This window comes from Novosphingobium sp. KA1 (assembly GCF_017309955.1).
Lineage (GTDB): Bacteria > Pseudomonadota > Alphaproteobacteria > Sphingomonadales > Sphingomonadaceae > Novosphingobium.
The window spans coordinates 106,217-161,479 of sequence record NZ_CP021247.1 but is presented as its reverse complement, the minus strand read 5'-3'; the positions used below and the strand labels follow the sequence as shown (position 1 = coordinate 161,479).

51 protein-coding genes, 1 tRNA gene and 3 pseudogenes (2 of these 55 only partly in view) are annotated in these 55,263 nt (G+C 65.7%); 19 read left to right on the top strand and 36 right to left on the bottom strand.

The window, feature by feature from the left end; genetic code table 11:
- Positions 1-428, top strand: partial view of a glutathione peroxidase gene (locus tag CA833_RS00925; protein WP_207078932.1) — the 3' portion only. 64 nt of this gene lie to the left of the window's left edge; 428 of the gene's 492 nt are visible here — the last part of the coding sequence; its start codon lies off the left edge, out of view; it ends in the stop codon at positions 426-428.
- Positions 429-495: 67 nt separating this feature from the next.
- Here the strand turns inward: CA833_RS00925 and CA833_RS00920 are convergent, their stop codons facing one another.
- Together CA833_RS00920 and CA833_RS00915 are read right to left on the bottom strand one after the other, a co-directional pair.
- Complete coding sequence (locus CA833_RS00920) at positions 496-1,137, bottom strand: RcnB family protein (protein ID WP_207078931.1); 642 nt, start codon at positions 1,135-1,137, stop codon at positions 496-498.
- Complete coding sequence (locus CA833_RS00915; RefSeq protein WP_142632733.1) at positions 1,138-1,395, bottom strand: hypothetical protein; 258 nt, start codon at positions 1,393-1,395, stop codon at positions 1,138-1,140.
- A gap of 24 nt (positions 1,396-1,419) precedes the next feature.
- On the opposite strand from CA833_RS00915, the gene dnaE reads away from it, so the two are divergent.
- Both dnaE and CA833_RS00905 read left to right on the top strand, forming a co-directional pair.
- Complete coding sequence (gene dnaE / locus CA833_RS00910; protein ID WP_142632734.1) at positions 1,420-5,022, top strand: DNA polymerase III subunit alpha; 3,603 nt, start codon at positions 1,420-1,422, stop codon at positions 5,020-5,022.
- A 119-nt stretch (positions 5,023-5,141) separates the two neighbouring features.
- Complete coding sequence (locus CA833_RS00905; RefSeq protein WP_207078930.1) at positions 5,142-6,740, top strand: long-chain fatty acid--CoA ligase; 1,599 nt, start codon at positions 5,142-5,144, stop codon at positions 6,738-6,740.
- A gap of 54 nt (positions 6,741-6,794) precedes the next feature.
- Here the strand turns inward: CA833_RS00905 and CA833_RS00900 are convergent, their stop codons facing one another.
- The 3 genes from CA833_RS00900 to CA833_RS26820 all read right to left on the bottom strand — a co-directional run bounded on the left by CA833_RS00900 (position 6,795) and on the right by CA833_RS26820 (position 8,850).
- On the bottom strand, positions 6,795-7,079 hold the full coding sequence (locus tag CA833_RS00900; protein WP_142632735.1) for a hypothetical protein: 285 nt from the start codon (positions 7,077-7,079) through the stop codon (positions 6,795-6,797).
- Positions 7,080-7,285: 206 nt separating this feature from the next.
- A complete protein-coding gene (locus CA833_RS00895) occupies positions 7,286-8,359 on the bottom strand; it encodes a PA0069 family radical SAM protein (RefSeq protein ID WP_207078929.1) in 1,074 nt (357 codons plus the stop codon).
- A 299-nt stretch (positions 8,360-8,658) separates the two neighbouring features.
- Positions 8,659-8,850, bottom strand: a complete 192-nt coding sequence (locus CA833_RS26820) for a DUF6771 family protein (RefSeq protein ID WP_242526198.1) — start codon at positions 8,848-8,850, stop codon at positions 8,659-8,661.
- Between the two features lie 89 nt (positions 8,851-8,939).
- Here CA833_RS26820 and CA833_RS00890 point away from each other — a divergent pair, with 89 nt between their 5' ends.
- Both CA833_RS00890 and CA833_RS00885 read left to right on the top strand, forming a co-directional pair.
- On the top strand, positions 8,940-9,242 hold the full coding sequence (locus CA833_RS00890) for a hypothetical protein (RefSeq protein ID WP_207078928.1): 303 nt from the start codon (positions 8,940-8,942) through the stop codon (positions 9,240-9,242).
- A gap of 25 nt (positions 9,243-9,267) precedes the next feature.
- Complete coding sequence (locus CA833_RS00885; RefSeq protein ID WP_207078927.1) at positions 9,268-9,507, top strand: hypothetical protein; 240 nt, start codon at positions 9,268-9,270, stop codon at positions 9,505-9,507.
- A gap of 51 nt (positions 9,508-9,558) precedes the next feature.
- On the opposite strand, the gene CA833_RS00880 is transcribed toward CA833_RS00885, so the two are convergent.
- On the bottom strand, positions 9,559-10,224 hold the full coding sequence (locus CA833_RS00880) for a hypothetical protein (RefSeq protein WP_207078926.1): 666 nt from the start codon (positions 10,222-10,224) through the stop codon (positions 9,559-9,561).
- 38 nt (positions 10,225-10,262) lie between these two features.
- Complete coding sequence (locus CA833_RS00875) at positions 10,263-11,051, bottom strand: hypothetical protein (RefSeq protein ID WP_207078925.1); 789 nt, start codon at positions 11,049-11,051, stop codon at positions 10,263-10,265.
- 155 nt (positions 11,052-11,206) lie between these two features.
- On the opposite strand from CA833_RS00875, the gene CA833_RS00870 reads away from it, so the two are divergent.
- On the top strand, positions 11,207-11,713 hold the full coding sequence (locus CA833_RS00870) for a TIGR02594 family protein (RefSeq protein WP_207078924.1): 507 nt from the start codon (positions 11,207-11,209) through the stop codon (positions 11,711-11,713).
- A gap of 66 nt (positions 11,714-11,779) precedes the next feature.
- Here the strand turns inward: CA833_RS00870 and CA833_RS00865 are convergent.
- The 6 genes and pseudogenes from CA833_RS00865 to CA833_RS00840 form a co-directional block, all read right to left on the bottom strand.
- A pseudogene (locus CA833_RS00865) lies at positions 11,780-12,169 on the bottom strand (integrase core domain-containing protein); the annotation flags it as partial.
- A gap of 83 nt (positions 12,170-12,252) precedes the next feature.
- Complete coding sequence (istB, locus tag CA833_RS00860) at positions 12,253-13,110, bottom strand: IS21-like element helper ATPase IstB (protein WP_207077822.1); 858 nt, start codon at positions 13,108-13,110, stop codon at positions 12,253-12,255.
- Positions 13,107-14,648 carry an IS21 family transposase gene (gene istA / locus CA833_RS00855; protein ID WP_370584490.1) on the bottom strand — a complete coding sequence of 514 codons (1,542 nt, stop codon included), beginning with the start codon at positions 14,646-14,648 and terminating at the stop codon, positions 13,107-13,109. Before istA ends, istB begins: the two co-directional genes overlap by 4 nt.
- A 142-nt stretch (positions 14,649-14,790) precedes the next feature.
- Positions 14,791-15,578: pseudogene (locus CA833_RS00850) on the bottom strand (IS3 family transposase); the annotation flags it as partial.
- A 202-nt stretch (positions 15,579-15,780) separates the two neighbouring features.
- The gene (locus tag CA833_RS00845; protein WP_207078923.1) at positions 15,781-17,475 is read right to left on the bottom strand and encodes a recombinase family protein; all 1,695 of its coding nucleotides are present in this window, start codon (positions 17,473-17,475) and stop codon (positions 15,781-15,783) included.
- A 49-nt stretch (positions 17,476-17,524) separates the two neighbouring features.
- Positions 17,525-17,776, bottom strand: a pseudogene (locus CA833_RS00840) (radical SAM protein); the annotation flags it as partial.
- A gap of 102 nt (positions 17,777-17,878) precedes the next feature.
- Between CA833_RS00840 and CA833_RS00835 the strand changes: the two are divergent.
- Both CA833_RS00835 and CA833_RS00830 read left to right on the top strand, forming a co-directional pair.
- Entirely contained in the window at positions 17,879-18,487 is a 609-nt protein-coding gene (locus CA833_RS00835) for a TetR/AcrR family transcriptional regulator (protein ID WP_207078921.1), read from the top strand.
- A 122-nt stretch (positions 18,488-18,609) separates the two neighbouring features.
- Complete coding sequence (locus CA833_RS00830; RefSeq protein ID WP_207078920.1) at positions 18,610-19,455, top strand: TauD/TfdA family dioxygenase; 846 nt, start codon at positions 18,610-18,612, stop codon at positions 19,453-19,455.
- A 169-nt stretch (positions 19,456-19,624) separates the two neighbouring features.
- Here the strand turns inward: CA833_RS00830 and CA833_RS00825 are convergent, their stop codons facing one another.
- The 4 genes from CA833_RS00825 to cpdR form a co-directional block, all read right to left on the bottom strand.
- Complete coding sequence (locus CA833_RS00825) at positions 19,625-20,848, bottom strand: NADP-dependent isocitrate dehydrogenase (RefSeq protein ID WP_207078919.1); 1,224 nt, start codon at positions 20,846-20,848, stop codon at positions 19,625-19,627.
- Between the two features lie 132 nt (positions 20,849-20,980).
- Entirely contained in the window at positions 20,981-22,234 is a 1,254-nt protein-coding gene (locus tag CA833_RS00820) for a DUF3422 family protein (protein ID WP_207078918.1), read from the bottom strand.
- A gap of 206 nt (positions 22,235-22,440) precedes the next feature.
- Positions 22,441-22,515 (bottom strand) — tRNA-Val (locus CA833_RS00815).
- 149 nt (positions 22,516-22,664) lie between these two features.
- Entirely contained in the window at positions 22,665-23,039 is a 375-nt protein-coding gene (gene cpdR, locus CA833_RS00810; protein WP_142637487.1) for a cell cycle two-component system response regulator CpdR, read from the bottom strand.
- Positions 23,040-23,206: 167 nt separating this feature from the next.
- Here cpdR and CA833_RS00805 point away from each other — a divergent pair, with 167 nt between their 5' ends.
- Positions 23,207-24,145: an N-formylglutamate amidohydrolase gene (locus CA833_RS00805; protein ID WP_207078917.1), complete on the top strand. Its 939-nt coding sequence runs from the start codon at positions 23,207-23,209 to the stop codon at positions 24,143-24,145.
- A 415-nt stretch (positions 24,146-24,560) separates the two neighbouring features.
- On the opposite strand, the gene CA833_RS00800 is transcribed toward CA833_RS00805, so the two are convergent.
- Positions 24,561-25,331, bottom strand: coding sequence for a SapC family protein (locus CA833_RS00800; RefSeq protein WP_142632742.1), 771 nt, complete (start codon positions 25,329-25,331; stop codon positions 24,561-24,563).
- Between the two features lie 129 nt (positions 25,332-25,460).
- Entirely contained in the window at positions 25,461-26,927 is a 1,467-nt protein-coding gene (locus tag CA833_RS00795; protein WP_207078916.1) for an FAD-binding oxidoreductase, read from the bottom strand.
- A 149-nt stretch (positions 26,928-27,076) separates the two neighbouring features.
- On the opposite strand from CA833_RS00795, the gene CA833_RS00790 reads away from it, so the two are divergent.
- The 3 genes from CA833_RS00790 (at position 27,077) to CA833_RS00780 (ending at position 30,888) form a co-directional block, all read left to right on the top strand.
- On the top strand, positions 27,077-27,703 hold the full coding sequence (locus CA833_RS00790) for a hypothetical protein (protein ID WP_207078915.1): 627 nt from the start codon (positions 27,077-27,079) through the stop codon (positions 27,701-27,703).
- Between the two features lie 183 nt (positions 27,704-27,886).
- Positions 27,887-29,320: a DEAD/DEAH box helicase gene (locus CA833_RS00785; protein ID WP_207078914.1), complete on the top strand. Its 1,434-nt coding sequence runs from the start codon at positions 27,887-27,889 to the stop codon at positions 29,318-29,320.
- 104 nt (positions 29,321-29,424) lie between these two features.
- Entirely contained in the window at positions 29,425-30,888 is a 1,464-nt protein-coding gene (locus tag CA833_RS00780; protein WP_242526197.1) for a carboxylesterase/lipase family protein, read from the top strand.
- Here CA833_RS00780 and CA833_RS00775 read toward each other — a convergent pair.
- Positions 30,882-31,679 (bottom strand): sterol desaturase family protein, encoded by a 798-nt coding sequence (locus tag CA833_RS00775; RefSeq protein ID WP_207078913.1) that lies wholly within the window; start codon positions 31,677-31,679, stop codon positions 30,882-30,884. The genes CA833_RS00780 and CA833_RS00775 overlap by 7 nt on opposite strands.
- Positions 31,680-31,851: 172 nt before the next feature.
- Here CA833_RS00775 and CA833_RS00770 point away from each other — a divergent pair, with 172 nt between their 5' ends.
- Positions 31,852-32,451 (top strand): isoprenylcysteine carboxylmethyltransferase family protein, encoded by a 600-nt coding sequence (locus tag CA833_RS00770; protein WP_207078912.1) that lies wholly within the window; start codon positions 31,852-31,854, stop codon positions 32,449-32,451.
- 7 nt (positions 32,452-32,458) lie between these two features.
- Here the strand turns inward: CA833_RS00770 and CA833_RS00765 are convergent, their stop codons facing one another.
- Positions 32,459-34,765, bottom strand: coding sequence for an ATP-dependent helicase (locus CA833_RS00765; RefSeq protein WP_242526196.1), 2,307 nt, complete (start codon positions 34,763-34,765; stop codon positions 32,459-32,461).
- A 146-nt stretch (positions 34,766-34,911) separates the two neighbouring features.
- Between CA833_RS00765 and CA833_RS00760 the strand changes: the two genes are divergently transcribed.
- The gene (locus CA833_RS00760) at positions 34,912-35,184 is read left to right on the top strand and encodes a hypothetical protein (protein WP_207078911.1); all 273 of its coding nucleotides are present in this window, start codon (positions 34,912-34,914) and stop codon (positions 35,182-35,184) included.
- 133 nt (positions 35,185-35,317) lie between these two features.
- Here the strand turns inward: CA833_RS00760 and rsmD are convergent, their stop codons facing one another.
- The gene (gene rsmD, locus CA833_RS00755) at positions 35,318-35,905 is read right to left on the bottom strand and encodes a 16S rRNA (guanine(966)-N(2))-methyltransferase RsmD (RefSeq protein ID WP_207078910.1); all 588 of its coding nucleotides are present in this window, start codon (positions 35,903-35,905) and stop codon (positions 35,318-35,320) included.
- Positions 35,902-37,431 carry a pseudouridine synthase gene (locus CA833_RS00750; RefSeq protein ID WP_207078909.1) on the bottom strand — a complete coding sequence of 510 codons (1,530 nt, stop codon included), beginning with the start codon at positions 37,429-37,431 and terminating at the stop codon, positions 35,902-35,904. The genes rsmD and CA833_RS00750 overlap by 4 nt, the downstream gene beginning before the upstream one ends.
- Positions 37,432-37,542: 111 nt before the next feature.
- Here CA833_RS00750 and CA833_RS00745 point away from each other — a divergent pair, with 111 nt between their 5' ends.
- On the top strand, positions 37,543-38,880 hold the full coding sequence (locus CA833_RS00745; RefSeq protein WP_207078908.1) for an MFS transporter: 1,338 nt from the start codon (positions 37,543-37,545) through the stop codon (positions 38,878-38,880).
- Positions 38,881-38,932: 52 nt separating this feature from the next.
- Positions 38,933-39,652 (top strand): hypothetical protein, encoded by a 720-nt coding sequence (locus CA833_RS00740; RefSeq protein ID WP_242526195.1) that lies wholly within the window; start codon positions 38,933-38,935, stop codon positions 39,650-39,652.
- A gap of 7 nt (positions 39,653-39,659) precedes the next feature.
- Here the strand turns inward: CA833_RS00740 and CA833_RS00735 are convergent, their stop codons facing one another.
- The 4 genes from CA833_RS00735 to trpB all read right to left on the bottom strand — a co-directional run bounded on the left by CA833_RS00735 (position 39,660) and on the right by trpB (position 43,327).
- A complete protein-coding gene (locus CA833_RS00735; RefSeq protein ID WP_207078907.1) occupies positions 39,660-40,955 on the bottom strand; it encodes a folylpolyglutamate synthase/dihydrofolate synthase family protein in 1,296 nt (431 codons plus the stop codon).
- Between the two features lie 102 nt (positions 40,956-41,057).
- On the bottom strand, positions 41,058-41,834 hold the full coding sequence (gene trpA, locus CA833_RS00730) for a tryptophan synthase subunit alpha (RefSeq protein WP_207078906.1): 777 nt from the start codon (positions 41,832-41,834) through the stop codon (positions 41,058-41,060).
- A complete protein-coding gene (locus CA833_RS00725) occupies positions 41,831-42,037 on the bottom strand; it encodes a hypothetical protein (protein WP_207078905.1) in 207 nt (68 codons plus the stop codon). Before CA833_RS00725 ends, trpA begins: the two co-directional genes overlap by 4 nt.
- A 33-nt stretch (positions 42,038-42,070) precedes the next feature.
- A complete protein-coding gene (gene trpB / locus CA833_RS00720; protein WP_142637497.1) occupies positions 42,071-43,327 on the bottom strand; it encodes a tryptophan synthase subunit beta in 1,257 nt (418 codons plus the stop codon).
- 256 nt (positions 43,328-43,583) lie between these two features.
- On the opposite strand from trpB, the gene CA833_RS00715 reads away from it, so the two are divergent.
- Entirely contained in the window at positions 43,584-44,051 is a 468-nt protein-coding gene (locus CA833_RS00715; protein WP_142632753.1) for an outer membrane protein, read from the top strand.
- Positions 44,052-44,348: 297 nt separating this feature from the next.
- Here CA833_RS00715 and CA833_RS00710 read toward each other — a convergent pair whose 3' ends face one another.
- On the bottom strand, positions 44,349-44,990 hold the full coding sequence (locus tag CA833_RS00710) for a phosphoribosylanthranilate isomerase (protein ID WP_207078904.1): 642 nt from the start codon (positions 44,988-44,990) through the stop codon (positions 44,349-44,351).
- Positions 44,991-45,100: 110 nt separating this feature from the next.
- Here CA833_RS00710 and CA833_RS00705 point away from each other — a divergent pair, with 110 nt between their 5' ends.
- The gene (locus CA833_RS00705) at positions 45,101-45,460 is read left to right on the top strand and encodes a DUF4019 domain-containing protein (protein ID WP_242526194.1); all 360 of its coding nucleotides are present in this window, start codon (positions 45,101-45,103) and stop codon (positions 45,458-45,460) included.
- A 197-nt stretch (positions 45,461-45,657) separates the two neighbouring features.
- Here the strand turns inward: CA833_RS00705 and CA833_RS00700 are convergent, their stop codons facing one another.
- The 8 genes from CA833_RS00700 to radC all read right to left on the bottom strand — a co-directional run bounded on the left by CA833_RS00700 (position 45,658) and on the right by radC (position 53,217).
- Positions 45,658-46,413: an SIMPL domain-containing protein gene (locus CA833_RS00700; protein ID WP_142632756.1), complete on the bottom strand. Its 756-nt coding sequence runs from the start codon at positions 46,411-46,413 to the stop codon at positions 45,658-45,660.
- A 156-nt stretch (positions 46,414-46,569) separates the two neighbouring features.
- Positions 46,570-47,247: an orotidine-5'-phosphate decarboxylase gene (gene pyrF / locus CA833_RS00695; RefSeq protein ID WP_142632757.1), complete on the bottom strand. Its 678-nt coding sequence runs from the start codon at positions 47,245-47,247 to the stop codon at positions 46,570-46,572.
- A 4-nt stretch (positions 47,248-47,251) separates the two neighbouring features.
- Complete coding sequence (locus CA833_RS00690) at positions 47,252-47,596, bottom strand: LapA family protein (RefSeq protein WP_142632758.1); 345 nt, start codon at positions 47,594-47,596, stop codon at positions 47,252-47,254.
- 101 nt (positions 47,597-47,697) lie between these two features.
- On the bottom strand, positions 47,698-49,011 hold the full coding sequence (purB, locus tag CA833_RS00685; protein ID WP_142632759.1) for an adenylosuccinate lyase: 1,314 nt from the start codon (positions 49,009-49,011) through the stop codon (positions 47,698-47,700).
- Between the two features lie 136 nt (positions 49,012-49,147).
- Complete coding sequence (locus CA833_RS00680) at positions 49,148-50,425, bottom strand: phospholipase A (RefSeq protein WP_207078903.1); 1,278 nt, start codon at positions 50,423-50,425, stop codon at positions 49,148-49,150.
- Between the two features lie 105 nt (positions 50,426-50,530).
- The gene (locus CA833_RS00675) at positions 50,531-51,622 is read right to left on the bottom strand and encodes an endonuclease/exonuclease/phosphatase family protein (RefSeq protein WP_207078902.1); all 1,092 of its coding nucleotides are present in this window, start codon (positions 51,620-51,622) and stop codon (positions 50,531-50,533) included.
- Between the two features lie 102 nt (positions 51,623-51,724).
- Positions 51,725-52,486 (bottom strand): NRDE family protein, encoded by a 762-nt coding sequence (locus CA833_RS00670; protein WP_207078901.1) that lies wholly within the window; start codon positions 52,484-52,486, stop codon positions 51,725-51,727.
- On the bottom strand, positions 52,486-53,217 hold the full coding sequence (gene radC, locus CA833_RS00665) for a DNA repair protein RadC (RefSeq protein ID WP_142637500.1): 732 nt from the start codon (positions 53,215-53,217) through the stop codon (positions 52,486-52,488). Before radC ends, CA833_RS00670 begins: the two co-directional genes overlap by 1 nt.
- Before the next feature lie 147 nt (positions 53,218-53,364).
- Between radC and CA833_RS00660 the strand changes: the two genes are divergently transcribed.
- On the top strand, positions 53,365-55,263 hold the 5' portion of the coding sequence (locus CA833_RS00660; protein WP_242526193.1) for a YdbH domain-containing protein. Its footprint extends 1,290 nt past the window's final position; 1,899 of the gene's 3,189 nt are visible here — the first part of the coding sequence; the start codon lies at positions 53,365-53,367; its stop codon lies beyond the right edge, outside the window.

Below are 55,263 nucleotides of genomic sequence, written 5' to 3'. Positions count from 1 at the left end.
GTCTTGCCGACCGGGCGGGCAAGGTGCTGCTTGTCGTCAATACCGCCAGCAAGTGCGGGTTCACGCCGCAGTACGCGGGGCTGGAGCAACTCTGGCGCATGCACGGGGCGCAGGGTTTCGAGGTCATCGCTTTTCCCTGCAACCAGTTCGGCGGCCAGGAACCGGGTGATGCCGACGAAATCGCCGGCTTCTGCGAGGTGAACTACGGCCTCTCCTTCCCGCTGATGGGCAAGGTGGAGGTCAACGGCGACAATGCGCCGCCGCTCTGGCAATGGCTCAAGGCCGAGGCGCCGGGGGTGCTGGGCAGCAAGTCGATCAAGTGGAACTTCACCAAGTTCCTGATCGGCCGCGACGGCAAGGTCGTGCGCCGCTATGCGCCGACCGACAAGCCCGAGACCATCGAGCAGGACATCGTCAAGCTGCTCTGATCCGCCCGCATGGGCGCGATCGGCAAAAGGGGCGCGGCCGCCATGGCCGCGCCCCTTTTCCGTCGGCTCAATAGAAGGCGCCGTAGATCACGTCGACGACGGCGCGGGTGCGACGGTCGACCAGCAGCAGGTCGGGGCCATAGCGTACCCAGTAGTAGCCCGGAGGCGGCGGTCCGACGCCGATCATCGCGTAGTTCTGGAACAGGTAGGTCGAGGACAGGAAGATCGCGGGCAGGATCATGTGAACATGCCAGCGGCGATAGCCGTAGCCGCGGGGATAGCGGTACGGCGGCGCATGCATGGGCCGGAACGTGCTCGGGCGGCCCATGCCGGGGCGGTGCGGCTGATGGACGGCCGGCGGGCGGCCGTGGTCCGGCGGCGGACGGTGGCTGCTGCCGCCGTGCCCGTTGTCGTGCCCGTTGCCATGACCGTTGTCCGGGGGGCGATGGGCGTTGCCGCCGCCACTGGGCGGGCGTTGGTTGTTACCACCCCCGCCACCCGGCGGGCGCTGGTTGTTGCCGCCGCCCGAGGGCGGACGGGTCACGTTTCCGCCACCGCCGCTCGGCGGGCGGTTGGCATTGCCGCCTCCGCCCGGTGGCCGCGATGCTCCGGGGCGCTGGTGCTGCTGCGCCAGTGCCGCGAATTCGTCGGGCAGCAGTCCGTCCGGCGCCAGCAGCAGGGGGATGATGGCAAGATAGGCGTACCTCATTCAGAGTTCTCCCAGTACGGCCATGACAATCCGGCGATCTTCGGAGCGATCCGCATTCGTGGCCCGTCGAGGTTGGACATCGCGCAAGCGGGGCAAACCGGACTCGATGAAGTTTTTCGGGACGATGCTCCTGTTTTCAGTCGCTTTCAAGGCTCGGCTGACGATCCTGTCCGGGTTGCCGGGGCGTCCGTCCGCACGTCTGTCCACGGGCTTATCCCCAGCCCCCATGTTGATCGCGCGGCCCTCTTGATCGCGCATGGGGGCAGCGCCTAAATTCCCGCGATGGCCTATGCACCCTTTGTCCCGCTGCGCATCTTTTCGAGCTTCACGATGCTGGACGGGGCAATCGATCCCAAGGCCGCGGCCAAGCTGGCGAAGGAGCGCAAGTTCCCTGCCGCCGCGATCTGCGACCGCAACGGTCTTTACGGCGCGCCGATGTATGCCGGTGCCTGCAAGGGCGTGGGCGTGCAGCCGATCGTCGGCACGTTCCTCGCCATCGGCCGTCCCGGCGCCGTCGCGCAGGGGCAGGAGCGGCCGATCGACTGGCTGGCTCTGCTGGCGCAGAACGAGGCGGGCTGGCTCAACTTGTGCGATCTGGTCAGCCGCGCGCATCTTGACCGTCCGCTCGAACTCGACGCCCATGTCGAACTCGAAAGCCTGCGCGGCCATACCGACGGCCTGATCTGCCTGACCGGCGGCGACGAGGGCGCGCTGGCGCGGCTCTACGCGGCGGGCAAGGCCGAGGCGGCGGAACGCTATTGCGACACCCTGCAATCGCTGTTTGGCGACCGTCTCTACATCGAGATCACCCGCACCGGCGAGGCCGTGGAGGACGAGAGCGAGGAAGACCTGATCGCGCTCGCCTATGAACGCGACATCCCGCTGGTCGGCACCAACCCGGCGCAATATGCCGAGGCCAAGTTCCACCCGGCGCACGACGCGCTGCTCTGCATCGCCAACTCGACGCAGGTCGACGCCGCCGACCGTCCGCGTTCCTCGTCGGAACGCTGGGTCAAGCCGGTCGAGATGATGCAGGAGCTGTTCGCGGATCTGCCCGAGGCGCTGGCGAACACGCTCGTCGTCGCGCAGCGCTGTGCCTACATGCCGCCGCGCCGCAAGCCGCTGCTGCCCAGTCTCGCCGGTGACCTCGAGGGCGAGGCCCGGATGCTGGCGGACAATTCGCGCGCGGGCCTTGCCCGCCGTCTCGCGCCGTACTGGCCGGACGTGACCGAGGCGGAACTCGACGCCGCCATGGCGCTGCAGGGCGAGGAGCGCGAGGCCGCCTACAAGGAACTCGCCCAACGCGGCGTCACCGAGGATTTCCTCGACTACGCCAGGCGCCTCGATTTCGAGGTGCAGATCATCGTCGGCATGGGTTTCCCCGGCTACTTCCTGATCGTGGCCGACTTCATCAAGTGGGCCAAGGACAACGACATTCCAGTGGGGCCGGGCCGTGGTTCGGGCGCCGGCTCGCTGGTCGCCTGGGCGCTCACCGTCACCGACCTCGATCCGCTCAAGCTGGGCCTGCTGTTCGAACGCTTCCTGAACCCGGAACGCGTCTCGATGCCGGACTTCGATATCGACTTCTGCGAAACCCGGCGCGGCGAGGTGATCCGCTACGTCCAGCGCAAGTACGGCGACGATCACGTGGCGCAGATCATCACGTTCGGCAAGATGAAGGCCCGCGCGGTGCTGCGCGACTGCGGGCGCATCCTGCAGATGGGCTACGGCCGCGTCGACAGCCTGTGCAAGATGGTGCCCAACCATCCGACCGACCCCTGGACGCTGACCGAGGCGCTGCACGGCCGCAAGAAGCACGGCGTCACCTCCGATCCGCCGGTCGCCGAATTCCGCCGCGAATACGATGTCGACCATGAGGTGAAGCGCCTCGTTGACCTCGCCGTGCAGCTCGAAGGCCTGCCGCGCAACTCGTCCACCCACGCGGCGGGCGTGGTCATCGGTGATCGTCCGCTGGCGCAGCTGGTACCGCTCTACCGCGATCCGCGATCGGACATGCCGGTGACGCAGTTCGACATGAAGTCGGTGGAAGACACCGGCCTCGTGAAGTTCGACTTCCTCGGCCTCAAGACGCTCTCGGTGCTCAAGAAGGCCTGCGACCTGCTGGCCCGGCGCGGGATCACCATCAACCTGTCGACGCTCGGCTGGGACGATCCGGCAGTCTACGAACTGCTCAAGCGCGGCGATACGGTCGGCGTGTTCCAGCTCGAATCGGAAGGCATGCGCCGCACGCTGGCGGCGGTGAAGCCGACCAACTTCGGCGACATCATCGCGCTCGTCTCGCTCTACCGCCCGGGCCCGATGGACAACATTCCGCTGTTCGGCAGGCGCAAGAACGGGCTGGAATCGATCGAATACCCGCACGACAAGCTGGCGGGCATCCTGGGCGAGACATACGGGATCTTCGTCTACCAGGAACAGGTCATGCAGGCCGCGCAGATCCTGGCAGGCTATTCGCTGGGCGACGCCGACCTTCTGCGCCGCGCGATGGGCAAGAAGGTCCAGGCGGAAATGGACAAGCAGCGCCAGCGCTTCGTCGATGGCTGCAAGGACGTGTCCGGCATCGATGCGGCCAAGGCCAACGAACTGTTCGACTTGATCGACAAGTTCGCCGGCTACGGCTTCAACAAGTCGCACGCCGCCGCCTACGCGCTGCTCGCCTATCACACCGCCTGGTTCAAGGCGCACTACCCGCACGAATTCTACGCCGCCTCGATGTGCTTCGACATGCACCAGTCGGAAAAGCTGGCGATTTTCGTGGACGACGCGCGCCGCAATGGCATCGAACTGGCCCCGCCCGACATCAACATGTCCGAGGCCGAGTTCTGCGTCGAGGAAACGCATGACAGCCACGCGGTGCGTTACGCGCTCGCAGGCATCCGCAATGTCGGCGAGAAGGCGATGGAGGCGATCGTTGCCGAGCGCGAGGCGAACGGCAAGTTCGTCAGCCTCGACGACGTGTTCCGCCGTGCGCCTGCCGGATCGATGAACCGCCGCCAATTGGAAAGCCTCGCGGCGGCAGGCGGGTTCGATGCCCTCGAGCCCAACCGCGCCAAGGTGCTTGCCAATGCGGATACCCTGTTGGCCGAGGCGGACCGGTCCTCGCGCGAGCGCAATTCGGACCAGAACAGCCTGTTCGGCGGCGACGATCATGTCGAGCAGGACCTGCGTCTCGTCGATGCCCAGCCCTGGAGCCGCATGGACCAGATGGCCAAGGAGCGCGAGACGTTCGGCTTCTACTTCGCGGCCCATCCGGTCGAGCAGTACCGCGCGGTGGCATCGGCCAACGGCGCGCGGACTTTCTCCAGCCTGATGGCGGGCGGCAGCGGCGGCGGCCGGGCCGGGGCTGTCATGGCGGCGATGGTCGAGAACGTGCAGAAGCGAAAGACCAAGCGGGGCAAGGACTTCGTCATGGTCGACTACTCGGATTCGTCGGGCAACTTCTCGGCCTGCTGCTTCGAGGAAAGCATGGTCGAGAGCTTCGTGAAATGGGGCAAGGAGAGCGCCTGCGTGCTGCTCACCGTCGAGCTGGACAGCCCCAATCCCGACGAGCCGCCGCGCGTGACCGTGCGCGGGGCACGCCCGCTTGCCGAAGTGAAGGCGGATGCGCGCATGTTCCTGACCCTCGACATCGACCGCATCGAGGCGGTGCAGGAACTGGCCATGCTGGTGCGCACCGGCGCGCCCGGCTGCGGCGAGATCATGGCGACACTGCATCTGGGCGGCGGCAAGACGCAGAAAGTGCGCCTTGGCCGTGATTTTGCGCTGGATGGCGATTTTGCCGAGCACCTTGCCAGCGTCGCGGGGCTGTCCAACATCTCGCTCGTCGCCCGGCGCGGTCCCGAGGGGCTGCGGCAGGCGGCGTAAGAGTGCGCGGAATCCCGAATTGATACAGGTCTGTCGGAATTTTCCGCCGGGCCGAGGCGCGCATGTCTTGCGTCCTGCGAATGAACGTTCATACCTTCGGTGCATAGCGGGAGATGGCTATGCCGGGAGACATGCAGGACTGGGAGCTGCGGGTATCGGGTTTGCTCGATCACGCGGCGTTTCAGCATGGATCGCGCGAGATCGTGACGCGCTGGGCGGATGGCTCGCAGTCCCGCACCAGCTGGGCCGGGGTGCGCCATGATGCGCTGAGGATGGTGCAGGCGCTGCGGCGGATGGACGTCTATCCGGGCGAGCGGGTGGCGACGCTGGCGATGAACCACGGGCGCCATCTGGCCGCCTGGTTCGGCGCCACCGGCGCGGGCTGTGTGCTCCATACCCTCAACCCGCGCCTGTTCGACGAGCAACTCGCCTGGATCGTCAATCACGCCGAGGATACGGTGCTGATCTATGACGCGGCGTTTCGCCCGCTGGTCGAGCGGATCCTGCCGTCTTGCCCGACCATCCGGCGCACCATCTGTTTCGACGCGCGGTCCTGGGGGCCGGACTTCGAGGACTGGCTGGCGGCCGAGGACGGCGAGGCGGACTGGACCTCCGGCTGCGAACTGGCGCCCTGCATGCTGTGCTACACCAGCGGCACGACGGGCGATCCCAAGGGGGTGCTCTATTCCCATCGCTCGCAGGTCCTGCATACGCTGGCGATGATCGCGCCTTCGGCGCTCGACCTGGCGCCGCGATCGGTGGTCCTGCCGGTGGTGCCGATGTTCCATGCCAACAACTGGGGCCTGCCCTGGGCCTGCGCGGCGACCGGCGCCAAGATGGTCTGGAGCCAGACCAACGAGGCCGAGGCGCTGTGCGCGCTCATGGACCAGGAATTGGTGACGCATGTCGCGGGCGTGCCGGCGGTATGGTTTGCGATGTTCGAGCATCTTGACCGCACCGGTGCGGCGCTGCCGCCGATCCGGCAGGCGCTGTCGGGGGGATCGGCGGTGCCGCGCAGTGTCGTCGAGCGGCTGATGCGCGCGGGCGTTCGTGTGGCGCAGGCCTGGGGAATGACCGAGACCTCGCCCATCGCCACCGTCGCCTTTGAGCCTGCCGGGTGGGATGACATGACCTTCGACGAACAGGTCACCTGCAAGAGCAGCCAGGGACGGCCGCTCTACGGGGTCGAAGTGCGGGTGGTCGGCCTGGAGGGGCAGGGCGCTCCCCTGCTGCACGACGGGATCTCCGCCGGGGCGTTGCAAGTGCGTGGGCCGTGGACGGTGAAGCGCTATTTTCGCGCCGAGGACGATGCGGTGGATCACGACCAGTGGTTCGATACCGGCGATGTCGCCACCATCGCCGCCGACGGCACCCTGCATCTGACCGACCGGACCAAGGACCTCATCAAGTCGGGCGGGGAGTGGATCAGTTCGGTCGAGCTGGAAAATGCCGCGGTTGGCCATCCCGAGGTCATCGAGGCCGCGGCGATCGGCGTGCCCCATCCGCGCTGGGACGAAAGGCCGCTGCTGGTCGCGGTGCGCAAGCCGGGCAGCGTGCTTGGCGCGCAAGACTTGCGGAACTATCTCGCCGGGAAAGTGGCGCGGTGGTGGCTGCCGGATGCCATCGAGTTTGTCGGCGACCTGCCTCATACCGGCAGCGGAAAGCTCGACAAGAAGGCGCTGCGCCTGCTTTTTGCCGATTACACGCTGCCGGTATGAGAACTTGTGCCCGGGAAATGCGCGTTTCGCGCGTTTTCAAACGGGCTCAGATGCTTACTTGTCCTTGTTGGCGAGGTCGCCGGCGGCACTCTCGGCCGCGTCGCCAACCTTGTCGGCGGCTTTGCCGATGTCGTTTGCCGCATTGGTCACGGCATTGTCGCGCAGCGCCTCGCTCTCGTTCTGGCGGCTGAACAGGTAGAGCCCGCCGACGACCGCGACCAGCAGGACGAGCGCCATGACGATGCCGGTGCCGCCGGACGATCCGCGCTCCCGGATCACGGTGGTGGTGTGGGTGGGGGTTTCCGGCCGGCGCTCGGTTTCGACTATCCTCTCGTCCATTGCGGTTCTCCTGTCCTGTCTTGTCAGTGACTGTCGATGGAGAGGGGAACACGCGGGAGGCGCTTCGGTTTCATCGGTCACGGTATTCCCGCCGGCGTTTCATCCCAAATGCCGCGCCTCCCTGGGCAAAATCCTCGCTTATCAGCATCATGGTCTGCTGGCACTCCTCGATGCCCACGGCGCAGCGGCGTTTATGCGTTTATAGCCTAGAACAGCGCGAGCTGCCCGTCGCGGCTGGGCGGCCGGAATTGCGAGCAGTCCAGCGCGACCTGGGGTTTGCCGAAGCCCAGGCGCCGCATCGTGATGGCGAAGCGTTGCCGGAACACTTGCGCCCAGACGCCCTCGGGGCGGAAGCGGGAAAAGAACGCGGGATCGTTGTCGCGCCCCGCGCGCATGGCCTGGATGGTTGCCATGACCTTGCCGGCGCGGTCCGGGAAATGCGTCTGGAGCCATTCGCGGAACAGCGGCGCGACTTCGTGGGGCAGGCGCACGATGATCCATGAGGCGCTGCGGATGCCTTGCGCGGCGGCGGCTTCGAGGATCTCCTCGATGTAGTGGTCGGTGATTGCCGGGATCACCGGCGCTACCGAGACATGCGTGGGCACCCCGGCCGCCGCCAGCTTGCCCAGCGCAGCAAGGCGCTTGGCCGGAGCCGCCGCGCGCGGCTCCAGCAGGCGCGACAGGGCCGGGTCCATGCTGGTCACCGATATTGCGACATGGGTCAGGTTGTGCCGCGCCAGTTCGGCCAGCAGGTCGAGATCGTGCAACATGCGGTCGGACTTTGTGGTGATCGTTACCGGATGGCGCACTTCCAGGCAGAGTTCGAGGATCTGCCGGGTAATCCGGTAACGCGCCTCGATCGGCTGGTAGGGATCGGTGTTGGTGCCCATGGCGATCGGGGCAGGGCGGTAACCCGGCTTTGCCAGCGTTTCGCGCAGCAGCCTTGCCGCCTGCGGTTTCACGAAAAGCCTGGTTTCGAAATCGAGGCCGGGGGACAGGTCGTGATAGGCATGGGTCGGCCGGGCAAAGCAATAGATGCAGCCGTGCTCACACCCCACATACGGATTCACACTTCGGTCAAACGGGATGTCTGGGCTTGAATTAAAAGACAAAATGGAGCGCGGGGTGAGTTCGGTTACGGTCGTTCTGACCTTGCCCTGAGGGCCATCAATGGCTTCCTGATCGTCGAGCCAGTCCCCGTCAGCTTCGCGCTGCGGCAGATTGAAACGGCGGCTCGCCTGATTGGTCGGTGCCCCGCGTCCTGAGATCGGTGCTTTCATGTCAGCCCCTCAGCCGCCGTGTTAAATTCGACCAGTCCTGCTGGCTCGCCATCCAGAGCGGGCGGTCAGGCAGGTTAGGGGTAGGGCGGATGGTGTCAGGGCGACCTTTGCACTTCGAACAGCGGAGGTACAGGTGCGCGATAGCGGTCGCAGTGTTCCAAGCGTGGCAGAGGAACCAGCGGTAGACCTTCGCCGCGTCGAGGACGCCACGGTGGCGGCATTTCCCACATACGACTTCGAGATTGGCGTCTCGCTTCGGGAAGTCCCCGAGGTCCTTGAAGCTGATGTTCGCTCCCACGTCACGGGAACAGCTTCAGCTGATCGGGGTCAGGTATGCCGGGATATCCGGTTAGCCGCTCTACGATGCTCTGAGCGAGTTCGGCTGCTGCCCTCTCACGCATACGCTCGTCAGGCATTGTGATGCCAACCCGTGCCCATGCAGGGGCAGTTAGGATTGCCTCGGATAGCTGCTGGGGGTCGATTCGTTCCATGCCCTGAGAATAGAACGTAACGGGAACATCGGCAAGCGGCAGCGACAAACCGTTGGCCGCATTGAAATCCAGTCATTATGTCTGGACCGATGATGACTGCTGAACCCATCGCTAGCCAAATCGCTCTCGGAGCAAGCCTTCTTGCGGCGGTCGTCGGACTGTACGCGGCATGGCTCTGGTGGAAGGCGAGCAAGATCGAAATGCCTGCCTACGATCCACCGCTCGCCTCTATTAGCGATGCGCCGGAAATCCACATCATGGACGCAACCGTGCGGCTGGATGAGGGCTACAGGCGTCTCGCGATATCAGGTGAACTGAATGCCAAAGCAGCCCGTTGGACGGCTGTTGCGGCAGCATTGACGGCAATCGCTGTCGTCTTGGGCGCACTTTAATCACACCAGTCATGGAGGATTGAAAATGTCATTGCGTATCGTCCAGCAAGCCGTCTTGGATCGGCTGAAAAACGGGCCTGTCACGGCGGTCGATGGGACATTGCCTGTTCCTCCACATCAACGCGAGGATATCGAAGCAGCTATCGATAAGCTACTGGAGGACAGGAAGGTACGAATTTATGGCGCACCAAATGCGAACTGCTTCTTTGGGAAAGATCCCGAAGCGTTCTATCTCCCTCATCACGAACACCTAGTCGAACGCTGATCCAGTCGTGGAGAAGCCCGGCAGAAGCCTGCCGGGCAATCCTGTTAGCAGTCACTTTAGCAGCGAGCGGACCTTCTCAATTACGAGGCTATCTAGGCCAAGCCAGCCGTCGGCTCGACCTGCCAAATAATCCAAAACCGCCTGCTTCTGTTCTTCGAGCCGTTCCACCTTCGCTACCAACAATTCCATTCCTGCATTGCTTTGCACAATCACTGGCGAACCGGTCTTGCGGAGATAGTCACCTACAGCCTCGGCCAGCGCCTTATCGGTAAGGCCGAAGCCAGAGATTGTGTTGCCACCCTCGATGACCAGATTGTCGATGACAGCCTTACTAACGACCGATGCCGTTTCGTAGGCTTCACAGATGCGGCGCGCCGCTTCGGCGCTGTTGAGTGCTACGGTCAGGAGCGGCGCAGTGTCGATGGTCAGATTGTCGATGCCAGCTTTACCGATGGCGGCAGGCGGCACGGTGATTTCGTCTTCGTCAAACAGGGCGTCAATCTCTGCGCGCAGCGCTTCGTCGGAAGCATGGCGCGCCTTGATCTCGCGGTGAAGCGTCTCCGGCCCGCCTTGTCGCCTGACACGGCTCTTGAGAAGTGCCTGTTCTGTTGCATCCGGCCATTCAGTGGTGTGAGCGAACCAAGCGTTCATGGCATCGCCGATGGTAGCGTACTCGGTGCCCAAGAGTTTATCGATAAAGTGCTTTGCGTTTGTCATTTCGTCTCCAATTCTTAGCGTTGGGTTCCGTCTAATTATCACTCGGACAGAAGCTGTCCGTAGGGCGTCAGGTCGGCCTTCTCGGCACGTCCACCAATCTGCTCATTGCACCTGCGGATGATCGCTTCGGCGTCCGTCTCAGGCCATTCGAACAAGCCGTCTTCGCTGGTGACAACAGGCTTTTCCAAGTGCAGGGCGGCTGGTGCGCTCCTTGCCTCAAAACGGCGAGGGTCCATGCTCTGGTAAAGGTGCTGCGTCTCCTTGATCTTGCCGCGTGGCGCGATCACGGCACCATCTGCGACATACTGCGAGCAACGCCCGTCAACGTGGATCAAGTGGGTAGGGGCCATATTGCCCTCTGCGGCATTGTAGACGCCGAGTTCCTCGCTCAGGACGGCAGCTAGTCGGGCATACTGTTCGGCATTCACGCTCTCGGTGAGAGGGAACACGACTGTTATGGATGGCTCGCCTTTGCGGCTCAGGCTGTCCATGATGATGTGCGCATAGCCGAGGTCAGTGGCCTTGGTGTGCAGGGCCAGGGCGATTTCTGCCCCGTTATCCTTGGTGCGGTATTCGAGGACAATGGCGGTCGCGGTCTGCCAATACTCCTTCGTATTGTTCGTCGCTTTCGTGCCGCGCCATTCGCTGAAACTCCACGCTACAGGTTCGCCAGCATGGTTTGCCATCTGCCTAATCAGGCCAGTCATGTAACTCTGGATGCCTGCGCAGTTGTATCCTGCATTAGGATCGAGACAAGCCTTGTAGGTATCGGCGTAGCTGTATGAGCGTGGGTTCGCGTAGAAGCGTGTAAGGGTAATCGAAATCATCTGTCATTCTCCGGTCAAGAGTTGCGACAGCTTTTTCTGCTGTCCAACTATTTACCCGGAACCCGTCAGAATACCCTGATATAGGGTCAAAACGGGCCAAAAGGGCCAAAGCTGGGGAGAGTGACTAATCCGTTCCAGCAATCGGCGCAGAACCCGTGCTCGATAACTACAAGATGGAAAAATGGATCAAGGTCGCCCGTACCTATATCGGGCTTAAGGAATACCCCGGCACTGCCAACAACCCGACGATCATGGGATGGGCAAAGAGCCTCGGCACTAAAATCCTCGGCATTGCCTACGGCGCTGATAGCGTTCCGTGGTGCGGCCTCTTCGTCGCGCATTGCATCAAGGAAGCTGGTCTAACGCCCGTCAGCATCGCTGTTAGGGCCAGTGCTTGGGAGAAGTGGGGTCAGTCCTGCAAGCCTACCCCCGGCGCTGTCGTGGTGTTCACCCGTAGCGGTGGCGGCCATGTGGGCTTCCTCGTCGGAGAGAACGAGGCGAACTATCGTGTTCTGGGTGGCAACCAGAGCGATGCCGTCAATGAAACATGGATCGCGAAGTCACGTTGCTCTGCCATTCGTTGGCCTGCCGGTATGACGCCACCAACGACGCCATTGCCGAAGCTAACTGTCGGCGGTGCAGTATCCAAGAATGAAGCCTGACCTGTTCAGAGCTAAGTAAGAGGGCAGGTGCTTGATCGGCCCCCACCGAGTGGTCCGGGTTATTTGTTAGTGTAAGATTGCCTCCGGCGCCATGGCCGGCCGCAGGTGGAGCGAAGCGGAACCGGAGGGCGGCCATGGCGGCGTCGCTGCTTCCGGGGCCGGCGGCCGGTAGCCCAGCGAGCTGTGCGGCCTGACAGTGTTGTAGTGCCGCCGCCAAGCCTCGATCAGGATCTTAGCCTCGGCCAGGGTGTAGAAGATCTCACCGTTGAGTAGCTCGTCACGCATCGAGCCGTTGAAGGACTCGCAGTAGCCATTTTCCCACGGGCTGCCGGGGGTGATGTAGAGCGTCTTCACACCGATCCTGCCCAGCCATTCTTGCACGGCATTGGCGATAAATTCGGGGCCATTGTCCGACCGTATATGCGCAGGCGGCCCACGCGTGACGAACAGATCGGCCTGTAGCGCGACAAACAGGATGAGGATTGCGCGTCAATCAGGATGAGAATGTGATTGTCGCGGCGCGTCATCCAGTGCCGATTTTAATTGTCGCTGGCAAGGACCTCGTTCTCATCCTGATTGTCGCGGATGGTCTCGAGGACTTTTGGAGTGGTGTAAGCGGCAGGACGTCCAGCCCCGGTGCGGCGGGCCTGAGCCGTGCGCCGGCGATAACTTTCGACGTTCATCTCGAAGATCGTGGCGTGATGCACGAGCCTGTCGACCGCAGCGAGCGTCATTGCTGGGTCCGGGAAGACGCGGTTCCATTCGCCGAAGGGCTGGTTAGCGGTGATAAGCAGGGATCTGCGCTCGTATCGGGCACTGATCAGTTCGAAGAGGACGGAGGTCTCCGCCTGGTCGCGTGAGACGTAGGCGAAGTCGTCGAGAATGAGCAGATGATACTTGTCGAGCTTGGCGATTGCGGATTCCAGCGTCAGTTCGCGGCGAGCGACCTGCAGACGTTGGACGAGGTCAGAGGTGCGGGTGAACAGTGCTCGCCAGCCATTTTCCACCAATGCTAGGCCGATCGCCGCCGCCAGATGGCTTTTGCCGCCGCCTGGCGGGCCGAACAGGATGAGATTGGAACCTTGGTCGAGCCAGCCATCGCCGGCGCACAGGGCCATGACCTGGGCCTTGGAGATCATCGGCACGGCCTCGAAGGCAAAGCAGTCCAACGTCTTGCCCGCCGGCAGGTGGGCTTCAGCCAGATGACGCCCGATCCGGCGGCGATCGCGTTCGGCGAGTTCGTGTTCGGCGAGAGCTGCAAGGAACCGGCTCGCGGGCCATCCTTCCTTATCCGCCTGGGCCGCAAAATCTCCCCAGATATGCTTGATGGTTGGCAAGCGCAGTTCATTGAGCATCAGGCCCAGGCGCTGTGCGTCGATCATGGGAGCCGTGCTCATGCCGCTTCTCCCTGTTCGATCAGCCCGTCGTAGATCGAGAGCGAGACCATCTCGACCACAACTTCGGGCAAAGTGGCGGGATCGGGGCTAAAGCGGCCCCGAAGTGCCGACAGGCATGGGGTCCTGCGGATTGCCAGGTCCTCCTCCAGGATATGGGCGAGCTCCGCCTCACAGGCGCGCTCGTGGGCCATGGCCAGAAGCTCAACCATGATCCGGCAGGCTTCTTTCTCGCCCACAGCTTCCAGCAAGTGCTCGAACATGAGGCGGTAGGGTGCGCGGGGGAACAGGCTGTCACGATAGACCAATCCACGCAGCGCCATCGGCTTGCGGCGCAGGGAATGAATGACATGGCGATAATCGACAACGTGGCCGTGCTTACCGTTCACACCGGCGCGGCCGCGCTGCAGGGTCATGAGCCTTGTGCCGCCGATGAAGACATCGAGACGGTCGTCGTAAAGGCGCACTCGCAGGCGATGACCGATCAGGCGCGAGGGGACCGTGTAGAAGACCTTGCGCAGGGTGAAGCCGCCCGAGGACGTCACTGTCACAAGGACTTCCTCGTAATCGGTAGTCCTTGCGTTCGGGAGGGATTGCAGCGCCTTGCGCTCAGCATCGATGCCGGGACCGTGGCGCCGGTTCCTTGCGGTCACGACTTCGTCGATGAAGCGGCGATAAGCGGCAAGGTCGATGAAGTCCGTGGTTCCGCGCAGTAACAGCGCGTCCTTCACTGCAGCCTTGATATGACCGTGGGCGCTCTCGATCGCACCGTTCTCGTGGGCAATGCCTGTGTTGTTGCGCGTCGGCTCCATTCCATAATGGGCGCATAGGGCGTCATAGCGCCTGGTCAGGTCGGCCTTCGCATCGGCGTCCAGATTGCGGAAGGCGGCCGACAGGCTGTCGGTGCGGTGGAGCCTGGGCGCTCCGCCGGCAGACCAGAGCGCATTCTGCAGCCCTTCGGCTAGGGCGACGAAACTCTCGCCGCCCAGAATGACGTGTCCATGTTCAAAGCCGCCGCAAGGCAGGCGGAAGTGATAGAGCAAGTGGTCCAAGGGTGCCCCGGCGATGGCGACCTCCAGATCGTTCATGCACGTAAAATCGGACATGCCGAGCCGCCCCGGCTCATGAACCTGCCTGAAGATGACTTCCCGATCCTGGCCGTTCAGAGCGCGCCAGTCGCGAATACGCCTCTCCAGGGTTCGTCGTGAGCCGAACTCGGTATCCGGGTACCGGCGGCGCAGTTCCTCGAAGATCGCGACAGGACGAAGACCGGGAGCGGCCTCCAGCATCGGCACGACAACCTCCTCGAAAATGCCCGATAGCGGATCAGGGCGCCGTCGGCCGCGCGGCGCCTGTCGCTGGGAAGGCAGGCGCGCATCCTGCAGCACCCGATAGCCGGTCGCCGGGCTGAAACCGGCCTTTGCCGCTGCCAGGGCGACGGGATCGTTACGTCTGTGGGTCATGAAAAGTCTCACCTGATGATCGTTGATGTGTCGGCCCGCCACACGCCAGGTCCTCCTTCCCAAGAAAACCCAATGCATAGCGGCCGCCGCGACCATCACAGGCACCCTTCAAAACGCGCCTCCTGCGTTCCGGCATCGGCTACGGGCTACGCCCTTCGCCAATCCCGGAACGCAGGATTCTCATCTTGTTTGTCGCGCTTTCTCACCCTGAATGTCGCGCGACATCGGCCAGCGCCGCCAGCACATCCTCGCTCCTGAGCCGTCGCGCGACCGGCAAGGCCAGGCACTCCCGACTGGCCTCGTCGATGATCGACAAGATGCGGAACTTGCGACCATCATGCGTGCGGCCCTCGACGAAGTCGTAGGACCACACGTGCCCCGGATATTCGGGCCGCAGCCGGATGCACGATCCGTCATGGAGCCAGAGCCTTCCGCGCTTCGGCTGCTTTTGCGGCACCTTGAGCCCCTCGCGGCGCCAGATGCGCTCGACCCGCTTACGGTTCACATGCCACCCCGCATCGCGCAGCAGGGCGGTCACCCGGCGATAGCCGTAACGACCATATTGCCGGGCGAGAGCGATGATGTCCTCCGTCAGTGCGGCTTCGTCATCCGCCCCGCGTGGCGCCTTGCGCTGCGTCGATCGATGTTGCCCGAGCACACGGCACACCCGCCGCTCGGAGACAGCCATGATCCCTCGGATGTGATCGACACAGCGGCGGCGTCTGGCGGGGCTCAATAGTTTCCCCGCGCCGCCTCCTGCAGAATCATTTTATCGAGCGTCAGATCCGACACCGCCTGCCGCAGCCGGGCGTTCTCTCGCTCGAGATCCTTCATCCGCCGTGCCTGATCCATCTTCAGCCCGCCGTACTCCTTGCGCCAGCGGTAATAGCTCTGTTCGGTGACGCCGATCCGCCGGCAGGCGTCGGCCACCGTCCCGCCCTGCGCCAACACGATCTCCGCCTCACGCAGCTTGCCGATGATCTCCTCCGGCTTGTGCTTCCGAGCCATTCCATTCCTCCTTCGTGGTCAAGACTACGATAGTCGATGGGCCACTCAGAAGGGGGCAGATCACACTTCAACCTGTATGTTGGCAAGGCGCGCTACCAGCTTCCCCGCTGCTAACCCTCAGAAGCCCGTACAAGCGAAGAAGCGCCCCGGCACGTAAGCTGGGGCGTTCTTGTATGAGTGGCCTTGAGAGAGCGTCTCAGGGTTAATCCTTCGGCCTGATGATCTGGTCGGCGCGCTTGATTGCCGCACTGCGGAGTGGGTCTCCACCAGCTGCAATGAGAGCCAAGTCGTGATCGTCGCTGGGTACGTCGAGCATATCGAGTGCATCGACCGGCTGGCCGATCAACTTGCCCTTTTTGTCCAGCTTGAAGGCAACCAGACCGCCCATCAGCACGACCGTAGCGGAGCGATCTTCCTCGTGCAGGAAGATGGCATCCACCAATCCATCGATGAGGACCTGCATACGCTGGCGGACCTCCACGTCCTCCATATTGGCGCGCAGCTTCTCAAGTTCGTTGATGGCCTCGCTGGAAGGGATAGCGGCTTCCTTGCTTTCCCTCTGTCCCTCAAGGGCGCGCAATTCGGTCTCTGCCGCTTTCACGCGCTCCTTGAACCTCTCATAGGCAGCGCGCAAAGTCTGGTCGTCAGAGAGCATCACGTCATCTGCCAGCTTTTCCAACCGCTTCTGCATGGTCTGCACTTCGGAGCGTTTGAGTGCGATACGCGCGAGCGTATCATCCTGTGGCAGGGCAGGGGCGGCCCTGACGAAATGCGATATGTTGTCGAGAAGGCCCTTGAGCAGGTGCTCATAGATAAAAGTCGCGTTGCCCTTGCACGAACCTGCTCTGGCGAAATCGGCGCACACCAACTGCCAGCGCTGCCGTTTGTGCGTCCTGATGGACATGCGGCTACCACAGGGCACTGCCGAGACGCGCTCCTGTCCGTCCTCGTCGATGGTCACTTGTCGGTGAGTGCATCGGCAGACGTGTGAAAGGACGTTCACGTTTTTGGTGCGAGGACCCCCGGTTCCCTTACGGCTGGCGATACTAGCCTGCACCTGATGCCACTGTTCTGGCGTGACGATTTCAGGATAGATTTTACGGGCAGGCGCAACGTCCTCCCGCCCATAGGAATCGGTGCGGCGCTGGGGCTGGTATTCGCCGAGCACACGGCGGCTATGAAGCATGTTGCTGACGGTGCGGATGGTCCAAGCGGCTTTTGGCCAGCCTAACGTCTCGCGGGCTTCATTGGATCGATCGGATATGTGGCGCAGCCCGTAGCCCTGCAATGACAGCCGGAACATCTCGCGGATAATATCGGCGCGCTCTTCAATAACGGTGAACTCACCGTCGATGACCTCCATCCATGCAGGGCAAAGGCGGGGGTCAGCAGTGCCCGTCTTGGTCTTTCCTTCTTCCTGGGTTTTGCGCCACGTTGAGGTGATGCGACGTGCCTTCAGCTTGCTGCTGTCATGAGCCTCACCGGCCTTAGCCAGCGCAACAATGAGGTTGGCCCAATTGTCGTTGATTTTGGCCGTGTCGTAGATGATGCCGGTGCCTGCCTCGCAGATCGTGAGACCCTGCTTACAAAGGCCGACGAGCAGGTTGAGACTTTCCAGCGGCTCCTGTCGACTGAGGCGGTCCATCGCTTCCACGATCAGCACCTTGCCTGCGAGTTCTCCTCGCGCGGCACGATCCTCAATCTGGCGCAGCTTCCCATTCTGGGCACGGTTGCGACCGTGATAGGCCGACTTGCCGCTCTCGATATGGATTTCGTCTGGGTTGATCGTCCAGCCGTGCGTTTTCGCGACTGCTTCCGCTAGGGCCTTCTGGCGCTCTAACGAGTTGCCGTCCTCCTGATTAAGCGTTGACCAGCGGATATAAACGATAGCTTCCATAGGCTTCCTCTAGGGCACGAGGCCTCAGCAATGCTACCTAGGGAAGGGTTACGCAACCGTTACGGAGATGCTCGCAGCCATTGTAGGCATTGATCGAACGGTCGAACGGCACGTCGGGAGACGTGTTGAACGACAGGATGGTGCGCGGGCTCAGTTCGCTCACCTGCGTGCGCAGCGGTGCGGGCTCGCCGTCGACCTCGCGCGAGGCGTCAAGCCAGTCGCCATCGGCCTCCCGCCGGGGAAGATTGAAGCGGGTGCTGGCCTGCCCGGAGACGGCGCCTCTGCCCTTGTGGATCTGCATTCGGGCATATTGAACATAACAAGAACAAAAGGCAAGCGAGTCGGCCTTGGTTGATCTCTCGCGCGGCACGCCTTAGGCAATCCGATCTTGTATGGAGGTCGAATGGCAGGCGCGGAGCAGAAGTCGGGTGGACGCAGGATCGGGGCGGAGACCTCGGCCACACGGGCACGCATCGTCGAGGCTACTGTCGACCTGATCCGCGACGAGGGCTATGCCGCCGCCAGCACCCGCCGCGTTGCGGCCCGTGCGGGGCTCAAGCCTTCGCTGGTGCACTACTATTTCCCGACCACCGACGACCTGCTGCTGGAAGTGTGCCGTCAGGGCGCGGCGGACAGCGATGCCATGATCGCGCAGGCGCTGGCGAGCGAGGATCCGGTGCGCGCACTCTGGGGCTTTTTTGTCGACACCAGTCGCACCGCGATGTCGCTCGAATTCATGGCGCTGGCCAACCACCGCCCGGCCGTGCGCGAGAAGATGGCCGAGCACAGTGTCGCCATGCGCCAGCGGCAGGTGGAGATCATCGAGCAGCTGTTCGGCGATCGGCTCAAGGTTCTGGACGGCTTCGATCCGGCCGGCCTCGCGGTCATGCTGGCGGGTATCGGCCGCTGCATCGTCATGGAGGAAAACCTGGGCGTCACCGCCGGACACGCGCAGGCGAGGGCGACGGTGGAATCCTGGCTCGACCGGCTGGAGGCGAAGACGCTCGCCTGATCACGCACCGGCGATTGATTGCAGGCGCAATCCGCGAGGAATTTGAACAGGCGTTCAGTCCGTGGTACCACCCTCTTCAAGCATTGCTTCGGCGATGAAGCGGACAATGGAGAGTGTGCACGATGTCGCTCGCGACAAAGACGGAGTTCAAGGCCGAGGCGATCAAGCCGAAGATCGGCAGCCGCGTTCTCAACAGCCGGGAAGAACTGCTTTCGGGCGAATTCGCGGCCGAGATCCGCGAACTGCTGGAAGCGCGCGGGGTGCTGGTGTTCCCGCAGGTGAACTTCACCGACGAGGAGCAGGTGGCCTTCACCAAGACGCTCGGCACCTTCGCGCCGGAGCGCAAGGGCGGCGAGGAAGTGATCTCGAAGATCACCCTCGACGCCAGGGAAAACCCGATGGCGGCCGAGTACCTCAAGGGCTCGCTCTACTGGCACATCGACGGCACCCGCAACGACGTGCCGATCCTGGCCTCGCTGCTCTCCTGCCGGGTGCCGAGCCCCAAGGGCACCGGCAACACCGGTTTTGCCAACACTTACGCGGCGTTCGACGATCTGCCGGAAGACAAGAAGGCCGAATACGAGCAGTACCGCGTCGTGCATGGCCCCTGGGCCAGCCTGTTCTACTATGAAGCCGAACCCAGCCTCGCCAAGCTGCAGGGCTATGCCCAGATCGGCGAACAGGAACTGCCGCTGGTGTGGAAGCACCAGTCCGGCCGCAAGAGCCTCGTCATCGGCTGCACGGCGGCACAGGTGATCGGCAAGTCGGCGCTCGAAAGCGCGATGATCATCCATGGCCTGCGCGAATGGGCGACGGGTGAAGAGTTCACCTACAGCCACGAATGGGAAGTCGGCGACCTCGTCATGTGGGACAACACCGGCACGATGCACCGCGCCGAGGCCTATGACCCGACGTGCGGCCGCATGATGCACCGCACCAAGCTCGAAGGTGAAGAACCCTTCGAATAAGGCGAAGAGGCGGAAAGGCGCTGGGGGCGCGGTTCAGCCAGACTTAGAGATTTGCAGGGCTCGCCGGACTTCGGTTCGGCGGCCCTTTTCGTGGGCCGACCTGGCCAAAGAAAAACCCCCCGCCTTGCGGCGGAGGGTCTTGCTTGAACCGAGGTCCGGAGGCGGAGACTCAGCCCCAGCTTGCCATCTTGGCTTCGAGGTTCTTCACGATTTCCTCGAAGAACTGCTCGGTGGTCATCCAGTTCTGGTCCGGGCCGATCAGCAGCGCGAGGTCCTTGGTCATCTTGCCGCTTTCGACGGTTTCGATGCAGACCTGTTCCAGCGTCTCGGCGAACTTCACCACTTCCGGGGTCTCGTCGAACTTGCCGCGATAGGCGATGCCGCGGGTCCAGGCGAAGATCGAGGCGATCGGGTTGGTCGAGGTCGCCTTGCCCTGCTGGTGCTGGCGGTAGTGACGGGTCACGGTGCCGTGGGCGGCTTCCGCTTCAACGGTCTTGCCGTCGGGCGAGAGCAGGACCGAGGTCATCAGGCCGAGCGAGCCGAAGCCCTGGGCAACGGTGTCCGACTGCACGTCGCCGTCGTAGTTCTTGCAGGCCCAGACGAACTTGCCCGACCACTTGAGCGCCGAGGCGACCATGTCGTCGATCAGGCGGTGTTCGTAGACGATCTTGGCTTCGGCGAACTTTTCCTTGAAGCCTTCGGTGTCGAACACTTCCTGGAACAGGTCCTTGAAGCGGCCGTCATAGGCCTTGAGGATGGTGTTCTTGGTCGAGAGGTACACCGGCCAGCCGAGGTTGAGGCCGTAGTTGAACGAGGCGCGTGCGAAGTCGCGGATCGATTCGTCGAGGTTGTACATCGCCATGGCGACGCCCGGAGCCGGGAAGTCGAACACGTCGAGGTCGATCTTGTCGCCGTTCTCGCCGTCCCACACCAGGCGCAGCTTGCCGGCGCCCGGGATCAGGGTGTCGGTGGCCTTGTACTGGTCGCCGAAAGCGTGACGGCCGACGACGATCGGGTCGGTCCAGCCCGGAACCAGGCGGGGCACGTTCGAGATCACGATCGGTTCGCGGAACACGACGCCGCCCAGGATGTTGCGGATGGTGCCGTTGGGCGACTTCCACATCTTCTTGAGGTCGAATTCGGTGACGCGCGCTTCGTCAGGCGTGATGGTGGCGCACTTGACGGCAACACCGCATTCCTTGGTGGCGTTGGCGGCGTCGACGGTGATCTGGTCGTTCGTCTCGTCGCGCTTCTGCACCGAGAGGTCGTAGTACTTGAGATCGATGTCGAGGTAGGGGAGGATCAGCCGTTCGCGGATCCATTCCCAGATGATCCGCGTCATTTCATCGCCGTCCATCTCGACGATGGGATTCTTGACCTTGATTTTCGCCATTCGTGAAACTCCCCTGGGGATGAGATTTGGGGGTCTCTTAGGCAGCAGCGAAGCGCTTAGCAAGGCAGGTATCGGCCCGGCGACGCGCAATGCGCGGCAGTCGGCTTGCGCGGTACGGCATGGTCGGTCGTCTCATGCCTTCCCGTGATCGTCGTGCGCGGCGTGGGCCTTGCGAACGCGGTGGGTGGTCCAGGCGACGAAGGCGACGACGAAAGGCACGCTGATGCCGGTTGCCAGTTCGTAGTTCGGCCAGTGCCATGCCGCGTGCGAGGCCTTGGCGAGATAACCTACGAGGCTCACCGCATAATAGGAAATCGCCGCCACGGAGAGCCCCTCGACCGTTTGCTGGAGCCTGAGTTGCATGGCGTTGCGCCGGTCGAGCGAGGCGAGCAGGTCGCGGTTCTGGGCGGCGATCTCGGTATCGATCCGCGTGCGCAGCAATTCGGCGGTCCAGGTGACGCGCCCGGCAAGATCGTCGAGGCGCTGGACAAAGCTGGCACAGGTCTGGACGGCGGGATGGAGGCGGCGCTGGGTGAAGCCGACGAGCGTGGGGCCGCCGTTGACCGCGCTGACCGCCAGCGTGCGCACGCGGTCGTCGCAGATCGCGGCGTAGGCGGCGGTGGCGCTCATCCGGTAGCGGGTGGTCGCCGCGATCTGGGCAATGCGCGAGCCGAGTTCGCCGATGGCGTGGAGCAGTTGCTCGCGCGGGCGGGCCTCGCGGTCGATGTCACCGCTGAGCTGGGCCAGGTCTTCCTCGATGCGGCGCAGCTCCGGACCGTGCTTCTGGGCTTCGGGCAGGCCGAGCAGGGCGAGCTTGCGGTAGTTGCCCAGTTCCAGCAGCGATTGCACGAGCGCCGGGATGCGGCGGGTGTCGTCGTCGCGCATGGCGATGAACATGCGGCCGAAACCGCCGTGAAGGCGGAAGTCGGACCAGATACGGGCGCGGCCTTCCTGCACGTCGCAGACGACCAGGTCGTTGGCGTCGAACCAGGCCTCGAGATGTTCGGGGTGGGTGCCGGGCATGCCGGCGCGGCCGATGGCGAGGAAGCTGGAGCGGATGATGGCGCCCGGCATGCGGTCCAGCCAGGGCGCGACGAAGGGAGCAAAGGCTTCCTCGTCGAAAGGCGCGTCGAACTGGCCGGGGACGATGAAGTTGTAGGTCGCGAACTCGCTGTGGCGTTCCCACACGAGCGTCGCGCCGCCGAGATCGACAACCGCGTGACGGGCCGCTCCGGCACCGAAATGGGCGGCGGCCGCCTCGAGTTCGGCATCGCTGGCGAGCAGGACGATCTGCATGAGCCGGGCCGGCGCGGTGAAGGGCGGCAGCTTGCGGCTGTGCATCTCGGCGGTGAGGCTGGCGCGCTCCGGCCGGCTGCGCTGGGCCATCTTTGTGCGTATCTCGTCGAACAAGGCTGGTTCATTCCCCACGGTGATTCGGCCTGTGACCGGGCGGGCCCGGCGCGGCATGCACAATAGAGCGAAGATGGGGGCTGGGGAGGCCTGATTCGCCCTGTGGTCGGGGCGATTGTTCCGAAGATGCTACAGGCAAAGAAAAACCCCGCGAAATCCGAAGATTTCCGGGGTTTCTCGAATGGTGGGCGTAGCAAGGATTGAACTTGCGACCCCTACGATGTCAACATAGTGCTCTACCACTGAGCTATACGCCCACACCATTCGGTTGGTCCGTGGCGGCGTTTGCAGCGCCGCTCGGTGGAGTGGGCCTCTAACGGTGACCCTTCCGGTTGGCAAGGCGCTTTTTCAAAAAAGTTCGCCGCGGGATTTTTCAGGCTGTGGAAGACCTGTGGATGAAGAGGCGTTAAAGCTGCGCGTGTTCGGACAGGCCGAAGATGCGCTGCACTTCCATCACGATGTCGCGCAGATGGAAGGGCTTCGAAAGCACCTTGGCGTGCGGGGCTTCACGGCTGGCGCGCAGGGTCACGGCGGCAAAACCGGTGATGAACATGACCTTGGTGCTGGGCGAGACTTCTGCGCAGCGCTGCGCCAGTTCGATGCCGTCCATTTCCGGCATGACGATGTCCGAAAGCAGCAGGTCGAAATGTTCGCGTTCCAGCAAGGGCAGGGCGGTGGTGCCGCGATCGACGTCGGTAACGTGGTAGCCGGCATTCTGCAGTGCCCGCGCCAGATATGTACGCATTGCCTGATCGTCTTCGGCAAGCAGGATGCGGATCATCGGTGTCATGTCCTGAGTCGTTGGCCCGAAATTGGCGGTTCCCAGCTTATCACACTGGTTAAGGCCTCCGGCATAGCGCCTAACGGGTTAAAATTCTCGCCTTGAATACGCGGTGACCGGTTACGGGACGCTTTGACACGCGGGGGCTAACGGGCCAGCGTCGATCCATGATTGCAGGCAAGGGCGAGAGCGATTCGCAGAGGCATTCGGGAGGATCGATTCCGGGGGCTCCGGGGATCCCGGCCTATAGTTTCGAGACGCCCGACCCTTCGGTGATCCCGGTTCTGATCGCCGCTCCGCATGGCGGGCGGGCCTATCCGCGCGCGCTGCTGGACGATTTGCGGCATCCCGATTCGGTCGCCCTGCGGCTCGAGGACCGTTACGTCGACCGGCTGGCGCAGGCTGTCGCGCGGGAAACCGGGGCGGGTCTGCTGATGGCGCAGGCGCCGCGCGCGATGATCGATCTCAACCGGGCGCCGGACGATGTCGACTGGGACATGTTCGCGCGCTCCTCGCGTCCCGAATCGATCGGTCTGCCGAGCCGGCGTGCGCGCAGCGGGCTGGGTCTCATTCCGCGGCGCCTGCCCGGTGTGGGGGAGTTGTGGCGGCGGCGGCACGAAAGCGCCGATCTGGCCGCTCGGATCGAGGGTATTCACCGGCCCTATCACGAGGCGCTGGCTGCGGCTCTGGCCTCGCTGCGGGATCGGTGGGGCGTGGCCCTGCTGGTCGATCTCCATTCGATGCCGCCCCTGCAGGCGCGTCCGGGCATGGAGGCGCCGCATTTTGTGGTGGGAGACCGGTTCGGAACCACCTGCCATGGCAGCCTGGTGGCCTGTGCCTTTTCCTGGTTCGCGGCGAATCGCCAGCTTGCCGCGCACAATCGCCCTTATGCGGGCGGTTATGTGCTGGAGCGTCATGCGGCGCCGGCGGCGGGGATCCATGCCCTGCAGCTGGAAGTCGATCGGCGATGCTATCTCGATTCGCGGCTGTCGGAGCCGGGAGAAGGCATGGGGCAGACGGTGGACCTGCTGGCAGGACTGGTGCGCCGGCTGGCGGCTGCCGTCAGCGAACTGGCCGGAAAGGGCTGGGCCCAGGCGGCTGAGTGAGTGGGGCGCCTGAAGGTGCTTACGTAAACTAGGGTACGAGTTGCCTGGCCGTGGCTGAGCCTATTGCCGTGGCAATGGCGCTGGGCCGGAGTGTAGCGCGTGCCGGAAGCCTTGGTGCTGGGAGGGCTGCGATTTCGGCCAATAAAAAACCACCTCGCGCGGTGCGCGAGGTGGCCAAGGTTCAGGGAGGAGGTGCACGATGTGCACCAGCCCGACCGGGCCATGAGGGTAGCGCCGATCAGGTGCACCCAACATAGCAAGACCTTGGCGACATTCAACCCTTAGAATGAAGCAAAGTGTAACAGCTTTGCAAGCCTGTGGAGAAGAGTTGATGCAGAATGGGGTGAGAGTGTGACAAAAATGTCAAAAAACTCTCACCCCTTCATGTGTCTGCGACCTGAAACAGGCCGCTGAATCAGGCGTTTACGGGAATCTGCGGGCCCTTGCCCTGGGCAACCTGGCGGCCGAAGATGTCACGCACGAGATCCAGCGAGAACAGGTGTGCGTAGATCAGCGGCAGCATGCCGTTCTGGTTCCACTGGCGCAGCACGTCGCCGCGCACTTCGCGCAGCTTCGATTCGTCGACCATCTGGAAGCCGCGATACGTGAAGGGCTGGCCGGTGCCGATGTCGATGTTCAGCTCGCCTTCCATCAGCAGGTTGTGCTTCTGGAGCTCGGCCATGAAGTTGGCGGTCTTGGTGCCAGCGATCTCGAAGTTCTCGCAGAACTTGAGCATGTTGGTGGTCGCTTCGGTGGGCTGGCCATCCGCGAACAGGGCTTCGCCTTCTTCCAGTTCGCCGACGAGATCGCTCGAGGGATCGACGCAGAGCGACAGCTCTTCGCTGTCCGGGCGCAGGCGGGCGAGCATGAAGGGGTAGCGGCGCGCATAGGCCGGGATGTAGACCGGCTGATCGACCGAACCTTCATCGTCGACAAAGACGTTCACGCCGTCGTTCATGCCCATGAGGATCAGCGGAACCGGATTCTCGCCCGAGGTGAAGATGATCGGGTAGTTGCGCTGGGCCTGCGGAAATTCCTCGACGGTGAGCGGCACCGAGTTGACGCCGACCAGCCAGGTCGCCTTGTTGGTCGAACGGGTCTTCCAGCTGGCGTGCTGCTGCGAATTGAGCGGCACGAGGTCCTTGTAGAACAGGGGCAGGGCAGGATTCTGCGGCGCGGTGGCCATTGCGATACTCTCCGCAAGTCTGGGAAATTTCCAAGAGCGTGGCTTTAGAAGCCCGAAAGCACGGGCGCAAGCGCGCTTCCGGGGCAAAACGGGGATATCCGGCGAGTCGGGGCAGGTGCCCCGCTGCGGTCAGATCAGCTTGCCGGGATTCATCAGGCCCCGGGGGTCGAGGGCCTGCTTCACCGCGCGCAGCACCGAAAGCGCGACCGGATCGCCCAGGCGTGCCAGTTCGTCCTTCTTGAGCTGGCCGATGCCGTGCTCGGCCGAGATTGATCCGCCCCATTCCGTAACAAGATCATGGACATAACGGCTGATTTCCTTGCCAGTTCCGGCCTGCCAGGCGGCCCCGTCGGTCACGCTGGGGGCGATCACGTGGTAGTGGACGTTGCCGTCTCCGAGATGACCGAAGGCGATCGCCTCGGTTCCAGGCCATTTGGCCTCGATCATCGGCGCGGTGGTCTCCACGAAGTCGGGCATCTTCTCGACCGGCACCGAAATGTCGTGCTGGACGGCGGGGCCGCGCGCGCGTTCGGCGGGGGAGATCGATTCGCGGATCAACCACATGGCTTCGGCCTGGGCTTCGTTGGCGGACATCGCGGCGTCTTCCAGCAGTTCGGCCTCGAAAGCGTCGGCCATCATCGTCTCGCAGCGTTCCCGCAGGGTATCGGCGCCGGTGCGATCGGCCACCACTTCGATCAGGACGTGCCAGCCATGCCTGCCTTCGAGCGGGGCGCGGGCGTCGGGCAGATAGTCCAGCACCGCTTCGAGGCAGGCCTGCGGCAGCACTTCGAAGCCTTCGAGCGCGTCGCCTGCGGCAGCCTCGCAGTGCAGCAGCAGCTTGCGCGCCATGCCCAGCGTGGGCACGCCCGCCCAGATCACCACGCGCTCCGCCACCGCGGGCGAGAGGGCGAGGGTGGCGGCGGTGACGATGCCCATCGTGCCTTCGGAGCCGATGAAGACCTGCTTGAGGTCGAAGCCGCGATTGTCCTTCTTGAGCGGGGTGAGCATCGAGAACACCTGCCCGTCGGGAAGTACGGCCTCCAGTCCCAGCACCAGCGCCCGCATCGAGCCATGGCGCAGGACCTGGGTGCCGCCGGCATTGGTAGCGATCAATCCGCCGACGGTTGCCGAACCCTTGCCGCCGAGCGAGAGCGGGAAGCGCAGGCCCCTGGCTTCGGCGGTCTCGTGCAGGGTCTGGAGCACGAATCCGGCTTCGCAGGTGATCTGGCGGGCCTCGACGTCAAACTGGCGCACCGCGGTCATGCGGCGCAGCGAGAGCAGCAGGGCCTCGCCGCTGTCGTCGGGCGTGGCGCCGCCCGACATGCCGCTGTTGCCGCCCTGGGGGACGATGGCGATGCCGTGCTGCGCGCAGAGCGCCACCACGGCGGCGACTTCCTGCGTGGTGGCGGGCGAGGCGAGGGCGAGGGCCTTGCCGGTATAACGCCCGCGCCAGTCGGTCAGCCAGGGCTCCAGCAGGTCCGGGTCGACAGTGAAGCCGCGGGGGCCAAGCAATTCGGCGGCTTCTTCAAGGAAGCGCGTGGCGGCGGCGGATCGGGGGGCGGATCGGGGGGCGGAGCTGTCGGTGAGCGTCGTCATGCTGGCGATATGGCACAGCCCATTGCCGGTTTCACCCAATTTGCGTCGCCAGGATGCTTGCCGTTTGGGTTAAGCGGTGGTTCAAGCTCTTGCACTAAGGGAGGGGGACGGTCCGGTCCGCCTGGGCTGTTCGGGGATCTGCTCTTTCGATGAATCTTGCGTCCATTCTGCTCTATCCGTTCATGCTGCTGTTGCCGGCGGCAGGGGGCAGCGATTCGGGCAAGGCGGATGCGGGCAAGTCGGATCGCGGCGTGGTGCAGGATCCGATGCGCGCCGATGCCGGGGCCGCGCCCGGCTATGCGGTGCCCGAGGATGCCTGGCCGGACGAACGCTCCGATTCCGCGGCGCGGGGGATCATCTCGGTCTTCGCGTTCCAGCACCCGGAGCCGGAGGATGCCTGGCAGGTGCGCATCGAACAGCGCATGACCATCCGCATCACCCCGCGTGCCCAGTTGCCGGTCGATCCGGATGGCCCGATGGACCGCGACCCGCGGCCGCGCTTCACCGAGCGCAAGATCGGCAAGTGCCTGCCGATCGCGGGGATCGCCGGGGTGGAGCCGGACGGCCAGCACAATCTCCTGCTGTTCATGCGCGATCGCCGGATCATCAGCGCGGAACTCGAACGCTCCTGCCGGGCGGGCTCGTTCTATTCGGGTTTCCTGCTCTCCCGCTCGCCGGACGGCCAGCTCTGCGTCGAGCGCGATTCGCTGCTTTCGCGCAGCGGATCGAACTGCAAGCTGGTGCGCATCCGCCAGATGGTGGCGTCCGGTCGCTGACCCCGGGCATGCACGAAGGCGGCGAATCAGGCCTCTACGCGGATTTCCTTGACTTTCGGGGGCATTCGCGCCTAGGGCCCGCGCAGATATACGTTGGACACGCGAAGGGGCTCGCCCCGTACTCACTCGCGATACTCGGCGGATATCCTTGTTTCCCTGAACTCCGGATAAACCATTCTGCCTATGAGCTTTGCCGATCTCGGCCTGTCTGACGAATTGCTGCACGCGGTTGAAACCGCGGGTTACAGCGAGCCGACTCCGATCCAGGCGCAAGCCATCCCGCCGGTCCTCATGATGAAGGACATTATCGGCATCGCGCAGACCGGGACGGGCAAGACCGCCAGCTTCGTGCTGCCGATGATCGACATCCTTGCTCACGGCCGCCGCCGCGCGCTGATGCCGCGTTCGCTGATCCTGGAGCCGACTCGCGAACTGGCGGCCCAGGTCGCCGAGAATTTCGAGAAGTACGGCAAGAACCACGATCTCAAGATGGCGCTGCTGATCGGCGGCGTGCAGATGGGCGACCAGGTCAAGGCCCTGCAGGACGGTGTCGACGTGCTGATCGCCACGCCGGGCCGCCTGATGGACCTGTTCGAGCGCGGCAAGATCCTGCTCACGGGCTGCGAATTGCTGGTGATCGACGAGGCCGACCGCATGCTCGACATGGGCTTCATCCCCGACATCGAGACGATCTGCTCGAAGCTGCCGACCAACCGCCAGACGCTGCTGTTCTCGGCAACGATGCCGCCGGTCATCAAGAAGCTGGCGGATCGTTTCCTGTCGAACCCCAAGTACATCGAAGTCGCGCGTCCGGCCTCGACCAACACCAACATCGCCCAGCACAAGGTCACGGTCTCCTCGCGCAAGAAGCGCGACGTGCTGCGCCATCTGCTGCGCACCGACAACGTGTCCACCGCGATCATCTTCGCCAACCGCAAGACGACCGTGCGTGAACTGGCCAAGAGCCTGAAACGCCATGGCTTCGCGGCCGGCGAAATCCACGGCGACATGGACCAGCCGGCCCGTCTGGCCGAGTTGCAGCGCTTCAAGGACGGGGTGGTCAACATCCTCGTCGCCTCCGACGTTGCCGCGCGCGGTCTCGACGTGAAGGGCGTGAGCCACGTGTTCAACTTCGATACGCCCTGGCATCCGGACGACTACGTCCACCGCATTGGCCGTACCGGCCGCGGCGGCGCCACGGGCCGTGCCTTCACGCTGGTCGCGCCGGAAGATGCCGAAGCGATCGAGGGCGTCGAGAAACTCACTGGCGGCAAGATCCCGCTGTTCGACGTGACGCTCGACGATGCGGAATCGGCTCCGGCACGCGGCGCCGAGCGTGACGACAAGCCGCGCCGCGAAAAGCGCGAGCGTCCCGAACGTGCCGAGCGCAGCGAACGCCGGGCAACTCGTGAACGTGCACCGGAAAAGGCGTCCGGGCGGGGCGCCGAACGCGAGGTGGAGCGCGAGGCTCGGCTTGCAGTCGAAGCCAAGCCGGTGCGCGATGCCAAGCCCGTGCGCGGCGATGCCCGCCGCTCTCGCCGCCGCGAGGAAGAACCCGCGGATATGGGCTGGAACGGGCCGATCCCGGAATTCCTCGGCGTTTCCGCGCTGGCCTGACACGATACGACGGGGAGCCATCTGGCTCCCCGTTTTCGTTTGGCTATAAGGGCTTGTGAGTGGTTCGGGCGTTGGCTCCCGAGCGGCAACAAGGAGCGGCGTTGATGCGAGCTGAGCGTCTTGGGGGAATGAGGCGGGCGCTGGCCGTTTCGCTGGGTCTGGGGATGGCGATCGGCCTGGGGACGGGCTGTGCGGCTACGGCCGATCCCGGGGCGTTGGTGCATGAGGAAAACGGCGCGCTTCAGGGCCATGCCGAAGGCGGCGTGATCAGCTGGAAGGGCATCCCCTTCGCCGCGCCGCCAGTGGGCAACTTGCGCTGGCGGGCGCCGCAGCCGGCGGCTTCGTGGCAGGGCGTGCGCGATGCGGGCGAATATGGCGATGACTGCATGCAGAAGCCGTTCGACGGCGATGCCGCGCCGCTCGGCACGCCGCCTGCGGAAGACTGCCTCTACGCCAACGTCTGGCGCCCGGAGCGGGCCGGGGGCAAGCTGCCGGTGGTGGTGTGGATCTATGGCGGCGGCTTCGTCAATGGCGGGGCCTCGCCGCCGACGTATTCGGGGGTCGAACTCGCGCGGCAGGGCGTGCTGTTCTTCAGCTTCAACTACCGGGTCGGCCGGTTCGGCACGTTTGCCCATCCGGCGTTGACGCAGGCGCAGGAGGATGGCGGCCTGCTCGGCAATTACGGCTATCTCGACCAGATCGCGGCGCTTTCCTGGGTCCAGCGCAATATCGAGGCGTTCGGCGGCGATCCCGACAACGTGACGATCGTGGGCGAGAGCGCGGGCGGCATGTCGGTGCACAATCTCGTCACGTCGCCGCTGGCGAACGGGCTGTTCGACAAGGCGGTGGTGATGTCGGGCGGTGACGGGCAGATGCTGGTCGATGCCGATCTTGCATCGGCGGAGGCGGCGGGGCTGCGCTTTGCGGCAGGCAAGGGCATTGCCGCAGACGATCCCGAAAGCCTTGCGAAACTACGGGCACTTCCGGCCGATGCCGTGGTCGATGGGCTGAACCTGGCGGCGCTGTTCGCGCCGTCGAGCGCGCCGCGCACCTTTGCAAGCCCGTTCGCGGATGGCCGCATCGCCGTCGATCAGCGCAAGGCGTACGCTTCCGGCACGTTCCATCAGGTGCCGATGATCATCGGCGCGACAAGCGATGACATCGGCGGCGTTGCCGGCGGGATGATCGCGGGTGCACGCCAGTTGTCGGGCCTGATCGCCGACCAGGGCGTGCCGGTATGGGAATATCGCTTCGGTTATGTCGCCAGTTCACTGCCGCAGGACGGCAAGGGCGCGGGCCATGCGACCGACATTCCCTATTTTCTCGGCACCGTGGCGATCAAGTATGGTGCGGGGGCGAGCGATCGGGATGCCGGCATGGCGCGGATCGCCAGCGGCTATCTGGTGAACTTCGCGAAGACGGGCGATCCCAACGGTGCGGACCTGCCGGTCTGGCAGCCGCGTTCACGGCAGGGCGAGGCGATCCTCGATCTTGCCCCGGATGGCACGGCGGCAAACATTCCCGATCCACTGCTGCCGCAGATCGACGCCGCATCGCAGGGTCAGTGAGCGCTTTCGGCCACGGCGCCGCCGCTATCCGATCGTAGCTCGGGCTGCGCACGGAACGGCGCGGCGAGGTGGTCGACGAAGTTTTCCGGCGGCGCCTGTTCGACGCCGAAGCGGGAAGGGCGCTCGGCTTCAGGGCGATAGGCCGTGCCGACCAGCTTGTCCCAGATCACCAGTTGCGAACCGAAGTTGCTGTCATAGGCGTGCTCTTCGTCGGCATGGTGCCAGTGGTGCACGCGCGGCGGCGTGAACACGGCGTCGAGCGGTCCGAACGAGAGCCGGGTATCGGCATGCAGCAGGTTCGCGTGCAGCGTGTAGAACCCCATGTAGATCGCCACGGCCGTGGGCGAGAAGGCGGCGATGCACATCGGCAGCGCCATGGCGGTGGCAAAGACGATCTGTTCGACCGGATGGACGCGGGCGGTGGCCAGCCAGTCGAGGTGCGGGCTGGAATGGTGGATGCGGTGGAAGCGCCAGAGCAAGGGCGAGGCGTGGAAGCTGCGGTGCACGCACCAGATGATGAAGTCGCAGGCCAGCAGCAAAATGATCGCCTGCAGCCAGACCGGAATCGTCCCGGACAGATGCACGAGCGGGTCGAAGGGCGCGATCAGCGCCAGCAGCAGCATGGCGCCGAACCGGATCATGAGCGTGCCCACCGTTGCATGGAGAATGTCCGCGACTACCCCCGCGCGGGTGCGGCGATCGGGGCCGCGTGCGGGCAGCAACCACTCGAGCGGGACGAGCAGCAGCGCGACGAAGAACAGGGGCCGCAGGACGGCAAGGATTTCATGCATCAGGATGAGGCCCGTCGAAAGGAACTGGCCGCGATCCTAGGGCATCATGGTTTCCCGATCCTAAACGCCTGGCAATGAGTTGGGCGCTGGTCGCCGCTTAAATGCCTGTTTACCAATGTGGCGCTAGCTGTTCCGTGTGCCCGGCCGTTGCGGCGGGGGACGGGGGACTTCGATGACTTTGCCTCGCCTGCTTCATCTTGCCGAATGCGCGTTCATGATCCTGCTGGCCTACATGGTGGTCTGGCGCCTGCTTCCGGCCATGCCGCAGCACCCGCAGCTGGTGGTGTTTCTGGTGGCCGAATTGCTTGGTGTGGTGCTGATCCTGCTGCAGCGGCCCGGCGACGTGGCGACCGGGGTCAAGCCGGTGCTGGTGGGTTTCGGCGGTACGGCGGCGGGCCTGCTGATCGTACCCAGGGGTGTCCAGCTGGTGCCGGATCTGGTCTCGACCTCGATGATCCTGGGCGGCGTTGCCCTGTCGATCCTCGCCAAGCTGTCGCTGCGCCGCAGCTTCGGGGTGGTGGCGGCCAATCGCGGCGTGAAAAGCGGCGGCGTGTACCGTCTGGTGCGCCATCCGATGTACATGGCCTACATCATCAACCACATCGGCTATCTGATGCTTTATCTTTCGGCCTGGAACCTGGCGGTCTATGCGCTGGCGTGGATCCTGCTGTGGATGCGCACGGACGAGGAGGAGAAGGTCCTGCGCGCCGATCCGGCTTACCGTGCATATGCCGAGAAGGTTCGTTCGCGGTTGATCCCGGGGCTCGTCTGAGCCGGCTTCAGACGTCGCTGGCAGGCTTCACGAAGCTGTCAAGCACACGCTTGGCGCCGGCCTGTTCGAAGTCGATCTCCAGCTTGTTGCCTTCCTGCCCGGTGACCTTGCCGTAGCCGAACTTCTCGTGGAACACGCGGGCGCCGACTTCGATGTCGGTGCGCGGTTTCGAGGCGAAGCTGGCGGCGCTGCGGGTCGATTCGGGGATACGGCGCGGCTTGGGATCGTAGTCCTGCGCCGCTGCGCGCTGCCAGCCGGGCCCGCGCGTCATCGTGCGGGCAGGCTGCGCGCGGGCGACTTCGGCGAAGGGATCGGCATGTTCGCTCCACTGCGCCCTCCACAGCGAAGCGCCGCCCGATAGCGTGGTTTCGCTGTCGACGTGATCCTCGGGCAGTTCGGCAATGAAGCGCGAGGGGATGGAACTGGTCCACTGGCCATAGATGCGCCGATTGGCGGCGTGGAGGATCGTGCACTTGCGCCGTGCCCGCGTGATCGCGACGTAGGCAAGCCGGCGCTCTTCCTCGAGGCTGGCGAGGCCGCCTTCGTCCATCGAGCGCTGCGAGGGGAACACGCCTTCCTCCCAGCCCGGCAGGAACACGTTGTCGAATTCCAGCCCCTTGGCGGCATGCATGGTCATGATCGTGACCTTTTCCTCGTCCGAGGCGGCCTCGTTGTCCATCACCAGGCTCACGTGTTCGAGGAAATCGCCGAGGCTTTCATACTCTTCCATGGCGCGCGCGAGTTCGACGAGGTTTTCCAGCCGTCCGTTCGCCTCGGGCGTCTTTTCCGCCTGCAGCGCGTCGGTATAGCCGCTCTCGTCGAGCACGGTGCGCATGAGGTCGGCCGGGTTCTCGGTGGCGGAAAGATCGCGCCAGCGGGCGAAGTCGCGCATCAGCGAGAGGAAGGTGTTGCGGGCGCGGGCGGGCAGTTCGTCGGTATCGGCGATTTCGATCGCGGCCATGGCGAGCGGAATCGCGCGCCGGCGGGCAAGCGTGTGCAGCGCCTCCAGCGCCTTGGCCCCGAGACCGCGCTTGGGGGCGTTGTAGATGCGCTCGAAGGCAAGGTCGTCCGCCGGCTGGGCGATGACGCGCAAGTAGGCGAGGGCGTCGCGGATTTCGGCGCGCTCGTAGAAGCGGAAGCCGCCGACGATGCGGTACTTCATGCCGATCGCGATGAAGCGGTCCTCGAACTCGCGCGTCTGGTACTGCGCGCGCACGAGGATGGCGATCTGGTCGAGCGCGGCGCCTTCGCGTTCCAGCCGCTCGATCTCGTCGCCGACACGGCGGGCTTCCTCGGGGGCGTCCCAGACACCGATCACGCGCACCTTGTCGCCCGCGTGGCGCTCGGTCCACAGCGTCTTGCCGAGGCGCTGGGTATTCTCGCCGATCAGGCCCGAGGCGGCGGCAAGGATCTGCGGGGTGGAGCGGTAGTTCTGCTCCAGCCGGATCACTTTCGCGCCGGGGAAGTCCTTCTCGAACTTGAGGATATTGGCCACTTCCGCGCCACGCCAGGAGTAGATCGACTGGTCGTCATCGCCCACCACGCAGATGTTCTTGCGGACTTGCGCGATGAGGCGCAGCCAGAGGTACTGGACCTGGTTGGTGTCCTGATACTCGTCCACCATCACGTATTTGAAACGCTGCTGGTATTGCTCCAGCACTTCGCGGTGGGTGCGCAGGATGTTCAGCATGTGCAGCAGAAGATCGCCGAAATCGCAGGCGTTCAGCGTCTTCAGGCGGTCCTGATAGAGTTGGTAGAACTTCTGCCCGCGCCCGTTGGCGTAGGATTCGTTCTCTCCGGCATCAAGATCGGCGGGGTTGAGGCCGCGGTTCTTCCAGCGATCGATGCAACCGGCGAGCTGGCGCGCGGGCCAGCGCTTCTCATCAATCCCTTCGGCCTGGATCAGCTGCTTCAGCACGCGCAGCTGATCGTCGGTGTCGATGATCGTGAAATTGGGCTGGAGGCCGACCAGTTCGGCGTGGCGGCGCAGCATCTTGGCGGCAATCGCGTGGAAAGTGCCGAGCCAGGGCATGCCCTCGACCGCCGGGCCGATCAACTGGCCGACACGCTCGCGCATTTCGCGCGCGGCGCGGTTGGTGAAGGTGACGCAGAGAATCTCGCTTGGCCACGCCAGGCGGCTGCGCACCAGATGCGCCAGCCTGCGGGTGAGCGCCGCCGTCTTGCCGGTACCGGCACCCGCCAGCATCAGCACCGGGCCCTCGGTGGTCAGAACTGCCTCGCGCTGGGGCGGGTTCAGCCCGTCGATGAGCGGGTCGGAAGAGGCGTCGGGCACGGGGGATTGCAGATCGTTCACCCGTGAACATCTAGAGAACGGGGGCGGGGCGTGCAAGGCCGCTTCGCCAGGCCTGGAGAACAATCCCCGCCGGTTTGCCGGGAACCGAAGCGGAGGGCGCGCATTGTCACGATGAGCGTGCGGCTGTCATCCATGGAGAAGTCCGGATGTTTTATCGCTCCATCGTGGTGCTGGCCGCAGCGGCCGCCCTCATTCCCACCGCAGGTTCGGCTCTGGCTGCCTCGCCGCATCACCGGGCGGGCGCCTCGGTCCGCGAATCCCGCGGCTATCCCTCCGAAGTGACGGTAGACGGGCAGAGCTACAAGGTCTGCTCGAAGACCGTCGTCGATAGCTGCATCAACCCCCGGCAGGCAGGCCTGCACTTCGGCAACAGGCCGATGAGGGACTGGCCGGGGCGGCCTGCCAGCATGAAAAAGTGACTGAGTGTGGTATGGAAAAGTAACCGCCGGTGATGGCTAAAGGTAACCAAACGCAAAAGGTAACCAAACGCAAAAGGGGTGCCTTGCGGTCGGCAAAGGCACCCCTTGAAGTATGGAAATGTAACCTGAAGCGTCAGGCCGGGACGCGGCGCAGGATATGCAGCCGGGCCTTGCCGACATCGCGCGTGGACTCCACTTCGAAGCCCTTGATCGCGAACGTCTCGTCGCGGCCGGTTTCGATGCAGACCCAGGTCTGCTCGCCGATCCAGCCGAGGCGGTTGAGCTTGTCGACCGCCACGGCACCGGCGCCGGTGTCGTAAGGTGGATCGAGCAGGACGAGGTCCAGCGTGTCCTTGGCGGGGCCAAGCGACAGGGCCGAGCTTGCGCGCACGTCGGTCTGCCCCTGCGCGCGCAGATTGGCGATGTTGGTGCGGATCGCCCGGATCGCGCCGGGGTCCTGGTCGACGAACAGGCAGTGCGCGGCGCCGCGCGAAAGCGCCTCGAGGCCGAGTGCGCCCGATCCGGCAAAGAGATCGGCCACTTTCAGCCCCTCCAATGTCCCGAGGCGGCTTGCCAGCATCGAGAACAGCGTCTCGCGGGTGCGGTCCGCGGTCGGGCGCGTGGCATCGCCTTCGGGCGCGGCCAGCTTGCGGCCGCGCCATTCACCAGCGACGATGCGCAGGCCGGTCCGTACATTGCCCCGGGCACTGGCAGGCTTCATGCCTTGGCGTCCGGCAGCGTGCGGCGGAAGTTCTCGAGTTCCCGGGGCGAGACTTCCACGACCATGCCCTTGGGCAGGTCGAGCAGGCGGAACGGTCCGTAGGAAATGCGGATCAGGCGGCTGACCTGCAGTCCGAGGTGCTCCAGAACGCGGCGCACTTCGCGGTTCTTGCCTTCGGTCAGGGTCATCTCGACCCACTGGTTGCGTCCGGTGCGGCGCTCCATGTTGGCGTCGATCTTGCCGTAGACAACGCCTTCGATCTCGATGCCTTCGATGAGGTCCTCGAGCTGGGCCTGCGAAATATCGCCGAAGGTGCGGGCGCGGTAGGTGCGCGGCACGCCGGTGGCGGGCAGTTCGAGCTGGCGCTTGAACTCGCCGTCGTTGGTCAGCAGCAGCAGGCCCTCGGTGTTGAGGTCGAGGCGGCCGATCGGCATCACGCGGCCCGAATCATCGGGCAGCGCGTTGCGCAGCGCGGTGTAGATCGTCGGGCGGCCCATCGGGTCGCGCTCGGCGGTGATGAGGCCGGAGGGCTTGTGGAAGATGAAGAGGCGGGTTTCCTCGGCATCGCGCACGGGATTGCCGTCGACCGTCACGCCGCGCAGGTTCGGCAGCACGGTGGAGGGGGTTTCGATCAGATCTTCTCCAAGGCGCACGCGGCCTTCGATGATCAGCCGCTCGGCCTCGCGGCGGCTGGCGACACCGGCACGGGCGAGCAGCTTGGCGATGCGTTCGCCTTCGCGCACGGGCATGCCAGGGGTCTTGGCCGTGGGCGCAGCGGCGCGCGGTGCGGCGCGAACGGGGCGGGGGCGGCGTTCTTCACGGGGGCGATCGTCGCGCGGCCGATCGTTGGCGAAACGGTCCTTGCCGAAGCGATCACCGGCAAAACGGTCGCTGCGGGGGCGCTCGCCGCCGTCACGGCTGCCGTGGGGCTTGCCGCCGAAGGTCTTGCGGTCATCGTCCTTGCGCGGACCTCGGCCGAAGGCTGGGCGTTCGCTGCGCGCGCCTTGCGGCGTATCGCGGCGATCGTCGCGGTTGCGGTTGCTCCAGGGGCGTTCGTTGCTGCCATAGTCGCCGGCATCGCGATCGCTGCGCGCGTTGCCGCCATAGGGCTTGCCGCCATAGGGCTTGCCGCCATAGGGCTTGCCGCCATAGGGCTTGGCGCCGTCATCCTTGCGCGGACCCCGCCCATAAGCAGGCCGGTCGCCGCGCTGGCCGTCACGCGTGAAACCGCCCCGGTCCTCGCGGCCGCGGTCGCCGGAAGGCTTGCTGCCATATGGCTTTGCATCCTCGGGCTTGCGGGGGCCACGATGGAAGGTGGGCTTGTCGCCGCGCCGGTCTTCACGCCCGGTGCTGTAGGTGCCGTCGCCATACCGGCTTTCACCGCGGGCGCCGCGATCGCGTGGGGCATCGCCCCGGGAGTTGCCGCCACGCGGACCGCTGCGGAAAGAACCGTCGCGCGAAGAGCCATCACGCGAACCACCGCCGCCACGCTTCGGGCCGCCGGATTTGAAAGGAGGTTTGGACATTTGCCCGCCCATACCTGTTGATCGTCGCTTCATCCAGCCTTCCCTTGCGCCAAGGGCGCGTTAGGGTGCGGCAAATCAGCATATTCGCGTGTCGAAACCGGAGATCACTGCGTGGACGCCCAAAGTATCGAACAACGTCGCGGCGTCTGGGATGCGGTCAAACCCTATGTCGAGAAAGAATCGCTGGCCTCGTTCGCGCTGGGGCTGTCCTCCGGTTTCCCCTATGCGATGATCGGCGCGACGCTCACCACGCGCCTCGCGCAGGACGGCATCGACAAGAAGACGGTCACGGCCTTCACGCTCGCCTTCCTCGTCTACAACCTCAAGGTCTTCTGGGCCTGGATCATCGACGGCGTGCGCCTGCCGGTGCTGGGCAGCATGGGCCAGCGCGTCTCGTGGATGATGGTCTGCGGCCTGTTCGTGATCGCGGCGGTGCTGAACCTCGCCTTCGTCGATCCTGCCGCCGACATTTCCGCGACCGTGATCGCCGCCATCTTGGTGGGCGTGGCCGGCGCCAGTTTCGATATCGTGATCGACGCCTACCGCATCGAGACGCTCAAGCCTTACCAGCTCGGCACCGGATCGGGCATGAGCCAGTACGGCTGGCGTATCGGTTCGGCCGGCGCCGGCGCGCTGGCGCTGGTGGTCTCGGCCCGCCATGGCTGGAGCGCGGGCTATGCCGCCTGCGCTTTCTTCGCGCTTCCCGCGATGCTGACGGCGATGGTCCTTGGCGAGCCGATGCGCCGCAAGGTCGTGGTCGAGAAGCGCGGCGTGGTGGAAGTGTGGAACTCCATCGCCGGGCCGTTTGCCGAGTTCTTCCGCCGGAATGGCGCGGTGCTGGTGCTGACCTTCATCCTCGTCCACAAGATCGGCGACACGCTGGCGAACCTGACCTTCCGCCTGCTGTTCGACGACCTCAAGTTCTCGAACGACGAGATTGCGCTTTATGACGTGGGTCTTGGTTTCTGGGCCTACCTGATCGGCGTGTTCATCGGCGGGGTGGCTTTCGCGAAGATGGGACTCAAGCGTTCGGTGCTGATCTCGCTGATCCTGATGGGCGCCTCCAACCTCAGCTTTGCGGCGCTGGCGGCGGCCGGGCACAGCAACTGGGGCATGGCGGGCGCGATCGGCTTCGAGAACATCGCGTCGGGTTATGGCGGCGTGGTGGTGATCGCCTATTTCTCGGCGCTGTGCGATCTTCGCTATACCGCCGCGCAATACGCGCTGATCTCGGCTGCGGCGAGCGTGGTTGGCCGTCTGCTTACCGGCACGACGGCGGGCGCGCTGATCGAGGCGATGGGCTACGTGAACTTCTATCTGCTGACGACGGTTGCCTCGCTGCCGGGCATCGTGCTGTTCTGGTGGATGTGCCGCACCGGCCTCGTCGATCAGGCGATGGGCACGGCGGGCGAGGACAGGGCGGAGCTGGAGGCGGACCAGTCTTCCTGACAGTATGAAAATCGGGCGGGTGCGCGGCTGACCATTCGGGAGAAAGTGTTTGATGCTACGAACGATCTTCCTTGCACTGGCCAGGCTGCGGCGGGGGGCATTGCTTCCCGCGCTGGGCCTGGCGATCGTCGCGCCGGTTCAGGTGCTGGCGGAGACGCCGCGCGATATTCTGACGGCTGCCGCGTTCAAGACCGACGACAAGGCCCGCGCGCTGCAATTGATCGGCAGCGCCATCACCGCGGCGGACCGGGCGCTTGCCGTCCATCCGGGAGACCGCGAGGCGGCGCTGCAACGCGGCGTCGCCATCGGCTATCGGGGCAAGCTGACCCACAGCCGGACGGACGTGCGCGCCTCGCTGGACGTGTTCCAGAAGCTCCTGGCACAGAACCCGCGCGATGCCGAAGTGCAGATGGCGATAGCGGCCTGGCACCTCGGCGCGGTGGATGAACTCGGCGGCTTCCTGGCGCGGACGGCGCTGGGGGCAAAGAAGGACCAGGGCCTTTCGGCCTTGACCCGTGCCGTCGATCTGGGCGGCAACCGGGCGTTCTATCCGGGACTGGCGGCCCTGATGCAGATCCGCAGCGATCATGGCTCCGTGGCCGCGACGCGCCGGTTTGCCGAGGCCGCCGCTGCCGGTCAGACGCCGACGCCGCTGGATGCGATCCTCAAGCGTGCGGCCATCTCCATGCTGCCCGCCTTGCGCGCGAACGACGGCAAGGCGGCTGCGGCGCTGGCGCTCAAGTTGCTGCCCTTCGGGAAATTGCCCGGGTAAGCGCGGATCAGTCGGGAATTTCCGCGTTCGCCTCCAGCACCACGCCGGAGAGATAGAGCGATCCGGCGATCAGGACCGGCAGACCGTCGCCGGGCAGGGCGGCCAATGCCGCCGCGACGCTTTCGGCCGCACCGGCGGAGGGGCCGAAACTGGCCGGGCCGTGGCAGTCATGCCCGGGAACCGGCACGGCATGAATGCTGGCGATGCTTGCTGCGAGCGGGGCGGTGAGGGCGCGCGGGTCCTTGTTGGCGAGCATCCCGATCACGAGATGGAGCCGCTGGCCCGCGAAATGGCGGGCGATGGCAAGGCCCGCGTCGGGGTTGTGGCCGCCGTCCAGCCAGACCTCGCGGGCGCCGGCATGGCGCGTCAGCGGGCCGTTGCCGAGGTGCTGGAGCCGGGCGGGCCATTTCGCGTTGCGGATGCCCTCGGCCATGGCTTCGGGGGAGACGCTGACGCGGTCCTGATGGCGCAGGATGGCGACGGCCAGCGCGGCGTTCTCGGCCTGATGCGTGCCGGGAAGGGTGGGCAGCGGCAGGGTGAGTTCGCCGTGACGGTCGGAATATTCGATCATATCGCCAACGGTCGCATCCCAGTCGCGCCCGCGCATGTGGAGCGGCGCACCGGCGGTGAGTGCGGCGCGCTCGATCTCGAGCGTGGCGCTTTCCGGATAGCTCAGCGTGACGAGCGGGGCCGGGCCGCGCACGATGCCTGCCTTTTCGAAGGCGATGCGGGCCAGCGGGGCTTCCGGTGCGCCTGCTTCGGGGCGCAGCAGGAAGGCTTCATGGTCGATGCCGAGAGTGACGATGCCGCAGGCGGCCGGATGGTCGAGGACATTGGTGGCGTCGAGCCGCCCGCCGAGGCCGACCTCGATCACGCAGGCATCCGCCGGTTCGCGGGCAAAGGCGAGGAAGATCGCCGCCGTCGTCACCTCGAAGAAGCTGGGGCCGAGGTCTTCGCCCGCGTCGAGCACTTCGCGCAGCAGGTCGGCCAGCATTTCGTCGGAGATGAGCTTGCCGGCAAGGCGGATACGCTCGTTGTAGCGTACCAGATGCGGCTTGGTGGCCGAATGGACCTTGAGGCCCTGTGCTTCCAGCATGAAGCGCAGGTACGTGCAGGTCGATCCCTTGCCGTTGGTTCCGGCGACATGGAACGTCGGCGGCAGGCGCCTGTGCGGATTGCCGAGCCGGTCGAGCAGCGCGTGGATCGTCTCCAGCCCGAGACGGCCTTGCGGGATCGAGAGCGCGGCGAGGCGATCAAGCTGGGCCTGGACGCGCGGGTCTGCGGAGGTGGCGAAGTCTTTCATGGCATCCGTCCGGAAATGCACATCGCGGCAAGCCTTGGCGGCCGCCGCGATGCATGGGATTGCTGTGTCGTCATGCTTTGCGCAATGACGAATTTCAGGGGATCAGCGCTCGGCGTGGACCGCTTCGGCCAGCGCCGCGGTCAGCGCGCGCAGATGGGCGGGGGCTTCGGTGCCGTGCTGCTTGACCAGATCGACCAGTGCCGAGCCGACGACCACGCCGTCCGCCACTTTGGCGATCTGGCTCGCCTGTTCGGGCGTGCGCACGCCGAAACCGACCGCGACGGGGATCGTGCTGGCGGCCTTGAGCCTGGCCACGGCGTCCTTGATCGAGCCCTGTGCGGCCTGCTGCATGCCGGTAACACCGGCGACAGAGACATAGTAGAGGAACCCCGAGGAGCCATTGAGAACGGCCGGAAGGCGCGCGGCATCGGTGGTGGGGGTGGCAAGGCGGATCAGCGAGACGTTCTTGCCGCGCAGGGCGGGACCGAGCTCGGCATCTTCCTCGGGCGGGATGTCGACGCAGATCACGCCATCCACTCCGGCCCTGGCGCATTCGTCCGCGAACCACTCGCCGCCGCGGGCGATCATCGGGTTGGCATAGCCCATCAGCACCAGCGGAACCTGTGGATGGCGGGCGCGGAATTCGCTCGCCATGCGGAACACGTCGGCGGTCCTGGTGCCCGCGTCGAGGCTGCGGATGTTCGCTTCCTGGATTGCCGGGCCGTCGGCCATCGGATCGGTGAACGGCATGCCGAGTTCGATCACGTCGGCGCCGCCTTCGACCAGCGCGTCGAGATTGGCGGCAGTGTCGCCGTCACCCCCGGTGATGAAGCAGACGAGCGCGGGGCCTTTGGCGAATGCGGTTTCGAAGCGGGTCATCGGTGGTTCTTAATCCAGTGCGTCAAAGCGACGATCAATGATGCGATCACGGCCGAGATCGGAAGAATGTGGCTTGGGACGGTCCAGATCCAGTACTCGGGATGGGTGTGGGGATAGAGCCATGTTCCGACCGCAAGCCATACCGGAATGTACAGCAGCAAGGTCAGGCAGGCGATGATCGCGGCTGGCTTTGCTACTGACATAAATCCGTTCACTGCCCTCCAGTACGGCCTGCGTTAAAGCTCCACGCCCAGCGCTTCGGCGACGGTGAAGATGTCCTTGTCGCCGCGGCCGGAGAGGTTGACGACGAGCAGCTTGTCTTCGTCCATCTGAGCCGTCAGCTGCGGCAGCGCGGCAAGGGCGTGGGCGCTTTCGAGGGCCGGGATGATGCCTTCCAGTTCGCAGCAGAGCTGGAACGCCTCCAGCGCCTGATCGTCGTTGATCGGCACGTATTTCACCCGGCCGCTCTCGTGCAGCCACGAGTGTTCCGGCCCGAGCCCCGGATAGTCGAGACCGGCCGAGATCGAGTGCGCCTCGGTGATCTGGCCGTCCTCGTCCTGCAGCAGGTAGGTCTTGTTGCCGTGGAGGATGCCGGGCTTGCCGCCGGTCAGCGAGGCGGCGTGCTTGTCGGTGTCGACGCCGTGGCCGCCCGCCTCGATGCCGGTCATCGCCACTTCGGGATCGTCGAGGAAGGGGTGGAACAGGCCGATCGCGTTCGATCCGCCGCCCACCGGGGCCACCAGCATGTCAGGCAGGCGGCCTTCCTTCTCCAGCATCTGTTCGCGGGTTTCCTTGCCGATGATCGACTGGAAATCGCGCACCAGCTCCGGATAGGGGTGCGGGCCGGCGGCGGTGCCGATGATGTAGAAGGTGTCGTGGACGTTGGCGACCCAGTGGCGCAGCGCGTCGTTCATCGAGTCCTTCAGCGACTGCGAACCGCTTTCGCAGGAGACGACTTCGGCGCCCAGCAGCTTCATGCGGAACACGTTGGGCTTCTGGCGCTCGATGTCCTTGGCGCCCATGAAGATCTTGCAGGGCAGGCCGAATCGCGCGGCGACGGTGGCGGTGGCGACGCCGTGCTGGCCCGCGCCGGTCTCGGCGATGATCTTGGTCTTGCCCATGCGGATGGCGAGCAGGATCTGGCCGATGCAGTTGTTGATCTTGTGCGCGCCGGTGTGGTTCAGCTCTTCGCGCTTGAAGTAGATCTTCGGGCCGCGCTTTTCGCCATTGGGGCCGACGGGGGCCTTGGCGCGGAAATAGTCGGTCATGCGCGGGGCGAAGTAGAGCGGGCTCGGGCGGCCGACGAAATCCTTCATCAGCGCATCGAATTGAGCCCAGAACGCGGGGTCCTGCTGTGCTTTCCGGTATTCCTTCTCGAGATCGAGAATCAGCGGCATCAGCGTTTCGGCGACGTAGCGACCGCCGAACTGGCCGAAGTGGCCGGTCTCGTCGGGCAGGGCGCGGAAGCTGTTCACAGGCGCGTGCGTGGTCATGATCGGGGCGATTGGCAGAGCGCGGCGGCCAAGTCCAGCGCCTTCGCCGATAATCGTTTGCATGGGGATGAGCCGCCTGAATTCAATTGCAAATGACGCAACGGTGCAAACGTTAATGGCAATATAGTGTCCGAAAGTGGCAGTTTCATGACGTTTCAGGGCAATTATGAATTATTTCGTTCATCTGAGCGAAAGGAAAGGAAGCGCAGCGGGCGGCTCCCCGGTGAGGGCCGGGGAAAATACTGGAGAAAATACAATGCGTATCGCACTCGTTTCGCTGGCTGCCGTTGCAGCCGCAGCCGTCGCCACCCCCGCTCTGGCCAATGAAGCGCGCGTCGAAGCCCGCACCGGCATCATCTGGGACGGCAGCGACAGCGAAGCAGTCGCAGGCGTCGCAGTCGGCTACGACTACGACCTGGGCAGCAAGTTCTTCGTGGGCGTTGAAGGTTCGGCCGACAAGGTGCTGACCAGCGACACCCGCGTTTCGTGGGGCGCCGGTGGCCGCGTCGGCTACAAGATCACCCCGACCACCAAGCTCTATGCCAACTCGACCTGGCAGTCGAAGTTCGCCAAGTACGGCAACAGCGCCGTTGCTGTCGGCGGCGGCGTCGAGCAGGCTCTCGACAACCGCTTCTACGCCAAGGCTGAATACAAGCACCTGCTCGTGGGCGACAACACCCCCGATGCAGACGTCGGCCTCGTCGGCGTTGGCGTGAAGTTCTGATCTGGCTGCTTCCGGCCCGGTTTCGCCACCGAGGCGTCGGGCCGGAGGCACCTGAGCGGAATCGCTCCACCGCGAGCGTAAGCCAGGGAAGGGCGGCCCATGAGGGGGCCGCCCTTTCTTGTTTGGGGCGTGGGCTGTAACTCAGAGTCCGTTTGAAAAATGCCCGAGGGGCATTTTCGAGGCGGCCCCAGCCCACGCCCCCACCCGACCTCCCACGAGTGTATCCTGATGGGTGGTCGGGTGGGGGAGTGGGCTGGGGCCGTAAAATCCGCCCATGGCGGATGTTCAAACGGTCTCTCAGGCGCTGCGAACGGCGCGCACAAAAGCGTCGATGCGGTCGAGGTCCTTGATGCCCGGCGCGCTCTCGACCCCCGAAGAGGTGTCCACCAACGGCGTTCCGGTGAGGCGCACGGCCTCGGCGACATTATCGGGCGTCAGCCCGCCCGCAAGGCCCCATGGCACCGGGCCTTTCCAGCCCGCGACCAGCTTCCAGTCGAAGCTGAGGCCCATCCCGCCGGGCAGCGTGCCCTTGGGCGTCTTGGCATCGAACAGCACCAGATCGACTGCACCGGCATAGGCAGCGGCCTTGGCGGCATCTTCCGCCGTGGCGACGGAGAGCGCCTTCCACACCGCCACGCCGTAGCGCGCGCGCAATTCGGCGGCTCGCTGCGGGGTTTCGCTGCCGTGCAGCTGGAAGGCGTCGAGACGGGCGCTGGCCACGGCCTGCGCGATCGCGGCGTCATCGGCATCGACAAACAGGCCGACGCGGCCGATTCGCCCTTCCGCACGCTCCGCCAGCTGTGCGGCCTGCGCGGGCGTGACGTTGCGGGGGCTCTTCGCGAAAAACACGAAGCCGGCATGATCGGCGCGCGCGCGGATCGCTGCCTCGAGCGCCTCGCTGGTGCTGATCCCGCAGATCTTGATTGCCGCTGTTGGCATTGGATTTTCTGGCCTAGATTGCGGTCCTGACATGCAGGGGACCGATGATGAAGCGAATTGGCCGCTATCTAATGCCATTTGCCGCTGCCGCAATGCTGGCGGGGTGCGGCATGAAGGAGTCGTTCGCGGACGCGCAGATGGAGGTGGCCAGGTTCCACCGCGCGCTTGACGCCGGACGGTCTCAGGAAATCTGGAAGGCCGCCGATCCCGACTTCCGCAAGGCGACCCAGCCGGCGCAGTTCGGCATGCTGATCGATGCGGTGCACCGCAAGCTGGGCAAAGTCCGTTCAAGCAAGCAGGTCGGCTGGAACACCAATGCCACCACCGGCGGCACGTTCGTGAGCCTCACCATGCAGACGACGTTCGAGCACGGCAGCGGGGTCGAGCAGTTTGTCTATCGCAAGGGGGACGGCGGGCACATGGCGCTGGTCGGCTACAACATCCAGTCGCAGGACATGATGATGAACTGACCGTTTGGTCTGAAAAATGCCCGTGGGGCATTTTTAGCGCGGCACCGGCCCTCTCCCCCACCCGACCACCCATGAGAATACCCTGCCGGGTGGTCGGCCCCCTCAGCGGAAAGGTCCCCCGGACCTTTTCGTCTTCTTCGGGACGGGAGAGGGCCGGTGCCGCAAAATTCGCCTTCAGCGAATTTTCAAGCGAACTTTTACTGCCCGAGTTCGAACTGGACGGTGACGTTCACCGACATCTGCAGTTCACCGGCGGCAACCGGCGGCGCGGAGGCGAGCGAGGCCATTTCCGCCTTGCGGGCGTACATCACCGGCATCGGCGCATAGCCGCCGCTCTCGCTGATCGAGACGATCCGCACGACCCGTAGCCCGGCGGCGCGGGCATAGAGGTCTGCGCGGGCGCGCGCGGTCCGGATCGCGTCGGTGCGGGCTTCGTCCTGCGCGGCTTCGGGCTGCGACAGCGTGAAGTCCGGGCCGTTCACCTGATTGGCACCCGCCGTCACCAGCGCGTCGATCACCTTGCCGGTGTCTGCCAATTTACGTTGACGCACGGTGACGGTGTTGGTCGCCTGGTAGCCGACGATTGCGCGTGGCTCGCCCGAGAAGCTGCCGTCGGGCTGGCGCCTGGGTTCGGCATAGACCGGATTGAGGCTGAGGTTGGTGGTCTGGATGTCCTTGTCCGCCACGCCGGCCTTCTTCAGCGCGGCGATCACGCGGGCCATGGCCTGCGAATTGGCGCCCATCGCCTCGCTGGCGGTCGTGCCCTGCGAGGTGACGCCGGCCGAATAGCTCGCCATGTCCGGGGTGCGGGTGGTCGCGCCTTCGGCATTGACGGTGAGCAGGGTGTGGCCGGCTTCGATTGCGGGAACGCTCTGCTGCGCCATGGCGGCAGGGGCGCTGGCCAGCGCCAGGGCGGCAAAGGCGGTCGCGGCAAGCAGTCGGGGGGAATTCATCAGTCGCACTCTCCATCCATCATGATCGGGCCATCAGGACCGGATCAATGGTCTGCCGCCCGGGAGGTTGCGCGGCGCTGAACCGTGCATTTCCGGGGGATGAACGGAGAGACGGAGCCGGGCGGCGTCAGCCTTGGCCCGGCCCGGGAATTTGCGTCAGAGCGTGGCCTCGATGGCGCGGGCGGCGGCCAGCGGGTCTTCGGCGCGGCTGATCGGGCGGCCGATCACCAGCACGCTGGCGCCGTCGTCGCGGGCCTGGCGCGGGGTGACGATGCGCTTCTGGTCGCCGTTGCCGGCATTGTGCGGGCGCAGTCCGGGGACGACAAAGTAGCCGTCCTTCCACTGCTTGTGCACCGCGCCGACTTCGTGGCCGGAGCAGACGATGCCGTCGAGACCGGACGAGTGCGCCAGTTCGGCAAGGCGCAGGGCCTGCGCGTGGGGCTGGTCGTTGACGCCGATCGAGGCGAGGTCGTCACCGTCGAGGCTGGTCAGCACGGTGACGGCCACGACCTTGCAGTTCTCGCCCGCGGCGGCCTTGGCGTCTTCCATCATCGCGCGGCCACCGGCGGCGTGGATGGTGACGATCGAGGGCTGCAGCACGTGGATCGCCTGCATCGCGCCGGCCACCGTGTTGGGAATGTCGTGCAGCTTGAGGTCGAGGAAGATCGGCAGGCCCAGCTTGTGCAGTTCGTGCACGCCGTGGTGGCCATGGGCGCAGAAGAATTCGAGCCCCAGCTTGATCCCGCCGATGTGCCCGGCGACCTTGCGGGCCAGCGCTTCGGCAGCGTCGAGGCGGGGCAGGTCGAGCGCGAGGTAGACGGGATTGTGGTTCATGGGATCAGACTTCCGGCGTAGGGTCGAGGGAGGGATCTAGGGTGTGGGCGGCTTCGGGCACGCTGGCAGGCGCCGTCATCGAGGGCATCGAACTGGCGCGCAGCGAGTTCTCCAGCGTGGCGATGCGGCGGCCCAGCCGCCAGCGCACCGCACGCAGGTAGAGCCACACCGGCAGCATGCCGAGGCCGAAGAACAACAGGGCGACAAAACCGACCGGCCATTCGAAGTGAACGTAGTTGCCGTCGTCGAGCGGCCAGAAATTGACCGGTACCTTGGCCCAGTTCATGGCGATGAAGGCGACAAGGATCGCGGTCAGGGCAATCCACAGCACGGTGCGGATGATATTCATGCTTCCTCCGGCAATTCCTGCAGCTGGTTCTGCAAGTCTGGTCGCGCCAATCGCGCAATGCTAAGCGCGATTGGCGGCCATGGGAAGTGTCGGCCGGGAGCTTAGTTCCCGAAAACGCGCGCGAAGATCGTGTCGACCTGCTTGAAGTGGTAATCGAGGTTGAACTTCTCCTCGATCACTTCGACCGGCAGGGCGGCCGTGACTTCCTCGTCGGCCTTGAGCAGTTCGAGCAGCGAGAGCTGGCCGTCCGATTCCCAGACCTTCATCGCGTTGCGCTGCACCAGGCGGTACGACTGGTCGCGCGTCAGGCCGGCCTGGGTCAGCGCCAGCAGCACGCGCTGCGAGTGGACGAGGCCGCCCATGCGGTCGAGGTTCTTCTGCATGCGCTCGGGATAGACGAGCAGCTTGTCGATCACGCCGGTGAGGCGGGCCAGCGCGAAGTCGAGGGTGATCGTCGCGTCCGGGCCGATGAAGCGCTCGACCGAGGAGTGCGAGATGTCACGCTCGTGCCAGAGCGCGACGTTTTCCATCGCCGGGGTCACCGACGAGCGGACGACGCGGGCGAGGCCGGTGAGGTTTTCGGTGAGCACCGGGTTGCGCTTGTGCGGCATCGCCGAGGAGCCCTTCTGGCCCGGCGAGAAGTATTCTTCCGCTTCCAGCACTTCGGTGCGCTGCAGGTGGCGCACTTCGATGGCGAGGCGTTCGATCGAGCTGGCGATCACGCCCAGTACCGCGAAGAACATGGCGTGGCGGTCGCGCGGGATGACCTGCGTGGAGACCGGCTCCACTTCGAGGCCCATCTTGTCGGCGACGTACTGTTCCACCGCCGGGTCGACGTTGGCGAAGGTGCCCACCGCGCCCGAGATCGCACAGGTGGCGACTTCCTCGCGGGCGGCGATCAGGCGCTTCTTGCAGCGCGCAAATTCGGCATAGGCTTCGGCCATCTTGAGGCCGAAAGTCACCGGCTCGGCATGGATGCCGTGGCTGCGGCCGATGGTGGGGGTGTACTTGTGCTCCTCGGCGCGGCGCTTGATTGCGGCGAGCAGGGCATCAAGGTCTTCCAGCAGGATGTCGGCGGCCTTGACCAGCTGGACGTTGAGCGTGGTGTCGAGCACGTCGGAGCTGGTCATGCCCTGGTGCATGAAGCGCGCTTCGGGGCCGACCTGCTGGGCCACCCAGTCGAGGAAGGCGATGACGTCGTGCTTGGTCACGGCTTCGATGGCATCGATCGCGGCGACGTCGATCCGGGGGTTGGTGCCCCACCAGTCCCAGAGCGCCTGGCCGGCGCTGGCGGGCACGGTGCCCATCTCGCCCATCTTCACGGCGGCGTGGGCCTCGATCTCGAACCAGATGCGGTAACGGGCTTCGGGCTCCCAGATCGCGGTCATCGTGGGGCGGGCGTAGCGGGGTACCATGTTCGACTCCTTTGGCTGACGCGGGTGCCGCTAGGCGCGGTAGGCCCCAAAGGCAAGGATTATGGCAGCGCTCATGGCAGCGGCGATGGCTGGCAGGCGGGCGTGGAGGCTGCAAATCGCCTTTTGACGAGGGCCCCTAGCGTACCAGCGCCACCCCGAGGCGCAGGCGGGTGGTGCGGCGGTTGTAGTCGAGCAGGTTCTCGCCGTAGCCGACAAAGCCCTGGCCGAAGAGATAGAAGTCCGGCCCGCCGCCGAGCAGGCGGCGCAGCGGGTAGGAGAGTTCCCCGCTGGTCGATCCCTTGCCGCTGGAGAAGCTGAAGCGGGAGAGCGAGGAGAAACGCCAGCCGTTCTCCCGACCGATCTGGAACGAGATGCCGCTGTTGCCGCGGTAGCGCCGGATGTCCGGGTTGTCGGAAAGATCGCCGACGAACAGCCAGACGCGCGGCTGCACGGTCAGGCGCAAGTCGTCGGCCAGCGTGAACGCGGCCATCGGCGCGAGGTAGATGGTGTTCATGCTGCGCGAATCGTCGCCGTCGCGGCCGTTCGATTCGTGGCGCACGCCGACCTGGGCGCTCAGCGTGGCCTTGTCGGAAAGCACCTTGGGCGCGGAGACGTAGAAGGCTTCGGGCTGGAAATCGATGTTGCGGAAGGGCGAGGAATTGGCGCCCAGATCCCAGAACATGCGCTGGGTATAGGCAAAGTAGAGCCCGTCGGCGAGCGCGCGGCCCCCTTCGTGGGCGCGGCTGCCGAACAGCTGGTACTTGAAGCTGAGCTGCAGGCGTGCGTCGCTGTTGGTGCCGGGGCCATAGACCGCATACGTCGGCTCGTAGGCGGAAAGGTTGCCGATATAGGCGTTGCCGACCGTGCGGTCGCTGGGCGGCGGCGTCGGCGGAGGAGCGGCGAGCGCCACATGCGGGCCGGGGTGCCAGGGCGGGCCGCCTTCAGGGGCCGGATTCGGGGCCGGGTTCGGGGCCGGATTCGGGGCGGGAGATTGCACCGCGAGCGATACGGCCTGTCCGCCCCAGCCGGGCACCGAGAGCTGGGCGCTTTCCGCAAGGTTGCCGCCGGCCAACCGGTACCGGACGGTGGCGAAGCGGCCGGGGGCGACCGCCACCGATGCCGGCGCCGATGCCTCGCGCTGCAAGGTGACGGTGCGGCCTTCCCCGAAGGCGCCGGGCCGCGTCACCCGCGCCTCGACCACCGCGGGCAGGCTGGCCTCGGCCGCGGCCGCGCCGGTGTTGAGCAGCCGCACGTCGAGCAGGGCGCCGCCCTCGCTGTCGGTCTCGGCATGGCCGATCAGCACTTCGATCGTGGCGGGAAGCGCCGACTGAGCCCGCACTGCCTGGGGGATTGCGGTGCCGGACAGAATGATGGGCAGGGCCAAGGCCGGGAGGAAGCGAGGTGAACCAGTCATGCGGAGGGGGCGACCTTCCGGTGCGGATAAACAAGCTAGGCGGGATCGCACCTGTTCTTCGCCGCCTCCTGCAAGATACCGATTTCTTTCGGGATTGCGAGCGTATCAACCCGTAGCCGGTGATGCCGCCGGCACCGGGCAGGCGGGGCTGCGGGTCAGCGCGGCCTTCCAGCGCAGTTCGTAGGTCACCATGAACCCGTCGTGGTCGGACAGCACCGGACTGTCCGGGCTGCCGTCGAACAGGGCTTCCACCCTGACCGGGCGGATCTTCACCGCATCGCCGCTCCAGAGGAACTGGAGGTCCTGCGTATCCATCCAGGGCTCGTCGCCGTCCCATGACATCTTCACCTCGCAGCCCGAATCGGGCGACGCGCAGATGCGGTGGACAAGGCCGAGCGACTGGTAGCGGGAAAAGTTCTCCCAGCGCGGCTCGGAGCGGCGCATGTTGAAATCGCCGCCGAACACCAGCGGCAGGCCGTCGTCGTGGGTCTCGTCGATGAAGCGCGAGGCTTCCTGCGCCTGCCGGTCATGCGCGGCAAGGTTGCGCGCGGCCGGCGCCCCCGAGGCCCCGCGCGAGTTCATGTGGGTGTCGTAGACGTCGATCGGCGTGGGCACGCCGGGAATGGCGATGCGGGCCATGGCGATGCCCTTGTTGGACAGGCAGTCGAACCCCGCGCAGGAACGGCGGCCATAGGCGCGGCGGCTGTAGTTGACGATGGGCCAGCGCGAGGCGATCGCCAGCCCGCTGCCATAGAGGTGGATGCCGATCTCGCCGCGCTTCAGGCTGGAGCGGCCGGGCAGGAACCTGCGGGTCGATCCCCGCGCGCCGGTGGTGCGGCGCGGGCCGGACGTGATCGCCGGATAGCCCGTGGCCGCGACCGCGCGCTTGGCGGCATCGCTGAACATTTCCTGGAACAGCACGATGTCGGGGCCGCTCCCGGCCTCGCGCATGGCGGAGAGGCGGCGGCCGATCCGTTCGAGGAAGGGGCGCCTGCCGGTGCGGGCGGGCCAGCCGAGGCCCTCGATATTGTAGGTCAGCACGGTGATGTGGGTCGAGGCGAAGGCGCCGTCCGGCGATCGGGACAAGTGCGGGGGCAGGGTCTGCGCGCAAGGCACGTGGGCCACGGGCGGCGGCAGGGTGGAGCAGCCCGTCGCCAGCAGCAGGGGGAGAAGGGAGAGGCGGGCGAGACCGGGCATGCGGGTGGGGGATCCTGCTGTCGGGGCGGTCGGGGCTAAGTCGTGGGTGGAGCGCGATCGTTCCGGACAACCGGGGGACGATACGGGGGTTTCCAAAGATAACTAGGCGATTTGTAGGTTTGTGGCCGGGAGCGGGCCGGGCCATGCGAAGGATAGCGCCACTTCGCCGGTCACGCTGCCGTCCGGGGCGAAGCTGCGCTCGACGATCCGGCCTTGTCCACCGGCAGACAAGGCCAGCACCGTGCTGCACCGGGTGCCGTAGACGAAATCGCGGATGAAGACCGGGGCAAAGCGCGGCTCCGGCCCGTCCTGCGGGCGGGCGATGCGGCGATCCGGGCGCTCCGAACGCAGGGCGGCGAACAGCGCCGCGAAGTCCTGTCCGCCGCTGGACAGCCACGCGGCCAGGGCCGTCTGGACCGCGCGGGTCTTGGGCCAGGGCACGTCGAAGCCGCCGTTCGAGAGGCCGTGGATGCCGGGGGCGAGGGGGCGCGATTCGGTCCTGGGATGATTGGTGAGGAAGCGCGCCTCGCTGCCTGCCACGTCGACGAGGTTGAACGGGTTCATCGTCGCCACCGGCTCGGGTGTGCGGCCCTGCAGCAGGTCGGTGACCAGAATGCCCCGCGAAGGACGTCCGGGCTGCGCGCCTTCGGGCACCCGGTAATTGGTGACGAGGGCAAAGCGGCCCGCCTCGCTCAGCCCCATCCAGGTGCCGTGGCCGACGAGGTCCCGCCCGGCGACGATGCCCGAGCCATCGTCCCAGCGCGCCAGCGGGGCGCTGGCGCGGGCGTGGAACTCGTCCCGGTTGCCGATGACCACCAGTGGCCAGTCGGGATGCGCCTTCCAGGCAAGAGCGGCGACACACATCAGATCAGGCCCTTGGCTTTCAGGCTGACATGCCCCTCGCGCCCGATCACCACGTGGTCGTGGACCACGATGCCGAGCAGGCGGCCGGCCTCGGCGATGCGGTTGGTCACGTCGATGTCGGCGCGGCTGGGCTGGGGCGAGCCGCTGGGGTGGTTGTGGACGAGGATGAGCCCGGTGGCGCCGAGGTCGAGCGCGCGGCGGATCACCTCGCGCGGGTGGATGGCGGCCTCGTCGATCGAGCCTTCGCCGACCATCTCGTCGAGAATCAGCATGTTCTTGGCGTTGAGATACAGCACGCGCACGCGTTCGCGGGTGAGGTGGGCCATGTCGATGGTGAGATAGTCCACCAGCACCTGCCACGATCCGATCACCGGCGCCTCGCGCAGCCGCTGGCGGGCGAGGCGGGTGGCGGCGACGGTGACGATCTTCAGCGCGACGGCGCTGGCCTCGCCCATGCCGGGATGGGCGGCCAGCGTGCGCGCGTCGGCCTGGAGCACGCCCGCGAGCGATCCGAATCGCTGCAGCAGGCTGCGCGCGAGCGGTTTCATGTCGCGCCGGGGAACGGCCTGCATCAGCAGGAGTTCTATCACCTCGTGATCCGCCAGAGCTTCCCCGCCGCCCTCGACCAGCCGCTTGCGCAGCCGCGCGCGGTGCCCGCTGGGGTCGTTGCCCGCGTCCTTTGGCCCGGTGGTGGCCGTCGGTTCATCGAAGAGACTGTCGTGGTCGGGCATAAGCTCTGCGAACAATTGCCTTTCCCGGCGCAGACGCGCAAGTGAACGATCTGAATGTCCGAGGTGCGAGACCTGACCGACCCCCCGGCGGAAGCTGACCGCCCCTCCCGTGCCGCCCCACGTTCCCGGCCGCGTGCCCGCAGGCGCATGGTCGCGACAAGTGCGCTTGGCGTGGTGAGCCTGCTCGCGCTCGGCGCAGGCACCGCCTGGATCCTGCGCAAGGACATTGCCGAAAACGTGATCGGCAGCGAGCTGAAGAAGCTCGGGCTGCCCGCACGCTACGAGATCGTCACGATCTCGCCTTCTGAGCAGGTGGTACGCAATCTCGTGATCGGCGATCCGCGCCGCCCCGACCTCACCGTCGAGGAAGTGCGCGTGGCGACGCGGGTGGTCTGGGGCTGGCCGGGCATCGGCCGCATCACGCTGGTCCGCCCGCGCCTCTACGGACGCTATCACGGCGGCAGGCTCAGCCTGGGCGCGCTCGACAAGGCGCTTTCATCGGGTGGGGCCGCCGACAAGGACCATCCGCTGCCCGACTACGACATCGGCCTGGTCGACGGCCGCGCGCTGATCGACAGCGACTATGGCCGGGTGGCCGCCAAGCTCGACGGGATCGGCCCCTTGCGTGGCGGTTTCGAAGGGCGGCTGGCGGTCGTCGCGCCGGACCTTGCGGTGGCGGGATGCCGGGCGGCGCAGGCCACGCTTTACGGCAGGCTGCGGGTCAGCGGCGAGAAGCCGTCCTTCACCGGTCCGCTGCGGCTCGGCCGGCTCGACTGTCCTGCGCAGGACATCCACCTTGCGAAATCGGCGCTGCAGTTCGACGGCACGCTCGATTCGCGGCTCGACGGCGCCGAGGGAAGGCTGGGCCTCGAAGGCGGCGCGCTGCGGCTGGCGCAGAACCGGCTTGGAGGGCTAACCGCTTCCAGCCGCTTCACTTTCCGCAAGCAGGCGCTGACCGCGACGTACAAGGTCGCGGCGCGCGAAATCGTTACCCCGCAGGCCGGCGTGCAGGCCTTGTCGCTCGATGGACAGGTGCGCAGCGATCCCGGCCTGAAAAACGTCGATGTCGAGGCCGACCTGGCGGGGCGCGGCGTGGTGCCGGGGGCCATGGCCGACCGCGCGCTGGCGGACCTTGCCAGAAGCGGCGAGGGCACGCTGGTCGCCCCGCTGACCAACCGCATCCGCGCCGCGCTGGGGCGCGAGGCGCGCGGCTCGACGCTTGATGCCCATGTGATCCTGCGCCGCGACGCGCGGCAGTGGAGCCTGGTTGTCCCGCGCGGGAACTGGCGCGGCACCAGCGGCGCTTCGCTGCTGGCGCTGTCGCGCGTGCAAGGGGTGTTCGGGGGGGCGGGCAAGGGTCGTCCCGTCTTCACCGGCAATTTCGCCAGCAGCGGGCAGGGGCTGCCGCGCGTCTCCGGTCGCATGGAAAGCACTGCGAACGGCCGATTGGCGCTGAGCGTCAGCATGCCGGAATACCGGGCCGACGATGCGCGGCTGGGCGCTGCGAGCATGGCCTTGCCGCACCTTCTGGTGAGCCAGGCCGCCGACGGCGCGATGACGTTCGGCGGCGAGGCGCGCCTGTCCGGCGCCTTGCCGGGCGGACGGGCCGACGGGCTGGTGCTGCCGATCGAGGGACGCTGGGCGGCCGATGGTGCGCTGGCGCTCTGGCCGGGCTGTACCACGGTGGCCTTCGAGCGTCTGGCGCTGGCCAATCTGACACTGGACCGGCGCCGCCTGCCGGTCTGTCCCGCGCGGGGCAAGCCGATCCTGGCGCTTGGCGCCGGCGGCGGCATGGCGATCACGGCGGGTGTCCCCGCGCTCGACCTGACCGGACGGCTGGGCGGCACCCGCATCCGCCTGACCAGCGGTGCGGTGGGGTATGCGCAAGTGCCCGGCAGGCCCGGGGCGCTTGCGGCGCGGGGCATCGATGTCGAGCTTGGCACCGCCGAGGCGCCTTCGCGCTTCCGCATCGCCCGGCTCGGCGCCCGGGTCGGCAAGGACATCGCCGGAACCTTCGACGAAAGCGACGTGATGCTGGCCGCGGTG

What these genes read in the sequence shown, in the direction of transcription:
- CA833_RS00920 (WP_207078931.1), bottom strand. Translation starts at nt 1,137, where the DNA reads ATGAGGTACGCCTATCTTGCCATCATCCCCCTGCTGCTGGCGCCGGAC.
- CA833_RS00915 (WP_142632733.1), bottom strand. Translation starts at nt 1,395, where the DNA reads ATGCGCGATCAAGAGGGCCGCGCGATCAACATGGGGGCTGGGGATAAG.
- dnaE (WP_142632734.1), top strand. Translation starts at nt 1,420, where the DNA reads ATGGCCTATGCACCCTTTGTCCCGCTGCGCATCTTTTCGAGCTTCACG.
- CA833_RS00905 (WP_207078930.1), top strand. Translation starts at nt 5,142, where the DNA reads ATGCCGGGAGACATGCAGGACTGGGAGCTGCGGGTATCGGGTTTGCTC.
- CA833_RS00900 (WP_142632735.1), bottom strand. Translation starts at nt 7,079, where the DNA reads ATGGACGAGAGGATAGTCGAAACCGAGCGCCGGCCGGAAACCCCCACC.
- CA833_RS00895 (WP_207078929.1), bottom strand. Translation starts at nt 8,359, where the DNA reads ATGAAAGCACCGATCTCAGGACGCGGGGCACCGACCAATCAGGCGAGC.
- CA833_RS26820 (WP_242526198.1), bottom strand. Translation starts at nt 8,850, where the DNA reads ATGGAACGAATCGACCCCCAGCAGCTATCCGAGGCAATCCTAACTGCC.
- CA833_RS00890 (WP_207078928.1), top strand. Translation starts at nt 8,940, where the DNA reads ATGATGACTGCTGAACCCATCGCTAGCCAAATCGCTCTCGGAGCAAGC.
- CA833_RS00885 (WP_207078927.1), top strand. Translation starts at nt 9,268, where the DNA reads ATGTCATTGCGTATCGTCCAGCAAGCCGTCTTGGATCGGCTGAAAAAC.
- CA833_RS00880 (WP_207078926.1), bottom strand. Translation starts at nt 10,224, where the DNA reads ATGACAAACGCAAAGCACTTTATCGATAAACTCTTGGGCACCGAGTAC.
- CA833_RS00875 (WP_207078925.1), bottom strand. Translation starts at nt 11,051, where the DNA reads ATGATTTCGATTACCCTTACACGCTTCTACGCGAACCCACGCTCATAC.
- istB (WP_207077822.1), bottom strand. Translation starts at nt 13,110, where the DNA reads ATGAGCACGGCTCCCATGATCGACGCACAGCGCCTGGGCCTGATGCTC.
- istA (WP_370584490.1), bottom strand. Translation starts at nt 14,648, where the DNA reads ATGCATTGGGTTTTCTTGGGAAGGAGGACCTGGCGTGTGGCGGGCCGA.
- CA833_RS00845 (WP_207078923.1), bottom strand. Translation starts at nt 17,475, where the DNA reads ATGGAAGCTATCGTTTATATCCGCTGGTCAACGCTTAATCAGGAGGAC.
- CA833_RS00835 (WP_207078921.1), top strand. Translation starts at nt 17,879, where the DNA reads ATGGCAGGCGCGGAGCAGAAGTCGGGTGGACGCAGGATCGGGGCGGAG.
- CA833_RS00830 (WP_207078920.1), top strand. Translation starts at nt 18,610, where the DNA reads ATGTCGCTCGCGACAAAGACGGAGTTCAAGGCCGAGGCGATCAAGCCG.
- CA833_RS00825 (WP_207078919.1), bottom strand. Translation starts at nt 20,848, where the DNA reads ATGGCGAAAATCAAGGTCAAGAATCCCATCGTCGAGATGGACGGCGAT.
- CA833_RS00820 (WP_207078918.1), bottom strand. Translation starts at nt 22,234, where the DNA reads ATGGCCCAGCGCAGCCGGCCGGAGCGCGCCAGCCTCACCGCCGAGATG.
- cpdR (WP_142637487.1), bottom strand. Translation starts at nt 23,039, where the DNA reads ATGATCCGCATCCTGCTTGCCGAAGACGATCAGGCAATGCGTACATAT.
- CA833_RS00805 (WP_207078917.1), top strand. Translation starts at nt 23,207, where the DNA reads ATGATTGCAGGCAAGGGCGAGAGCGATTCGCAGAGGCATTCGGGAGGA.
- CA833_RS00800 (WP_142632742.1), bottom strand. Translation starts at nt 25,331, where the DNA reads ATGGCCACCGCGCCGCAGAATCCTGCCCTGCCCCTGTTCTACAAGGAC.
- CA833_RS00795 (WP_207078916.1), bottom strand. Translation starts at nt 26,927, where the DNA reads ATGACGACGCTCACCGACAGCTCCGCCCCCCGATCCGCCCCCCGATCC.
- CA833_RS00790 (WP_207078915.1), top strand. Translation starts at nt 27,077, where the DNA reads ATGAATCTTGCGTCCATTCTGCTCTATCCGTTCATGCTGCTGTTGCCG.
- CA833_RS00785 (WP_207078914.1), top strand. Translation starts at nt 27,887, where the DNA reads ATGAGCTTTGCCGATCTCGGCCTGTCTGACGAATTGCTGCACGCGGTT.
- CA833_RS00780 (WP_242526197.1), top strand. Translation starts at nt 29,425, where the DNA reads ATGCGAGCTGAGCGTCTTGGGGGAATGAGGCGGGCGCTGGCCGTTTCG.
- CA833_RS00775 (WP_207078913.1), bottom strand. Translation starts at nt 31,679, where the DNA reads ATGCATGAAATCCTTGCCGTCCTGCGGCCCCTGTTCTTCGTCGCGCTG.
- CA833_RS00770 (WP_207078912.1), top strand. Translation starts at nt 31,852, where the DNA reads ATGACTTTGCCTCGCCTGCTTCATCTTGCCGAATGCGCGTTCATGATC.
- CA833_RS00760 (WP_207078911.1), top strand. Translation starts at nt 34,912, where the DNA reads ATGTTTTATCGCTCCATCGTGGTGCTGGCCGCAGCGGCCGCCCTCATT.
- rsmD (WP_207078910.1), bottom strand. Translation starts at nt 35,905, where the DNA reads ATGAAGCCTGCCAGTGCCCGGGGCAATGTACGGACCGGCCTGCGCATC.
- CA833_RS00750 (WP_207078909.1), bottom strand. Translation starts at nt 37,431, where the DNA reads ATGTCCAAACCTCCTTTCAAATCCGGCGGCCCGAAGCGTGGCGGCGGT.
- CA833_RS00740 (WP_242526195.1), top strand. Translation starts at nt 38,933, where the DNA reads ATGCTACGAACGATCTTCCTTGCACTGGCCAGGCTGCGGCGGGGGGCA.
- CA833_RS00735 (WP_207078907.1), bottom strand. Translation starts at nt 40,955, where the DNA reads ATGAAAGACTTCGCCACCTCCGCAGACCCGCGCGTCCAGGCCCAGCTT.
- trpA (WP_207078906.1), bottom strand. Translation starts at nt 41,834, where the DNA reads ATGACCCGCTTCGAAACCGCATTCGCCAAAGGCCCCGCGCTCGTCTGC.
- CA833_RS00725 (WP_207078905.1), bottom strand. Translation starts at nt 42,037, where the DNA reads ATGTCAGTAGCAAAGCCAGCCGCGATCATCGCCTGCCTGACCTTGCTG.
- trpB (WP_142637497.1), bottom strand. Translation starts at nt 43,327, where the DNA reads ATGACCACGCACGCGCCTGTGAACAGCTTCCGCGCCCTGCCCGACGAG.
- CA833_RS00715 (WP_142632753.1), top strand. Translation starts at nt 43,584, where the DNA reads ATGCGTATCGCACTCGTTTCGCTGGCTGCCGTTGCAGCCGCAGCCGTC.
- CA833_RS00710 (WP_207078904.1), bottom strand. Translation starts at nt 44,990, where the DNA reads ATGCCAACAGCGGCAATCAAGATCTGCGGGATCAGCACCAGCGAGGCG.
- CA833_RS00705 (WP_242526194.1), top strand. Translation starts at nt 45,101, where the DNA reads ATGAAGGAGTCGTTCGCGGACGCGCAGATGGAGGTGGCCAGGTTCCAC.
- CA833_RS00700 (WP_142632756.1), bottom strand. Translation starts at nt 46,413, where the DNA reads ATGAATTCCCCCCGACTGCTTGCCGCGACCGCCTTTGCCGCCCTGGCG.
- pyrF (WP_142632757.1), bottom strand. Translation starts at nt 47,247, where the DNA reads ATGAACCACAATCCCGTCTACCTCGCGCTCGACCTGCCCCGCCTCGAC.
- CA833_RS00690 (WP_142632758.1), bottom strand. Translation starts at nt 47,596, where the DNA reads ATGAATATCATCCGCACCGTGCTGTGGATTGCCCTGACCGCGATCCTT.
- purB (WP_142632759.1), bottom strand. Translation starts at nt 49,011, where the DNA reads ATGGTACCCCGCTACGCCCGCCCCACGATGACCGCGATCTGGGAGCCC.
- CA833_RS00680 (WP_207078903.1), bottom strand. Translation starts at nt 50,425, where the DNA reads ATGACTGGTTCACCTCGCTTCCTCCCGGCCTTGGCCCTGCCCATCATT.
- CA833_RS00675 (WP_207078902.1), bottom strand. Translation starts at nt 51,622, where the DNA reads ATGCCCGGTCTCGCCCGCCTCTCCCTTCTCCCCCTGCTGCTGGCGACG.
- CA833_RS00670 (WP_207078901.1), bottom strand. Translation starts at nt 52,486, where the DNA reads ATGTGTGTCGCCGCTCTTGCCTGGAAGGCGCATCCCGACTGGCCACTG.
- radC (WP_142637500.1), bottom strand. Translation starts at nt 53,217, where the DNA reads ATGCCCGACCACGACAGTCTCTTCGATGAACCGACGGCCACCACCGGG.